This is a genomic window from Marinoscillum furvescens DSM 4134 (genome assembly GCF_003386095.1).
In the GTDB taxonomy this organism is placed as follows: domain Bacteria; phylum Bacteroidota; class Bacteroidia; order Cytophagales; family Cyclobacteriaceae; genus Marinoscillum; species Marinoscillum furvescens.
This window is the reverse complement of record NZ_QREG01000025.1, coordinates 1-57,671: the sequence shown is the minus strand read 5'-3', so window position 1 is coordinate 57,671 and position 57,671 is coordinate 1. Positions and strand designations below refer to the sequence as shown.

Genomic DNA, 57,671 nt, shown 5'->3' with positions numbered 1-57,671 from the left:
ACCGTTTGCCCTTCGTTGCTACCTGTAAAGCTCACCCCCGCAGTAAGACGCGTACGCTTAGCCAGGGGCGCCTCCAGCTCGGTATAGGGTCGTACCAGGTATTGAGAAACCTCCAACACTTCCAGTGCTTCGTCAGTAATATTGGGGTTCCACAAATAACTATTGGCCTGGACTCCCAACTTCCAAACTGCTCCACCCAGATAGCGCTGGTATTCGCTGTTCAAACTTATGATACGTTGTTCGTTTGCATAAAGTAGGGCTCCTTCCTGTTCGTCGTTTTCATTGTAAAAAAACTGGTCTCGCTCTGTGCTATACCCCGAAACAGCAAGTGATGTATTCAAACTACTATGTGCCAGTGTAGTGTTCAAAGAGGCCCCTACGATACCTGTTTTGTTTTCGTAATAGATATCACTTCTGTCCTTTTGCTCCTCAGACTCCTCAAAGGTTCTATGGTCGAAATTATTGAAGCTCAAACCTCCTACACCAAAAATCTTCAGGTTCGTGCGTTTGCCTACTGGAAGTGAGATAGACATTGCCAGGTCTTGAAAGCCTATAGACTCACCTCCAAAATCCACTCCAAAGCTGGTAAGTAGTCCGGTAAAGGAATAGCGATAATTCGCTGCATAGGTCGCCCTTCCGCCTTCTTTGAAGGGACCTTCCGTGGCAAAGTCCAATCCAATCAGTGAAGCCTGAGCGGTGTACTTTCGCTGATCCGAAGCACCATTTTTCAGTGTCATGTCAAACACTCCTGCTAAACTATTGCCATAACCTACACCAAAAGCTCCATACTGTAAGCTCGATTGGCTCAGCATCTGGGCGCTCAGCATATTTACCCCACCTCCGGTAGCCGATGGACGATCCAAAAACGTCCCCGCATTGGCCAGGTGGTTGGGGTTTACCACTTCCACACCCTCTAGCCTCCAGACGTTGTAGTCTGGTGACAAGCCACGAATAGACACTTGATTGTTTTGATCATTCGCTACGGCAACATCTGGCGAACTGGTCACAAGACGGGCCGGGTCGTAATAAGTAGCCGCAAAACGATTGATTTGCTCTTCTGTAATCTGAATGCTTCCTGGTGTTTCGTAATTTCTACTGTCAGTTACCATCACAGCATTCAGATAAGTTCGCTGTAGGGATATATCTTGCCAGGTAGACTTACCAGAGCGTACCCACACTTCTGTCACTTGCCTCATCTGATACCCCACATAGGATACCTGCAGCGTGTAGCGTCCTGGTTCATTTACCTCCAAATCAAAAAACCCGGATTCGTCAGTGACGGCACCGGCCTCTCCATCGATCACTTGCACGGTAGCTCCAGGCAAGCCCTCCAGGCTTACCTCATCCACCACTCGTCCAGTTATTTTTTGCGCGCTCAACCACGTGGTGCTCAGCAATAGCACCATCCCCATCATGTACTTCATTTACGCTAGTATCTTTTCTGTTAAGTTTTTAAAAGAAATTTCAATGCTCTTCATAGGGTCTGCAGATTGGTCCTGTTCTACAAAGAAGTGCTTCATACCTGAGAGCTCTTTGTTCGCAAACACTTCTTTGTAATCTATGATTCCTTCGCCCACTTCGGCAAATCCACGCTGCTCTGTATTCGCCATGTCTTTCACATGCCAAAGCGGCACTCTACCATCAAACTTTTTAAATTCCTCTACAGGCTTTTTCCCTGCCTTGGTGACCCAGTAGAGGTCCAGTTCAAACTGAACAGCCTTATCGGTTTGGTCTCTCAATAAATACAGAGGCACTTCCCCATCTACCAGCTCATACTCAAAGTCATGATTGTGATAGCACACATTTACCCCTACTTTTTTGGCTTGTTCAGCACAGCTACTTAAGGTCTCAGCGATCATTTTATAATCATCCAGCGAGCGTTGGTCGGCTGGTTGGTAAGGCCATACAGCATATTGCTGCCCTACTTCTGCAAAAAAATCAAGAGAGGCCTCAAACTTATTTTGGAATACCGAGGGATCTATGTGACCACTGACTACTTGTAGCCCAAGATCATCTGCAATCTGTTTGAATTCTTTAGCTGTCATGCCAAAGACTTTTTCCCCATCAAACCCAAACGGCTCAATTTTCTTGTAGCCAATTTCCGCTATTTTTTCCAAAGTACCTTTTGGGTCCTGTGCCATCTGGTTTCTCACCGTATAAAGTCCCAACCCGATTTGTGGTTGTTCACCCGCTATAGCGGCAGTAGCTGCTTCTTTACCGGTTTTCGTTACGCACGATGGCATCAACAGCACTGCAGCCGAAGCTACAGCACTGGTTTTGATAAACTTTCTTCTTTCTTTATACATATTGCTATTGGTTAGACTCAGGTAAAAACTCCACTCTATTTACTCGAATCAGTTGATCTTTTACACCTGGTTTTTTAAAGACGACAAATACATTGTGAAAGCCTGTAGCTCCCTGTAAACTGATAGTCAGTTCCTCAGGGTTTTCACCTTCCTGTATTTCATTCTTACCTAAAAGTTGACCTTCAGCTGAACCACTTCTCACTTCCACTATTACAGGTCTCACCCGATTTAGCTTAAGATTTAGCCCTTTGATTCCAGTCAGATCTACAGATTCATAGCTCACCCAAGAACCATGATAAATACTATTGATACGTCCTCCTCGAGCCTGAATATCATTAGAATCGTCAAAATCATCTCCTGGAAGACTATACGGCATGAGCCAAATATTCTTACGCTCCAAAATAGGCTTAAGTGATCCTTTACCCTGATCCTCATAGCTTGCAGAAAACAAATATCTGCCTTCCTCCTTTTCCGTGACAAAAGTACCTGCAAGAGGGTCACCTTTAGGCTGAGCCAGTGAGAGTATATAGTTTACTATACTCTCCGCATCATCGTTGCTCAGATCTGGATGGGCAGACATTGCTTGCTCTCCCCAAACTCCTCCACCTCCATTGATGATTTTATGGGCCAGATAGTTTACAGCATTTTGCTCATTTTGATAACGCTTTGCTACTTGCTGGTAAGAAGGACCTATCGAAGGACCGTCAATCTTGTGACATCCCATACAGTCCAGAGAATTGATCAATTCCAAGCCTCCAGCTACTGGCACCTGGTGTCCGAGCGCTTCGGCCTGATCTGAAGATTGAAAGTGGGAAATCTCAAAAGCAATTTTGGATTCATCTATCTCACCATTCTGCTCGTCTTCCAGATCAGATACTTTCACTTCGTATGTTACGTTTCGTCCAGGCCAGAAAAAGCTTTCATTTCCATCAATGGCTATCTGTACAACTGGGGGCTCATTTCCTACTTCGATGACAAACTGCTGTGAACGCTTACCGCCTTTAGGATCTGAAACCACCAATTCCGGATAGTAAACTCCGTCCTCATCGAAAGTGTAGGTTACCACTGAGTCGTTCAAAATCTCCCCATCAAAATCCCAGGTAAACTTCAACGAGTGACCGTCATAATCATAGGATTTGGATGCGTCAAACACCACCGTGAGCGGCGAGGTACCTTTGGTTACCGAAGCAGAGGCTTCCAACACAGGAGGTCTATTTCCTGCAACATAACGCACACGTGATAGCTTAGCATTTTCATTGCGTGAAAACCACCCTGTTCCGTATTCCAGAAGATACAACGTACCATCCGGTCCAAATTCCATATCTATCAGGTTATTGAACTTGGTATTGGGCATGAAAGGGTACCAGTCTGTAGGCTGGCCTTCTTCATCCAGCTCCAGAAAGAAAACGAACCCACGCATCCAGTCAAAGAAAGGCACGCGTCCATCAAAGAATTTTGGGAACTTTTCTCGGCCCTGATATTGGTCACTGTAGTACACCGGACCCGCCATAGCATTGCGACCGCCACTGCCAACCTGCGGGAATATGTCCGTTTTAGCATATGGATAATAAATAGTAGCTGGTCTGGCTGGAGGCAATTCGCGCAATCCAGTATTATTTACCGATTGATTGATCGGCTTTTTAGGATCATGCTTCGCAAAGGACTCTCCCGTTTCAAAATCGTACCTGTTGTATGCATAGTTTTTGCCAACGAAGAGCGGCCATCCATAATATCCAGGAGATTTTGCCACATTCCATTCATCATGTCCCCTGGGACCTCTGTTCTCTTTATCATTTCGGGCATCAGGCCCCACATCACCCCAAAACAACCAGCCGCGTTTTGAATCGATTCCAATTCTATATGGGTTTCTACAGCCCATCACATAGATCTCAGGCCGTGTACGAGGATCATTGTCTTCAAATAAGTTGCCTTTAGGAATACTGTAAGATCCATCTGGCTCAGGTTTTATCCGAAGGATTTTCCCTCTCAAATCATTGGTATTACTTGAGGTCCGCTGGGCATCCCATGATTTACGACCCGGTCGTTCGTCTGATGGAGAAAAACCATTAGAGGCAAAAGGGTTGGTATCATCTCCAGTGGAAAGATACAGCAAACCATCAGGGCCAAACTCTATAGACCCACCAGTGTGACAGCATGTTTCACGCTGTACGGGTACTTCGAGTACAACTTTTTCGTTTTTCAACCCAGAGGCCGAATACGTAAACCTGGATAAGTATTGCACAGGCTCATCCCCCACTGGTGAATAATAAATGTAAAGCCAATTATTCTGTTTGAATTCAGGGTCTAGTGCTATCCCCATGAGGCCATGCTCAAAGGTGGAAAACACCGGGATAGAGTCGTACATCCTCAGCTGCTCAGAAGGAATGTCATACTCAAAAATCTGTCCCCTCCTTTGTGTAAACAAAATCTTGTTTCCTTTTGGAAGCACCACCAACTCTGTGGGCTCATAAAGGTTAGTTTCAAAAATTTCCTGAACGAATCTACTTTCTTCAGGTGGTGTTAAATCTGATGAATCTGATGGCGCATGCTCACTGCATGCGCCAATGATAGCCACTACGGCCAATAGTACAATTTTCCTCACGTTATAATGGTCTAATTTTTATATTTCTAAACCACACCTCATCGCCGTGATCCTGCAATGCGATGTGTCCTGCCTTGGCTTGACCAAATCCTGGCATTTCAGAAAACTTACTCGCCGCTACCATGGCCTGAAACTCTGGAGTACCCAGATCATATTCCACCACTTTATAGCCATTGAGCCAGTGTTCTACATGCCCGTCTTTGATCTTTATTCTTGTTCGGTTCCACTCTCCAGGAGGATTTACCGTCACAAATTTCGTCTCGATCATGTCGTAAAGATCTCCGGCTCGATGCTTTTCTATTTGTCCGTCAGGATGACGAGCATTGTCTAGCAACTGATACTCGGGGCCACTTTGCCATACATAATCGAAATCTTCACTTTCTACTACATGGTAAATGATACCACTATTTCCCCCTTGGGAAATTTTCCAATCTATTGAAAACTCATAGTTTTCATAGGGGCGATCTGTCAGGATGATATCACCTCCATCCTCAGCCTGCCAGCCATCTCCAGACCCCTTGCCAGCAAAATGCAAGGTACCGTCTTTTGCTGACCATTTCTTTCCCAAATCTTCAGATTTGAAATTACGCAGCTTACCAGTAGACTTCCCATCAAACAACAATTTCCATCCTTGCTGTTGCTCATTATCGGTAAGCGTATTGTGCTGTACTGTATAATCCGAAGTAAAACCTGGCTTATCCCCTGGTATATTGGTTAGTGTGTACCAGGCTTCAGTCGTCCACAGCTCATGTTGTAATTCACTCACAAAAGGCCTTCTGATCCGTAAATAAACGACATGTTTTTCCTTCAAGCCATCCAGTTCGAAGAAAATCTTTTTCCTATCCTCAGAAAGTTGAAAACTGGTAGGCTCTAATTCCGTCTGATCCAGTTTAGGGCCTCCGTACTCTGCTGTAGGTTCAAAATAAAAGCGTTCAATATAAAAGTCATCAGCACTAATGTTTTGACCCGCTGCTATGGGCTCTGTAAAGATTACTTCAAAACCATTGGAACGGGCGCTTACCGACAACATTTCGAAAACAGACTGCTCATTGTAAACCAGTCGCTGCAGGCCGTAATTGAGCTTACCTACTTGTCCCCAGTTACCTGAAACACCTATACCGCCAGCCAAAAGGCTGCCGTCAGGTGCCCAAGCAAGGCGATTGATACCTGCTTCCAACCCTTGTGAAAAACGAAATACAGCTCCCTGGTAAATATCATCTACCTGCTCAACAAACACCCGCTTTATTCCACCATGTGTAACTTCACAATGGATCATTTGTCCGGCATACGGGCCCTTATCGAGGTATACGGGAGTACTGGGAGAATTTCCAATATCATCTTGCGGAAGCCAAACTACTGGCTCGTCCTGCACCATGCCCTGGGTACCTTCCGGATCTACAGACCTGGAACCATACCATGCCCCTTCGCGTACGTGGTTGATTTTAGATGCCGGTAGCCAGTCTCCTTGATTGTCAGCTACAAATATCTCTCCGTCAGGACCGATGCCTATACCATTGGGAGTACGCAGGCCTGATGCGATAAATTCTACCTCTCCTGTTTCTTTGGATATTTTCACAATCTTACCCCGGTCTTCTATCTGAGGTTGGGCAGATGCCCCTCCAGGCAATATGGCTGTAGCCAGCGCACCATAGAAGTAGCCCTCTTTGTACACCAGCCCAAAGGCAAATTCATGGAAATTTGCGGATACTTTCCAGTCATCAGAAACAGTACGGTACTCATCTATAATCCCATCGCCATCATTGTCTTTGAGATGGGTGAGTTCTTGTTTTTGGAGTACGTATATTTCTCCATCTACTACTTCGATACCGAGCGGCTCAGCCAAGCCAGTAGCGATCAGCTCCACTTGAATATCATCAGGGTTTTCGGCTCTAAAGTTGCTGACTTTATATACTGGCCCCAGCGAATCCCAGGTGCACACCAGCATCTCATCGGCAGAAAGAAAGTCGATACCACCTACTCTAGGTTTGAAATCATCTGGCCGGGCTTGAAACAAATCAAAAGCCGGATGCACGCCAGCCAACCAGCGCTGATCTCCAGGGATTGCTTTTACCAGCTTATCTTCATCTACATAAGCCTCTACTTGCAAGAAATCTTTGCTAGTCACAAACATCATATCTTCAGGCACCACTTCGAACCTGCCAGTTTGCTTATCAAACCACTGGAAGGAAACGGCTCCGCCACCCCCACCCTGAAAGTAGTGCAGCTCGAAAGGGTGATCTCCTGCAGTGAGGTACACTTCACCATCTTTGGGTTCAGCTCCATGAAACCCCCAGTTGTTTACTACCATTTGGTCATCTATAAACAGCCTGGACCCGTCATCGGACACGGTTCGGAAGCTATAGCTAGCTGTTTTATCAATTCTTAAATTGCCTTTGAAAAGTACGGCCACATCCTGTGTACGCTCACCCAGGTCGGATTCCTCGAGCACATGAATCTGTGAAACAACCGATCCCTGAATAGGTGCACCGTCCTTTTTGAGGGTTTCGAAGTTGGGCTGATCACCACTATAGAGGTACAAATAGGCTGCCACACCTGGAGTTTCCTTGGCGATTCTTAATTGATCTTTCAATTTCAGGGGTACGGTTTTGGTGCCTGCATGCCAGGCTTCCGCATCATTTTCTTCGTCATCATCCAGTGAAAGAATGTAGCGAACCATTTCTTTGGCATCTTCCTCGTCGAGGTTTGGATGGGGCGTCATCACTGCTTCACCCCAAACACCACTACCACCTTTGATCACCTTACCGGCCAGCATATCTACGCTCTCCTCAGAGTCGCTGTACTTGCGCGCCACTGACACATAGGCTGGCCCCACAGTTTTTACTTCAGCATTGTGACACGACTTGCAGTCACTTCGCTCGATCAGTGCCGCTCCCGGCATTTCCATACTTTCATCAGAAGAAGTGCTTTCTCCTGCAGTTTCAAATCCTTCGTGAAAAAAAGACTTCAATAAAGTAGCACCTTCACTATTTAGAGTCAGTATTCCCGAAACATTCGTAAGGCTTCCTCCAGGGTATTCATCCACATCCACTGACGTAACCTGAAAATCTCCAGTAGTCTTATAATCCCGCTCATTAATCAATGAAGAAACGGTAGTATAAAGTCCCACGCGAAATTCACCTGCCGTTTGCACGGTAAATTTCCGCTCCAAACCATTCTGGCTTCCTCGCCGTATGGCCTCAGGGCTTTCCTCTACCACAATGCGCCGATCACCAACTTTCAGCTCATAAGTAAATATCACCCGATTGTTTTCAAACCTGTGCCCGCGGTACTGAACTTCTGGTGTGAGTACTTTGCCACCTTCAACTACAAACCATTCTACATTTTCTTCAGCGTCTGTATAGTAGGCATATCCGCTACTCGTTGGCTGTGGCCCGTGTACAGTAGTATATACCGCTCCGTCGAAATTCACACCACCTTTCCATGCTTTGTACAAGCTGGCAGTTCGGGCATCATACGCTACCCACACATCATCATGCAGTGCGGCAGTCACCATCCTGGGCTTTTCATCTAAAACAGACCGAAACACCCATGCTTTCAATGGTCTATCCGGCTTTTGCTGAGGCTCCTGGCAGCCTAAGGCAAATACCAGGAGCATTGTGATCATTACATTTAACTTCTTCATACTTCTTTTATACTTCTATACTTTACTTTGTCAGGCTTACAAGCCCAAAATCTTGCGATTCATTGCTTCATCAGGAGCAGCTCCCGCAAAATCGTCAAATGCCTTTTCGGTCACTTCTATGATATGATCCTGAATGAATACAGAACCTTCTTCCGCTCCTTGCTGAGGTGACTTAATGCAGCACTCCCACTCAAGTACAGCCCATCCATCATAGCCATACTGACTGAGCTTGCTGAAAATACCACTAAAGTCCACCTGGCCATCACCCAATGAACGGAATCGACCGGGACGATCTACCCAGTTTTCAAATCCTCCATAAACGCCTGCCTTTCCCGTAGGGTTAAACTCGGCATCTTTAACATGAAACATGCGAATATTTTCATGGTAAAAATCTATGAACTGCAGGTAGTCGAGCTGTTGCAATACAAAGTGCGATGGGTCATAGAGGATCTTAGCCGAATCGTGCTTGCCGGTAGCCTCCCAAAAGCGCTCGTAGGTAAGCCCATCATGAAGGTCTTCACCCGGATGCAGTTCATAGCATATCTCTACGCCATTGTCTTTGGCGTGATCCAAAATAGGCATCCACCGATTAGCAAGCTCTTTGAAGCCTGTCTCCACCAGACCTGCAGGACGCTGCGGCCAGGGATAAACAGTGTGCCACAGCAACGCTCCCGAGAAGCTAGCCATCACATTGATACCCAGATTCTTACTCGCAGTAGCTGCACTTTTTACCTGATCCACAGCCCATTCGGTTCGGGCTTTGGGGTTTCCTTTGTATGCGTCAGGCGCAAAAGAGTCGAACATGGTATCATAGGCAGGGTGAACCGCTACCAGTTGCCCCTGCAAGTGAGTAGCCAGCTCTGTAATTTCAAGACCTGCTTCATTGACAATACCTTTGATTTCATCAGCGTAGGTTTGACTTTCAGCGGCTTTTTTGACATCTATCAGCCGGGTATCCCATGCAGGTATTTGTACGCCTTTATAGCCAATACCTTTTGCCCATTGGCAGATATTTTTAAGGTTGTTAAATGGTTCTGTATCGTCTGCAAACTGCGCCAGAAATATTGCTGGCCCTTTAATGGTTTTCATAATGTAAGTTTTTTTTAAAGTTTTAAATGAAGATGCCGGAGGCAAACTCTATTTCATACTTTGATGTCAAAGTGTTTAGGATTCCACCTGAGTCCACACATTGCCATTGGCGGAGCTTTCCACCACAGCCTTAATCATGGCCATACCTTTTACGCCATCATTGATCCCTGGGTAATCCATGAAGGAACTTTTCTCTGAAGCAGCACCCAAATGGCTCCTCACATCAAAAGAGAAGTTTCGATAAATATTTGCAAAAGCTTCTATATAGCCTTCCGGATGACCTGCCGGAGTACGGATATGCGCTAAAGCCGCATCGTGCAAATACGGGTTGTTGCCTCCTGCCCGATAGATCTGAACGGGTGCACCATGTGGCTTTACCAGTAAGGTATTCAGATCGCGGTTAGACCATTCCAGCCCTCCTTTATCGCCGTAAATTCGGATTTTGATGTCATTCTCTTCTCCAGTAGCTACTTGAGAGGCTGACAGCACGCCATTCGCACCTTTTTCAAACTTAAGAAGCACATTGGCATCATCGTCTAGCGTACGCCCAGGCACAAATGCGTTGAGCTCAGCGAGCACTTCAGTAATTTTCAATCCTGAAACATACTCAGCCATATTGGCCAAATGAGTACCAATGTCACCAAAGCAGTTGCTTATACCTGCACGCTTCGGGTCTGCTCTCCATGATGCTTGTTTGGAGTCTGTATCCTCCAGTTTTTCTGCCAACCAGCCCTGTGGATACTCCACCATTATTTTTCTTACTTTACCAATAGCCCCGCTCAGGACCATGGCTCGGGCTTGCTTGACCATAGGGTAAGCAGCATAAGTATAGGTGACCGCAAATGGGAGTCTGGTGTCAGATACTATCCGTTTTAATTCTCTAGCTTCTTCTAAAGTGAAAGCCAGTGGCTTATCAATAATCACTGGAAATCCAGCCTCTAAAGCAGCTTTTGCAGGTGCAAAATGCATGTGATTGGGCGTTACGATGGATACAAAATCCATTCGTTCACCTTCTGGCAGCTTTTGCTCCTCCAGGACCATTTCTTCAAAAGTGGCATAGCATCGGTTTTCTGGTAAATACAGGTCATGGCCTGACTTTACAGATCGCTGCGGATCACTGCTAAAAGCTCCACAAACCAGTTCAATCTGTCCGTCAAGATTGGCCCCCATGCGGTGTACAGCGCCGATAAAAGAGCCTCTACCACCGCCAACCATACCCATTCTAAGCTTTCGATGTTGCATACGTTGGAATTGTTTAAATGATGAATGAATCTTTTTCTGAGCTAAAAGTTATATAGAAACCCAGACCTGACCATTTTTACTCGACTCTAATACAGCCTCAATGAAATTCATCCCTCTCACACCGTCTTGCACTGTAGGAAATGCTCCATCTCGATAACTTTCTTTGCGGATAGCCTGAGCGGTTCCGCTGTAGATATTGCCCATAGCATCGAAGAGTCCTTCCGGGTGGCCTGGAGCGATTTTAGTGCTCTCCAGTGAAAACTCACTGAGGTAAGGGTTGCCTGGCTTTAAGATCTGGGCTGGTTTCCCCTCCTCCATAAACTTCAGGTAAGTAGGATTTTCTTGCTCCCATCTCAGGCCTGCTTTGTCTCCGTATACAGTCACCACTATGTTGTTTTCTTCCCCAGTAGCAATCTGACTAGCTCTCACGATGCCTCGTACTCCATCGGTGGTACGTACGAGTGCTGTACCGTCTACATCCAGGGGATTATCTTCATAGAGGGTGTTGATGTCTGCAAGCACTTTGTTGATGGTCAAACCTGTGGTATATTCTAGAAGATTGAATGCATGCACCCCTATATCTCCAAAGCAACAGCTTTGACCAGACTTGGCAGGGTCTAGCCTCCACACCCCGGCGCGCTTGTCTTTTTCATGGATAAAAGGATTGATCCATCCCTGGTAGTACTGCGCATCCATTTTGTGGATTTTCCCTAAAGCTCCAGCAGCTATCATGGCTTTCATCTGGCGTACCATTGGGTAACCTGTATACGTATGTGTAAGGCTAAAGACCACTCCTTTTTGCTCTACGAGCTCCGCCAGCTCTACCGCTTCAGCGGCTGTCATGGTTATAGGCTTTTCGCATATTACATGAAACCCTTCACCTACCAGTCGTTTGGCCATTGGGTAATGCAAAAAATTCGGAGTGAGGATGCTTACTGCTTCGATACGTTCGTCTGCAGGACGGCTAAGCTCTCCCGAAATAAAATCATCCAGGTCTTTATACGCTCTACTGGCATCCAGCTCCAGCTTTTCGGCGAATGCCTTACTCTGCTCATAATCTATATCAAACACTCCACCTACCAGGTCGTAACGCTCACCCATATAGGCAGCTATTCGGTGTACAGGTCCTATAAATGAATTCGGCCCTCCGCCGATAAGTCCAAGCTTGATTTTTCCTTTGTTCATGAAGTCGGTGTGTTTTCTGGTTTTGATTCGATAAAATGAAATTTGGCCTACTGGCCAAAAAGATTGGAAATCTATCAAGATTAGCTACGAAATTCAAAGTTTACTACTGCGGAATCGTTTGCAGATGACATGTTTTTACAATTTTATTAATCTAGAGTTTTGATATTCATATGGCGATTTATTTACTTGACCGCCCTAACCTTATTTGAACACATGGAAAAACAATTGAATAGAAACAGATTATTTGTAGCGAGCTGCTTTGCGCTACTCACCACAGCCTTTGCATTTGGCATTAGAGCAGGTATCATGAACGATCTGGTGGCAGACATGAGCCTCAACGACAAGCAACTTGGGTGGATCAACTTTATGGGAATATTTGGTTTTCCCATTGCTACCCTCGTAGGCGGACCGCTGTACAATTCACTGGGTCCTAAGAAAATCGGTAATGTGGCCTTTTTCTGTCACTTTCTGGGGATCACTTTTTCGATCCTGTCCAATAGCTTTTACACACTATTTTTCTCCACCTTCTTTATCAGCTTTGCCAATGGCATGGTGGAAGCAGCCTACAACCCCATGATTGCTGCAATGTACACGAGCAATCGCGCTACGATGCTCAACAGGTTTCACGTGTGGTTTCCGGGCGGTATTGCTATAGGATCCATCATAGCCCTGACCATCGGCAGCATAGGTGGTGGCTGGCAAATTAAGATTGCCGTCATGTACATCCCTGCACTGATTTACTTTTTGCTCTTTTGGGGACAGAAGTTTCCAGAGGCACCAAAGGAAACCACAGTCTCCACTCGCGACAATGTAAAAGCGATTTTCAGCTCGCCAATTTACTGGGTAATGCTCATATGTATGGCGCTTACAGCTACTACCGAACTGGGTACGCAGAGCTGGGTGGAGCGCATCCTGGCCAATTCCGGGGCTCAGCCATTACTTGTACTGGCACTGGTAACCGTACTGATGGCCGTGGGTAGAATGTTTGCCGGACCACTGATCCACAGACTCAACATCACTGGTGTATTGCTAGGCTCGGCTGTAATCTCAGCAGTAGCCATTTTTGCTATGAGCCTGGCTACCGGGCCTATGGTTTATGTTGCTGCCATTCTCTTTGCAGTGGGCGTTTGCTATTTCTGGCCTACGATGATCTCGTTTGTAGCTGAGTATTTGCCAAAAACTGGTGCATTGGGCATGTCGCTCATTGGTGGAGTAGGTATGCTCGGCCTTAGCATCTTCCAGCCGATCATTGGTGGGTGGATACAAAGCCACAGGGCTTCACTCAGTGCTGAAGGACTCACAGGCGATGCATTAGAACTGGCTGCAGGTCAGGCTACGCTTGCCAACATTGCTATTATTCCGCTTTCGCTCATTGGCGTATTTACCTTTCTGTATTTCTGGCAAAAGAAAAACAAGCCTAGCGAAGGCTAAACCATATACCCGTTGAATATTTTGGGCACTGCTCTCTACTGAGGGCAGTGCTTTTTTATTGGCTTTTAGTCAAAAAGCCAGTAGCCTTGTAACAAAACAAGCCCCCATGACCCGAATATTACTGAGCATCCCCCTTCTCTTCTGGGGATTAATGGCCAACAGCCAAACGACAATAGTCATTGCCGATTTACCTGAAAACCACCCCCAAAATGCCCCTATCTATCTGGCTGGAACCCTCAACGACTGGAATCCGGCAAGCGAAGCTCATCAGCTTCAAAAAGATGACGCTGGAAACTACTACATCACACTGAATCTTGAGGGTGAAGTTGCCTTCAAGTTTACACGTGGCGATTGGAACACGGTGGAATCTGATGGCTATGGAAACGATATAGGCAATCGTACCTATCAACCTTCAGGTGAAGACACATTGAAGCTCTATATTCAAGGATGGAAAGACTTGCTAGATGGAAGCTCCTCTCCAAATAGTACTCGATCAGAAAATGTAAGTATACTTAAGGATTTCGAAATCCCTCAGCTTGGTCGAAAACGAAATATCTGGATCTACTTACCTCCTAACTACCACCAAACGAAAACTTCCTACCCGGTGATTTACATGCATGACGGGCAAAACCTGTTTGACAATTCCACCTCTTTTTCTGGTGAATGGAATGTAGACGAAACACTGAACGATTTATTCGAAACACAAAATTTTGCGGCGATCGTAGTGGGTATAGACAATGGTGGCGAACACCGAATGGATGAATATGCCCCCTGGATCAACACCCAGTATGGAGGCGGTGAAGGTGAAGCATATGTGGACTTTCTGGTCTCTACACTCAAGCCGCACATTGATGCGCACTACCGCACCTTAACCTCCGCATCAAATACCGCCATTATTGGTAGCTCGCTCGGTGGAATCATCTCGTTCTATGCAGGCCTTAAGTACTCTAACATTTTTGGCAAAATAGGTGCGCTATCTCCTGCTTTTTGGTATAACCCTGAGTTTTTTGGTTTTACAGATAGCATCACCCCTAAAGGACCGCAAAAGTTGTACATGGCTGCTGGTGGAGATGAGTCCGCCACCGTGGCGAATAACATGAACAGAATAGCTGCTACACTGCAAACGAACGGCTGGCCTCCAAGTGCGATAACCAAACGGGTGCATCCTCACCAGGGCCACAATGAAGCCTACTGGTCGGCTATTTTCAAAGAAGTGATTTCCTATTTGATGATGGATAGCCAACCACTTCAAGTCACAAAGCATTTCAACTTCAAAATTACCGACAGGAAGCTCACCACCTCAGCGGCTCATATTCGAATCTTTGGACTCACTGGCCAGAAACTGCTCCAAGACAGCACTGCTACCACCGCGCCTGTAGACCTGAGCAAACTTCCTGAAGGGATATATCTCCTACAGCTTCGTGATAAGCATCACGTGGCTACCGTGCGAATTTTACTCCGCTAGTGTAAACGATTCAATGAGGTCAGCGTATTGGGGATATTCCCTCTTTAGCGATTCTGCACCTGGCATCCGAAAATCTTTAAAATCAAAACCGGGATTTACCATACACCCCATGAGGGTAAACGAATCCGCGGAGGTCACCTCAGCGGCAAATACCGCATGGCGCGGAATGACCAGCTGCAGCTGCTCACCCTGTGAGACATTCGGCCCCAGGGTTTCCTGACGGTATTGGCCATGGTCCAGTATGTGTACCGTAACACTACTGCCAACATGATAGTACCACAGCTCATCCGATTCCAACTGATGAAAATGGGACTTTTGCCCGCTTTTGAGTAAAAAATAAATCGAAGTACTCAGGTTGCGAGTACCGCCCCCTTGCATGATTTGGATGGTATTGGGGTTTCTATAGACTTCTTTAAAGTAGCCACCTTCTGGGTGGGCTTCCATTTCCAGGTGTTGTATCCAGTCTTCCGCTTGCATTAATTTATAAGTTTGGCAGCCATTACGCTTTCACGCTTTACTTTATAAAACTCTTTGTGGATGTTAAAAGGAGGCCGTTCTCCAGGTGTTACAGCTGTGAAGGAGCCATCCTCATTCATTTCATAAGCGTTTACATTGTCTCGCAGATTGTAAGCCAATATATTGACTGCCTGCTGCTCTAGCAGTGGATCTTTTATGAGAAACAGCGACTCCAACCTACGCTCAAACGAACGCACCATCATGTCGGCACTTCCGCTATAGACCAGTGGTTTGCCTTCGTTGTGGAAGTAAAAAATACGGCTGTGCTCCAGATACTCGCCCACAATAGAGCGAACGGTGATATTTTCACTAAGTCCTTCTCGACCAGGTCGCAGACAACAAATACCCCTCACTATCAAATGAATAGGCACTCCAGCACGCGAAGCTGCATATAGCGCCATGATGGTATCACTATCCTGTAAAGAATTAATCTTAATTACAATACCGGAAGATTTTCCTTCTCTGGCATTGGCTTCTTCCCTGCCGATGAGCTCGATGAGACGTGTACGCATCTCTGATGGAGCTGTGATCAGGTTTTCATATTTGTCCGGTATGGAGTGACCCGTAATTACATTGAAAAACTCCTGAACATCATTGGCATACCCCTCGTCTGAGCTCAACAAACCAATATCGGTGTAGAGTCTTGAGGTATCTTCATTGTAGTTGCCACTAGACATGTGCACGAATCGCCGTACTTTTTCGCCTTCTCTACGTACAATAAGCAGCAACTTCGTATGGGTCTTGAGCATTCCCACACCGTAGATAACAAAACAGCCTGCTTTTTGTAGTCGCTGCGCTTCTTTCATGTTATTTTCCTCATCAAAACGCGCTTTCACTTCAAAAAGAACTGATACGTGCTTTCCATTCTCTGCGGCATTCAACAGCGCATTGACCACCCTCGAATTTTTTGCCAACCGATAAATCGTCAGCTTGATCGAAAGTACATTGGGATCTTCTGCAGCCTGATCCAGTAGATCTAATAGCGGGTCAATGCTGTTGTATGGGTGATGCAGTAATATATCTCTATCCTTTAGGATCTTAAACATATCCTGATCCTCATACTCGGCCATGCTGATGGGCGGCACAGGTTTTGGGCTGTCCTTGCTTATGTCCTGTAGGTCTTCATGTTTTACGATTTGCCACAAGCCAGTATAGTCCATCAGCGCCCCTTTGGGCACTTCTATCAGGTTATCATCTTCTATCTCATACTTGGCTTTTAGTTGCTTCAGCAGCCACTTATCATAATTAGCCTCTACTTCCAGTCGGACCACCCTTCCCGTTTTACGGGTTTTGAGTTTTTTCTTCATCTCCTCAATGAAGTTGGCCTCTGCATCTTCAGATTCTTCCAGCGTAAAATCACCATTTCGTGTCACTCTAAATAGTGTAGCAGAAATGATTTCAACATTCTTAAAAATCACGTTGATATGCTCCCGAACAATCTCCTCAATGGGCACAAAGATCACTTTGTCCTTTCGCTCCATCTCATAAAACCTCGGCAGGTTTTGAGGTATCTGGATGAAAGACATCTTTTTCTTTTCCTTCTTTTCCTGGGTTTTTGTGACCACCCCGAATATCAAAATATTGTTCATCAGGATGGGAAAAGTATGATAGCTATCATACACCATCGGGGTGAGCATTGGAAATACGATCTTATGGAAGTAGTTGCTAGCGCGTTCGCGTTCACGTTTTTGGAGCTTATCAAAAGCAAGTACCTGAAAACCATGACTTGAAAACTCAGGAACCAACGATTGGGTGAAATGCTCGTGCTGAACCTTGGCAAATTCCTTGTAGTCATGCAACAATTTCCGCTTAAAAGGCACAGCCCTTAGCCCAGAGTAGTCAATACGATCTTTCCCATAATCCAGATAGTTGTACAAACTTCCTACTCTGATCATGAAAAACTCATCGGCATTGGAAGCTGTAATGGCAACAAACTTCAGTTTGTCTGGCAGGCTCCTTCCTTCCCGCATAGACTGGTCCAGCACCCGGTAGTTAAAATGTAGCCAGCTCAGATCTCTACTAATGAGGTCACTTTGCTGTATGAGTTGGTCGTATTTTTCTATCATGGTTTTTTTCTAAAAGCGAACTTTTGGTCGGTTTTTGCGATCGAGTCACAAAATACGATAGTAGCACTGCAAAACACAAACGTGCATGCCATTCGTTAGATGAATTTTATGAATAGATGCCAAATGCCATGCCTGTAAAATGACAAAAGCCGGCAGAGCCGGCTTTTGAATTTATCTTATATTTTTGATTGCTGCTTAAAGCAACCCATTGGTTTTACGCACTGCAGCGGCACTCTCTTCCAACTTAGCTTTTTCAGCATCGTCCAGTTCTATTTCTACAATCTGCTCAATACCATTTTTGCCAATGATAGCAGGTACTCCAATAGAAATATCGCTCAAGCCATATTCTCCCTCTAGCAGGCAAGAACAAGGGAACATTTTCTTGGTATCACAAGCAATAGCCTGAACCATAGCTGATACTGCAGCACCAGGAGCATACCATGCTGAAGTGCCCAGAAGCTTAGTGAGTGTAGCACCACCTACTTTTGTTTCGTCACGCACATAGTCCAGTTTTTCCTGACTCAAAAACTTAGAAACAGGCACACTATTTCGTGTAGCTAGTCGGGTAAGTGGAATCATTCCAGTATCACTATGTCCACCGATCACCATACCGTCTACATCAGATGCAGGGCACTCTAGTGCCTCAGCCAGTCGGTACTTGAAACGAGCAGAGTCAAGCGCACCACCCATACCGATGATACGGTTTTTGGGAAGACCAGTAGCCTGGTGAGCCAGGTACGTCATGGTATCCATAGGATTAGAAACCACGATAATGATTACATTAGGAGAATGCTTGATCAAATTCTCAGCCACAGACTTTACAATACCTGCATTGGTAGAGATCAGCTCCTCACGCGTCATACCCGGTTTTCTTGGGATACCAGAAGTAATCACCGCAATGTCACTGTCAGCAGTTTTTGTGTAATCGTTGGTAGTACCAGTTATCTTGGTATCAAAACCATTCAATGAAGCTGTTTGCATCAAATCCATAGCCTTACCTTCCGCAAAACCTTCTTTGATGTCAATCAACACAACTTCTGAAGCAAAATCTTTAATCGCAATGTATTCAGCACAGCTAGCACCTACTGCGCCTGCGCCTACCACGGTTACTTTCATGTCTATATAAAGTTTATGAGATGAGAAATTAATGACGCGCCAAAACTACTACCCAAACGGCGAATTGCAAAGGATTGCACGCTCAAAGCTTGAGGTCACTGTAGACAGTACCCAGATCAAAAAAGCCTAACGATGACTTGTAGGTCTGAAACAGGTTACTCATATATTCATTGTACATCTCTCCAAAAGCTGTCATCAACTTGGCTCGGATGCTGGCATGGTCATTCATCACCTCTGTAAGATTGGCTTTGGGGAGTACATAAAGCTCGCACTCATCCGTAATCACGATGGCCGTATAAATCCGCTTGGTGCGCTCCAGCAAGGCATTGTCACCAAACAGCTTCCCCGAACGCATGGTCATCAGCTTTTCAAACCCTTCGCCTATGTCCAGATTCAATGAAACGATTCCAGACTTGATGATATAGACCGCTTGACTAGGATCGCCTGTAAAAAACACCACTTCATTACCTTTATACTTTCTGAGGTACAGGTAAGGCGTAAACTGTGAGAGCTCCTCATCAGTCAGGTTTTCAAAGAGCCGGTTTTTTCTCAGAAAAGAAAAAAACTTCTGCTCTTCCGGTGAATATTTCTTTCTAAAAATCTTAAGCATCGGGGGTCACTTCTATTCTGAGCATTGTCCTTGTTTGTGAGGTAACCTTAAACCGGTCATCCGTTCGGTGACCTACTATCCACATGATTTCTCCAGCGCTTTTCATGGTCAACACCTCACGTTTCAATGTTACGGGAATTTTGGTATCAATCATAAAATCGCTGACCTTTTTTTTGCCCTTCATGCCCAGCGGCCGAAAGGAGTCTCCGGTTGCCCATGGGCTCACTTCCAATGGAAAACTCACCTTGTGTAAATCAAAATAACCTACCTGTGGTGGAATGTGAATGGGGAGGTCATTGCCGCTTTCGGTCGAAACCTTAAAACTTACCTTTCCACATTTATAAATCCCGGTACTGTCTGCTATCATGGTTTTTTGAAGGTCCTGATCGCCTTTTTTACTGATGAGCAGAACCTGTCGATCCAGGTTGATTACATGCGTAGCACTCATAAACATCTTTCCACTGTGGTTGGCTATAATACTCCTTTTAAGGTCAGTAATATCAGTATACGAGAAACCATACACACGCAACAACTCTGATAGCCTCACTCCTGATGCCGCATCATTGCGAACCCAGGAAACATCCAGCTTGTGTTGATTGCCGTCCATTTCGATGGGAAAACGGTCTGCGTCTCCCTTCACAATTTCAGCACATCCAACCAGACGCTCCCACGTTTGGCCAAAGGTCTGTTCTAGCGATGGGTTTATTTGCTTCAACAGAGGCACTACCTCATTGCGAATCAAATTTCTTTGGTAGTCATTTTTTTGGTTACTCTTATCTTCTCGCCACGACAATCCTTCCTTTTTTGCGTATGCATAGACCTCTTGTTTGGTAGCAAAAAGAAGGGGACGAATGACATGACCTTTCACTGGAGCAATTCCTACCAACCCGCGAATTCCTGTGCCTTTGGTCAAATTCAAAAGCACTGTTTCCAGGTTATCGTTAGCATTATGAGCTGTGGCTACCACGTTATAGCCACATTCATGCTGTAGTTTTTCAAAAAAACTATAGCGTATATCTCTAGCGATCATCTGAGTAGAATCTCCCCTAAGAAAGGCCTCTGGTTCCACCTGGTGTATGTGACACGATATGTTGTGATCCGCACACCAGCTGCTCACCAACGCTTCGTCTCCATGGGAGTCCTCCCCCCTCAAACCATAATTGACATGCGCAACACCAAACGCTATATCCTGCTGAAGAAACAAATGAGCCATCACCATAGAGTCCGCACCTCCACTTACAGCCAGTAATATTTTCTGGTCTTCTATTGGCATCTGATGTGCTTTAATAAATGTTAAAAATGCCTCGTACATCATCTTCGTAGGTTTCCAATCGTTTAGAGTTATTAGCTTTGCACGCTCATGCTCAAGATACTGCAATATTATACATTCCTGATCGTCCTTTTTCTACTGACACCAGATGCCTGGGGTCAGTCCAACGAACGCATCAAATACAAAGCCGACGAACTGGAATATGGTAGAAAAAATGGCGAAAACTATCGTAAGCTTACTGGCAATGTAATCTTTACGCAGAAGAGCACCACGGTATACTGCGACACCTCCTACTTTTACCGCAAGCGCAACGTAATGGAAGCGTCAGGCAATGTGCGCATTGTTGATGATTCCATAGTGATCACCTCAAAAAAGCTCAACTACGAAGGAGATCAGCGCATGGCCAAACTTCGTGAGGATGTAGTGTATCGTGAAGGAGAGCGAGAGCTCTACACTGATTTTTTAGATTACGACCTAGATGCTGAGATTGCCCACTATTTCAACTCAGGAAAACTCATCGATACCACCAACGTACTCACCAGTGAAGTGGGATACTATTTTTCCTTAGACGATTATGCGCAGTTTTACACTGATGTGGTCTTAACTGCACCCGATTTCACCCTCTATACGGATACCCTTCGGTACAATACGATCACCAAAGTGGCCTACACCTTTGGGCCTACCAAAATCACTACCGAAGACGGCACCACCCTGCATGCTCAAGGCGGTGAGTTTCGCACGGTCGTAGACGAATCGGAGTTTATTGAAGGTAACGTAGAAACAGAAGATTATTACCTCGAAGGAGATGAGCTGTTTTTCGATGAAGCCGAAAAATACTACAAAGCCATCTCTAATGTGGTGCTACGCGCCAAAGACGAAGATGTGATCATCACCGGAGATGAAGGCTACTATGATCGACGCAATGGGATAAGCAAGGTGTATGGTAACCCTTTGATGAAAAGAATCCTGGAAGCAGACACATTTTACCTGGCTGCAGATACCCTGGTGGCTATCGAAAGCAAATATGACTCAGCCAAACGCATACTGGCTTATCACGACATTAAAGTCTACAAAGAAGGACTTCAGGGCATTGCGGACAGCATGGCATATTTCAACCAGGACTCCATCATCTACTTTTATAAGGACCCGGTAATGTGGAACAACAGCAACCAAATCACTGGGGACACCATTTCACTGGAAGTAAGTGAAGACGAAATTAAGCGAATGAATTTGCGTACAAATTCGTTCCTAATCTCTGAAGACTCCATAGGCAACTACAACCAGATAAAAGGGCGCAACATGCTGGCGTTTTTTGAAGACAATCAAATCGACAAAATAGACGTAAATGGCAATGGTGAAATCCTCTATTTTGCACTGGAAGAAGGGGATTCGCTCCTGATGGGCATGAATAAAATTTTCTGTGCGACCATGCAGATTCGGTTTCAGGACCAGAAACTGTCCAGTTTCTCAGTGTATACCGAACCAGAGGCTCAGTTTATTCCTCCACATGAGCTTACACCTGAGGTACAGCGTCTGGACAACTTTAGCTGGCGGTCTTCTGAGCGGCCAACACTCTACGATGTAGCGCCGTATTTAGACCCTGACTATGACCCAAAAACAGCGGCCATTCTAAAAGCCAAAGGCGCACTGGAGGATTTGACAGAAGAGGAAGACGAACCGAAAGTAGCTCCACCTAATCCAGCAAAAAGCTTGACACCAAACAAGGGAATGAGGCCTCCAGGAGCACCCGGGCTCAATACTAACAACCCAAACAGAGCAATAAATCGACCGTCAAGAGGTTTGAAACCTGATGATGAGTAGCTTTTTTAATTAGAAAATGGAATGCACTAAGTTTGCGACCAATTTATGCACATGACGATTACATTTAGAAACATCCTTCTCTTAACCATAGCATTCGCAAGCGTTGCTTGTTCAGAGTTTCGCAAAATACAGAAGAGTGGTGACTGGAAAGTGAAATACAATGCAGCCCTGGAATACTATGATGAGGGTGATTATTACAAAGCGGGCGTTTTGCTAGAAGAAATACTGCCTATAATCAGGGGTACTGAAGAAGCAGAATTAGCAAACTTTCGTCACGCCTATGCGTATTTTCATCAGAAACAATACATCCTTAGCTCCCACTACTTCAAGCTGTTTACAGAAGTATATGGCCGCAGTGAATATGTAGAAGAAGCTCAATACATGTATGCTTTTTCACTATATAAGCAGTCTCCGCAATCCAGTCTGGACCAGACAAGTACTTATGAGGCGATAGCTGCCATGCAAAACTTTTTGAACAGGTACCCTTTTTCAGAATATGCTGAAAAAGCCGATGATCTGATAGACGAAATGCAGGTAAAGCTGGAACGCAAAGCATATGACAATGCGAAACTCTATTATCAGCTAAGACGTTATAAAGCCGCACTAATCGCTTTTGACAACTTTCAATACGACTATCCAGATTCGAAGTTTAATGAAGAAATTGCCTTTTTGGCAATAGAAACAGCTTTTGATTTGGCTGAAGTAAGTATCAGAACCAAACAAGAGGAGCGCTACCAAAACACGGTAGACCTCTACCAAAAATTTGTAGATAAATATCCGGATAGCAAGTACCTGAAAAGAGCTGAGAAATTTTATGCGGATAGCATCGAACAATTAACTACCTTTGCAGATCAAAATAACAAGAATCAATAATAGGACATGGCAACAAACGCATCTTTAATAACCCGAGACAATGAGCACATCGCGGCTCCTAGTGGTAATATCTACGAATCTATCGTAGTTATCGGTAAGAGAGCGAGACAGATTGCTGCACAGCAAAAAGAAGAACTTAACTCTAAGCTTGCTGAGTTTGCTTCTTCTGTAGATAACCTGGAAGAAATCTTCGAAAACAGAGAGCAAATTGAAATCTCTAAATTTTATGAGCGCATGCCAAAGCCATCTACTGTAGCTGTAGAAGAGTTTTTGGAAGGCAAGGTTTCGTTTAGACACGCAGATTCGGACGAAGCTTAATCCCCCCAGCAATGCTGGAAGGAAAAAAAGTATTGATAGCGGTTTGTGGCAGCATAGCAGCCTACAAAACCGCTTTTTTTGTGCGCTTACTTGTCAAGTCTGGTGCTGAAGTACAGGTGATTATGACGAAAAGTGCCAAGGACTTCATTACACCACTTACCCTCGCCACATTATCTAAACGCCCCGTACTCACTTCGTTTTACAAAAACGAAAATGGCGAATGGTACAACCATGTAGAGCTTGGCCTTTGGGCTGACCTCATCGTCATTGCTCCCATGAGTGCTAACACGCTCGGCAAGCTGGCAAATGGCTTGTGTGACAACCTTCTTTCAGCGGTTTATTTATCTGCTCGCTGCCCGGTGATGGTCTGCCCGGCCATGGATCTGGACATGTATCAGCACCCTACCACACAGCACAATCTCAGCAAACTGACTTCCTACGGGAATATCGTAATAGAGGCAGAAGATGGCGAGCTAGCCAGTGGCCTCAGTGGCCAGGGACGCATGGCTGAGCCCGAGCACATCATGGAGCGCATCACTTCATTCTTTGGGACAGCCGAATCTTTTAAAGGTAAGAAAGTAGTTATAACCTCTGGCCCTACACATGAACCTATCGATCCTGTCCGGTTTATTGGTAACCACTCTACAGGAAAAATGGGAACAGCTATAGCACTGGAGCTCGCCTCGCGAGGCGCACAAGTACAGCTAGTATCTGGCCCTACCCTTACCTACCCCAAACACCGAAATATACAAGTGACACGGGTGACCTCCGCACAGGAAATGTACGAAGCAGCCAAAAGCTACTTTGTTTCGAGCGATATAGCCATTTTCACTGCGGCTGTAGCAGACTACCGACCAGGAGAAGTGGCGGACTCCAAAATCAAAAAAACCGAGCAAAATCTACAAATCACCCTTGTGCCCAACCCAGATATAGCCAAAGAACTGGGAGCAATCAAGGACAAACAATTTACCGTTGGATTTGCGCTGGAGACCGACAATGAGGAAACCAATGCGCTGGGAAAACTGAAACGTAAGAATCTGGACATGATTGTTCTTAACTCACTCAATCATGACGGTGCCGGTTTTGCTCATGACACCAATAAAGTTTCTATTTTTGATAAGCATAATAATGTGCACCATTTTGAGTTGAAAACTAAGACTGAGGTTGCCAAAGATTTGGTAGACCTCTTGCAACAAGCACTCAATGAATAGACTTTTTTGTATCATAGCCCTAATCGCTACTCTGTCCGCAGTAGGTCAGGAACTCAACTGCCGGGTAGTCATCAATGCTCAGCAGGTTCAGACCACAGAACGCAAAATATTCGATGACATGGAAATTGCCTTTGCGCAATTTCTCAACAACCGTAAATGGACGGAAGATGAATTTCTACAGGAAGAACGCATCAACTGCAACATTATCCTGACCATGGACCCAAACGAATCCAACCCGAGTTCGGGAAAGTGGGGAGCTTCCGTACAAATACTTTCTTCCAGACCGGTGTATAACTCCGACTATGAGACTGTAGTGCTCAATTTTGCCGACAGAGACTGGCAGTTTGATTACGTACAGTCCCAGCCCTTACAGTTCAATGAAAACGCTTTTACCAACAACATCACCTCACTACTCGCCTACTATGCGTACATCATCATTGGTTTGGATTATGATACTTTTTCTGAGTTAGGCGGTACCCGGTACTTCCAGATTGCCAATCAAATAGTGGCAAACGCACAAAACTCCAACTACCCCGGTTGGTCCCAATTCAACAGCGTTCGTAACAGGTATTGGCTCAACGAAAACCTATTGGGCAGCAACTTCGAACCCATCCGTCAGGCACTCTATACGTACCACATTCAGGGACTAGACATCTTTCAGGAAGAGCCCGAAACGGCGCGTAACAACATCCTAAACAGCCTCAAAGGCGTGGAAACAGCAAACAGATCACGTCCCCGGTCCATCCTTACCATTAGCTTTTTGGATGCAAAGGCCGAAGAACTCGCCCAGATTTTCAAAGAAGGCACCCCAACGCAGAAAAAGCAGTCCTTTGAAATACTAAGCAAACTAGACCCCAGCAAGACCGATACCTTCGAAAAAATCATGGAATAGCAATGGCAAAGAAACAAGTACGACTTGCTACCAATCAGCTCGAACAATTCATTGGATCGGGCAAAAAACTAAACTTCATTCAATCAAATGGAGCTGTATTCCTTGCGGAAGTTTTGGAAGTGCAAAGCAGCGAGGTGAAAGTAAAAAATACTAAAGGTCATATACTACATTTGCCTTTGGCTCAGCTAGAGGAAATCTGGGCGGAAGAAAAGGCAAGCTAATCCATGATCCGATCGCTTTCGATAAAGAACTACGCACTCATCCAGGCGCTGGAGATGACCCCATCTCCCAATCTCAACATCATCACCGGTGAAACCGGCGCAGGAAAGTCTATTATGCTAGGTGCCGTAGGCTTACTTTTGGGTAATCGTGCAGATACCAAAGCGTTGTTTTCTGATGACGAAAAGTGTATCATCGAAGGAGTGTTTGATATTGGCGGTTATCAGCTTCAGTCGTTATTTGACGAAGCTGATCTGGATTTTGATCAAGAATGCATTATCCGCAGAGAGATTAGCCCTAGCGGCAAGTCCAGAGCCTTTGTAAATGACACTCCCGTCACGCTGGATATTCTAAAAAAGCTGGGAGTTCACCTCATGGATATACACTCTCAGCATGAGACACTGCACCTTGGCAGCAACCTATATCAATTAGAAATCCTGGATATTTTCTCAGGCCACCAAAACCTTCTGGCGGATTATAAAAAGGCATATCGCACATACAAACAAGCTGAAAAGCATTTTCAAGAGCTTACTCAAAAAGCATCCAACAGCGCTCAGGATGCTGACTATAAGCAATTTTTGTTTGATGAATTACAGTCTGCTGATTTGGAGGCCGATGAGCAAAGTCAGCTAGAAGACGAACTCAAACTGCTGGAGCACGCAGAAGAAATCAAAGTGAATCTGGGCCAGCTAACCCAGGCCCTCGATGAGTCGGAGTATTCGGTGATCAACCAACTCAAAGAATCCCTCCCCCTGCTCAGCGCGATAAAAGGATTTTCCGAAAACCTCGAAAGTTTACATCTCCGATTGGATAGTGCCCTCATCGAAATAGAAGATGTAGCTCGTGAAATAACTATGGAACAAGATCGGGTGGAGCTGGATCCTGAGCGCCTGCAACTCATCAAAGATCGATTGGACCTGTTATTTCGCCTTCAGCAAAAGCATCAGGCAGCTGACACCTCAGATCTGATCAGTCTGCGAGACCGGCTGGGTCAGGAACTCGCCCAGGTGCTCAACATCGATGAAGAAATAGCAAAAGCCGAAACTCAACTGAGCGAAGCAGAAAAAAACGCCCGGGCACTTGCACAGAAACTGAGCACCAGCAGAAAAAAGCATGCCGACAGTTTTGCAAACGCCATCAAATCATTGATTAAAAAACTAGGCATTGAAAACGGTGAAATCAACATCACTATTTCCCCTGCCGACTTAGCCCCTACTGGCGGCGATCTGGTAGAATTTCTATTTTCGGCTAACAAAGGGGTGGCACCTCGTGAAATCAAACATGTAGCTTCAGGTGGTGAGTTCTCCAGACTTATTTTTGCCATCAAATACCTCCTGGCCGACAAAACCGCAATGCCTACCATCATTTTTGATGAGATAGACACGGGCGTATCTGGCGAAATCGCTTTACAGATGGTAAACATGATGAAGCAAATGGCTGCCAACCATCAGGTAATATCCATCAGTCACCTGCCGCAATTTGCCGCTGGTGGTGATGCCCACTATTTTGTCTACAAAGACCACTCTTCAGACAAGTCCGTGAGCCGCATCAAAAAACTCCACAACGACGAACGCGTGATGGCCATTGCTCAAATGATCGGTGGTGAAAAACCTGGAGAAAGTGCCCTACAAAGTGCCAGGGAGCTTCTAGGCACCACGTGAGAATTACCCATGTGAGCATTCGCACCGGTGCAAAGTGACATATCACACCCTGGAAAATGAACACATCTACCTATCTTGTGGCCTGATGTTCAACCCATTTTTTAGATTTTATGTCATATATCATCACAGGCAAAGCCAAGGCTGGCAACACCTATGACGCCATAGTTATTGGCTCAGGGATTTCCGGAGGCTGGGCGGCTAAAGAATTTTGCGAGAAAGGACTCAAAACTCTCGTACTCGAACGCGGACGAAATGTGGAACACGTAAAGGACTACCCTACAGCTATGAAAGAGCAGTGGGAGTTTCCCCACCGAATGGAAATACCTCCACAGATCCGTAACCAAAACCCCATTCTTGACAAGTGCTATGCCTGGAACGAATCCACAGATCATTTTTTCGTCAAAGATGAAGAGCACCCCTATATCCAAAAGAAACCATTTCACTGGATTAAGGGCTATCAGGTAGGTGGAAAATCACTGATGTGGGCCCGTATGACCCAGCGTTGGTCAGACCTGGACTTTGAGGCCAATGCCAAGGACGGATATGGCGTAGATTGGCCCATCCGGTACAAAGACATTGCTCCATGGTATAGTTATGTGGAGAAATTCGTAGGTGTGACAGGGAACAAAGATGGCATCCCTCACCTTCCAGACGGAGAATTTCTACCACCGTTTGAGATGAATTGCCTGGAGAAACACGTAAAAGCCACCATAGAGGAGCGTTTTGAAGAACGACACCTGATCATCGGGCGCCGTGCCAACCACACCGAACGCGTAGGCAACAGAGGCCCTTGTATGAAGCGTGACAGATGCTACCGTGGATGTCCACTTGGGGGGTATTTCAGCTCCAACTCCGCCACGATTCCAGCAGCAATAGCTACTGGAAACCTGACCCTCAGACCTGATAGCGTGGTGCACTCTATTATCTATGATGAAGAGTCGGGCAAAGCCACCGGAGTACGCGTCATCGACACGCATACCAAAGAAATGATGGAGTACTACAGCAAAGTGGTATTTGTCAATGCAAGCACTATCAACTCCACATTGATTTTAATGAACTCTACTTCCAGCCGCTTCCCTAATGGACTGGGCAACGATAGCGGGCAGCTTGGCAAAAACCTGATGGACCACAACTATGAAGGAGCAGTAAGCGGCCAACACGATGGCTTCAAGGATGGCTATTACGATGGAAAACGCCCGGTTGCCACCTACATCCCTCGCTTCCGTAATGTCGGTAACGACAAACGCACCGATTATGTAAGAGGGTTCTCATTCTCTTTTGAAGCTTTGCGTAGCCCGGGCAATATGGAGGGAATCGATGCTCCGTTTGGAGCTGACTTCAAAAACGGGCTGTTCCGCCTCGGCTCCTGGCATGGAGGCATGGGTGGAATGGGAGAAATGCTGCCGTATGAGGAAAATCAAATGACCCTCAGCAAAGAAGAAACCGACCAGTGGGGAATGCCATTGGTAGAGTTTAATTGTGACTTCAAGGACAATGAGTACAAAATGCTGGATGATATCGTAAACTCTGGCGCTGAAATGCTCGAAGCTGCCGGGTTTAAAAACATCAAAACACGCATTCGTAAAAAAGGTATTGGCCTGGGTATTCACGAGATGGGTACAGCCCGGATGGGTAGAGACCCAAAAACCTCCGTATTGAATGGTAATAATCAGCTCCATGCGGTGAAAAACGTGTTTGTAACTGATGGGTCGTGTATGACCTCTGGCGCTTGCCAAAACCCATCGATTACCTATATGGCGCTTACTGCCCGAGCGGTAGATTTTGCTGTTTCAGAACTCAAGAAAAGAAACCTTTAATCCGAACCCATGAAAAGAAGAGAAGCATTACAATCGCTCGGAGTACTGTTTGGAGGTACCATTGTGGGCGCACAGGCATTTTTATCCGGTTGTTCCACAGAGGCTCCGCCGGTTTCCGGTATCCTAAACGACCGAAAGATCAAATTACTAAATGACCTTGGAGAAACCTTGCTGCCTACCACGGCTGATTCTCCAGGGGCAAGGCAGGTAGATGTAGGGAATTTTATCAACGACATTGTGAGCGCATTTTACACCCCAGAGGAACAACAGATATTTCTGGATGGCTTAAAAGCGGTAACGGATCTGTGTGACAAGCAGTTCAGCAAAACCTATGACCAGCTGTCGCCTGAAGAACAAACAAATCTATGCCTGCAGCTAGAAGCAGCGGCAAAGGCGCATCGAGCGGCAGTAGATAGGGGTGAAAAATCAGGAGAGCACTATTATGTGATGATCAAGCAACTCACTATCTGGGGATATCTCTCCTCTGAAGAGGTTGCCAAAACTGCCTTTAAGCACATGCCTGTACCCGGAAAGTATGAAGGGTGCATTGACTATACTCCCGGTGACAAGGCAATTTTCCAGGAAACAGGAAGAGGTGCTAGCTACTGGTATGCTGTAAAAAGCATCTGATTGTCAATGCCTTTAGATTAAGATTGTTCGTACAGCTAATTTGGTCTATTTTTGGACCCGAAAAAATCAAACCATAATAACATGGCCAATAACTTACTAGCAGGAAAACGAGGAATTATATCAGGGGCGTTAGACGAAAACTCCATCGCATGGCACGTGGCACAGCGAGCGCATGAAGAAGGAGCTACTTTCACCCTGACCAATGCACCTATCGCTATGCGTATGGGCAAGATCAATGAACTTGCTGAAAAAACTGGAAGTGAAATCATCCCTGCAGACGCCACATCTGTGGAAGAACTTGAAAACCTATTTTCAAAATCTCAAGAAGTACTGGGTGGTAAAATAGATTTTGTACTGCACTCTATCGGTATGTCACCAAACATCCGTAAAGGCCGCAGCTACGGCGAGCTGAACTATGACTGGTTCCAAAAATCGCTAGACGTCTCTGCCCTTTCTTTTCACAAGATGATGCACGTGGCTGAAAAGCAGGACGCTTTGAGCGAGTGGGGATCTGTGGTAGGGTTGTCATACATAGCAGCTCAGCGTACCTATCCATTTTACACGGACATGGCTGATGCCAAAGCGGTGCTCGAGTCTATTGCCAGAGGATACGGCTATAGACTTGGTAAGTCTAAAAAGGTACGAGTAAACACTATTTCTCAGTCACCGACTAAAACCACAGCTGGTTCAGGAATCGGTGGGTTTGATTCATTCTTTGATTTTGCAGACAAGATGTCTCCGCTAGGCAATGCCCTCGCTGGTGACTGTGCCAACTACTGCATCTTCTTGTTTTCAGACCTTAGCCGCATGATCACTATGCAGAACCTATACCACGATGGAGGCTACTCCATGACAGGTATCTCTGAGGAGATCATCGAACAAATGGGCAAATAAATAAATCAAAGGGTGTCCACGGACACCCTTTTTCACTTCCTCTATGCTGTCTTTTCCAAACGCCAAAATAAACCTCGGCCTCTACATTCTCAGCAGACGACCTGATGGCTACCACAACATTGAGAGCTGCTTCTACCCCATTCCCTGGAAAGACGTTTTAGAAATTATCCCTGCTGACACTTTTCGATTCACCAGCACCGGACTTGAAATCCCCGGAGATGCCAGCGGCAACCTCTGTGTAAAGGCTTACGAGCTCTTGAACGTTGCATTTAAGCTACCACCCGTGCACATTCACTTGCACAAAGTCATTCCTATGGGCGCAGGACTTGGCGGTGGCTCTGCAGATGGAGCGTTTACCCTAAAAGTACTGAATGAGCTCTTTGAGCTACAGCTTAGCACCACTGACTTACAAGGCTATGCAGCAAAACTGGGAAGTGATTGTCCCTTTTTTATAGAAAACCTGCCTACGATAGCCACCGGAACGGGTACTACTTTCTCCCAAACGGACCTGGACTTATCTGGCTACTGGATAGCACTAAAACACCCTGGCATTCATATCGGTACAAAAGAAGCCTACGCCAATGTGATACCCACAACACCTAAAAACGAGCTCACCAGTGTATTGGCAGAACCGATACACCAATGGAAAGGCGTCTTATTAAATGATTTCGAAGCATCGGTTTGCCCAAACCATCCAGCCATCACATCAGCAAAGGAAGACCTGTATAATGCAGGCGCACTTTATGCATCCATGACGGGATCAGGGTCTACCGTATATGGTCTATTCAAGTCTAAACCAGAGCTCACCGATTACACCTGTTTTCAGCTATAAGCTAGCTGAGGGCTTTCCAACTCTTTCTTTTTCACAAAAAAAGTACAATACAAAATACTACCACCTGCACATAGACCTGCTACTATGGTCAGCCAGCTGGTATAGGCCATCATCCCGGCGAAATCTAAAACAACTACAAGGGCAATAGCCATGTAAACCAACCGCAGCACTTCCACACCTAATGACCAGCGCCGTGCTTGTAGCAATCCTCCCCAGGCAATAATCATTAGAAAAACGCCAATGGAAAGTACCAGGCGATGCACATAAGTCAATGGATTAGACAAGTCTACAGTCACCATCAGATAAGCCATAGCCAGCACGATCTGCACAATCAAATATGGCCGTACACCCTTATACTGCTTGCTTACATACTTCACTTGCTCCTTTCGGGTGTAGCCCAGTTGCTTTTTTTCGTTGGTACGCAAATCTGGAGGCCTCCATCCTAGTGGCATAAACCAAAGCCGTACCTTATCCCACCAACTGCGAGTAGCTACCGCATCATCCCAAAGCTGCTTCCAATACTGAAAATTGATAAAAATAGGGTCCCAGGTCCTGGGCGGATGCGTCACCCCATAGCACACCTCTTCACGCTCTTCTTCGAACGTCCCAAATAGCTTATCCCAAATGATTAAAAACTCGGAGTAGTTTTTATCCAGGTATTGAGGGTTTACACCATGGTGAACCCGATGATGAGAAGGCGTCACAAAAAACTTTTCAAACCAGCCAAGCTTTTTGATTAGCTGAGTGTGGTGCCAATACGCCAGCAGCAAGTGGACGGCAGCCATGGCATAGACCATTTCAGGCGAAAACCCGACCAATACCAAAATCCAATCGAAAAATAGAAATTGAAAAAGGCGCTGAGTAAAACTGGCACGAATTCCAACCGATAAATTGAGCTCTTCAGAGGAATGATGTGGCATATGCGCCGCCCAGAAGATATTGATGGTATGACCTATCCGGTGAAACCAGTAAAAGATAAAGTCCTGGAAAATAAGCAGAATCAGGAGCCAGTACCAGGTGGCCGGGATTTCCCACGGGGCAAACTGATAGAGCCAACCATACCACTTATAAACAAAAAAAGCCACAGCCAGATTGACACATTGATTGCCAATACCTGTGGCGATATTTGTAACGGTATCCTGAAACGGATACATTCCGTTTTTGGTGCGAATGCTGTAGATAATCTCAGCCAGTAGTAGCACCAATACGATGGGGATAATGAAGGCGTAAACGTTCATGGTAAGGGGTGTTTAGAATCTAAACACCACTTACCACAAAACCGTTCTATATGTATTAGATATTTTACGCCAGGCGAACTGCCGTACCACTGGCACTAACCATCAGCATACCAGAGTCTTTGCCTACGGTCTCATAATCAAGATCCACGGCTATCACAGCATTTGCACCCATGGCCTGAGCACGCTCCTGCATCTCTTTCATGGCGATATCTTTTGCGTCTTTCAGCGCACGTTCGTAAGCACCTGAGCGCCCGCCCACCACATCGGTGATGGCAGCAAAAAAGTCTTTAAAAATATTAGCTCCTATGATGGCCTCCCCCGTGACCATGCCATAGTAATCTGTGATCTGTTTTCCTTCTACGTTGTTTGTTGTAGTGATAAGCATTTAAAAATTGGATTAGTGAAAAAATTCTTACTTATCGCAGATTATCTGTTTCCAGCGCTTTGCGTTTCATTGCCTTATTGATCAACGGATAAAGCAATACAGAAGTTAGGATCAATCCTGTGCCGAGGTAAAACCCACTGGTCATTTGCTCTGTTTCCGGAAAGAAAATGAGCGCCATCACTATCCCGTATACAGGCTCCAGGTTTACCGTAAGATTGACAGAAAATGCAGATAGACGCTGCATGAGCTTTACGGAATAGGAATAAGCATATACGGTACAAACCAACCCTAAAATCAGCAAATACCCCCAATCAGCCAAAGTTGGGGACAAGGCCAAACCAGACACCCCTTCCAGCTGCAAATAGATCGGGAAAAACAAAGCAATCGAAAGCGTGGCGCCAATCATCTCATAGAAAGTAATCACAAACGGATCATACCGCTTAGTGAGTTTACCATTGATCACAGTAAACCATGCACTAATAAATGCTGAAATCACTGCCAATACAAGCCCGAGAAAATAGTCAAATTCCACATTGTAGATCACCACAATACCGATGAATGCTATGACGCTCAGGATCACTTCAAAGGCTTTGACCTTCCGGCGATAAGCAATAGGTTCCAAAATACTCGTCCAAAGCGAACAGGTAGCCATACCTGCCAAACAGACCGAGACATTAGCTACGCGGGCAGATAAGAAAAACAAAATCCAATGGGCGGCAATCAGCCCTCCAGTTCCCAGGATTACCAGATAATCTTTTCTTCGATGAAAGGTGAAAGACTTTTTTCGAAAATAAACCAGCACCAAAAGCCCCACTGACGCAATTAACGTGCGAAAAAAGACCATTTCCACCGAGGGTAAATCAATCATCACCCCTAGAATGGCTGTAAATCCCCAAATGAGAACTATGAAATGAAGAAACGCAAAGTCTTTGGTTTCCTGCGTCATCTTGGGACCGTGTTATACAGCAGCAACCCTATACAACTGAAAATGATGTTTGGTATCCAGACTGCAAAAATCGGATTCATGGAGCCTGCTTCGGCTATAGCCCGAGCCAGGATAAAAAAGATAATGAATACAAAGGCTATCAAGAAGCCAAGTGCGATTTGAAACCCTGTGCCCCTTCTGGATTTTTTGGCGGAGACCACCACCCCGATGAAGCAAAGTATAATCACTCCAAAGGGCTGCATATAGCGAATGTATTTCTCTATTTGATACAAGCCTACATCATCCGCTCCCCGGCTTTGCTGCAAGGCGATATAGTCATTCAACTCCGGTAGCGTAAGAGTCTCTTGTAAGCGTTCCTTATTTTGAAAATCTGCCGGCGTGAGATTGAGCATAGTGTCCAGGTCACTAGCCGCACCATCAGAAGTAATGCGCTCATAGTCATCGAAAACTTCTCGCCGCTGCCAGTTTTTCAAACTCCATTTGTTGGTAGCCGTATCCCAATGAATTCGTTTTGCCGTGATTTTATCTTCAAGTCGCTCATCCACTATCCGCTCCAGCGTCACAGTGTAACCTATATCCCGTTGATTGTTGTATCGATCGATGTAGATGTAATCATTTTCACCAATTTTTAGGTGAATGTTGCGATCTGAATAGAAAAACGGTTTTTTCAGGTAGGTCAGCTCAAAATTGATGCGGTATTTATTGGCATCAGGAATCACATAACCCATAAAACTGAAGCTAAAAGCCGCAATGATGGTAGCTGCCACCAGATATGGCAATAGCATACGCCTGAAACTCACCCCTGAGGCTAAAATAGCAACGATTTCTGTCTGAGCAGCCATTTTAGCAGTCACAAATACCGTGGCGATAAAAGCCGTGATCGGCGTAAGCAAAATGGCAAAATAAGGGAATAAGGTCAGGTAATATTTGAAGATTTGAGCTCTACTGACGTCATTCTGCATGAAGTCGTCATTCTTTTCAGTAAAGTCTATCACACAGATAATCAATACCAGCAAAAACACCACAAACACGAACGTGCTCAGGATTTTCTTCAGAATGTAGAGATCAATTTTTTTCACAAGCGAGTGGTTACTTTTTTAACCATTTGGTTTTTCCAGCTAGCAAATGTACCGGCTTTTATTTGTTCGCGTGCCTGCTTTACCAGCCACAGGTAAAACGTAAGATTGTGCACACTACATATCTGCGCTCCCAACATTTCTTTGCTCATGATGAGGTGTCTCAGATACGCTCTGGTATAAAAAGTGGACACATAGCCTCCAATCTCAGGATCAATCGGACTAAAATCCGACTTCCAGCGTTCATTTTTAATATTGATAATTCCTTCACTGGTAAAAAGCATGCCATTGCGAGCGTTCCGTGTTGGCATCACACAATCAAACATATCCACTCCCAACGCAATGCATTCCAGGATGTTTTCCGGTGTGCCTACCCCCATAAGGTAGCGCGGTTTATCCTTCGGTAAGATATCACATACTAGCTCAGTCATGGCATACATATCTTCATGCGGCTCTCCCACCGATAGACCACCGATGGCATTACCCTCCCTTCCCTGCTCAGCGATAAACTCTGCAGACTGCCTGCGCAAATCAGGGTAAGTGCTCCCTTGCACAATAGGGAAAAGTGTCTGACTGTAATCATATACTGGCTCCGTTTGATCAAAATGATCGATACACCTTTTGAGCCAACGATGGGTCATATGCATAGAATCCTCCGCATACTTGCGCTCACATGGATAGGGCGTACACTCATCAAAAGCCATAATGATATCTGCACCAATCACACGCTGAATGTCCATGACCCGCTCCGGTGTGAAATCATGCATGGAGCCATCAATGTGAGATTTAAAGCGCACACCTTTCTCGGTAATTTTACGATTGTCTCCCAGCGAATACACCTGATACCCTCCACTATCGGTAAGTATCGGCCGATCCCAGCCATTGAATTTATGAAGTCCGCCAGCGGCTTGTATCACCTCCAGGCCGGGGCGTAAGTACAAATGATAGGTATTGCCCAGGATGATTTCCGCAGCAATATCTTCCTTAATTTCACGCTGATGTACAGCTTTGACTGTACCCGCTGTGCCCACCGGCATAAAAATTGGCGTTTCGATCTGACCATGATCAGTAGTGACTACACCTGCTCTTGCCTTAGACTTTGGGTCGGTATGTTGTAAGCTAAAATCCATAAATGCGGCAAAAATAGTTGGACCAATCCGAATAACCCCCATCCCCGCCTTCTATCTTTACCACCAATGGTAGTTCATTTCCATGAAATATTGTTTTACGTCCTGATTGGAGCTCATATTTTTCTGCTGGCACCTGTCGTATGGAAGGTAATTACCTACTCCATGCCCTCTCCTTCAGGCATACAACCACGGGTGACCGTGATCGTTTGTGCACACAATGAGGCCCATCACCTACCCCATTTGATACCTGCACTTTTAGCTCAAAAGTATCTGCAGTTAGAAATCATCCTGGTTTTAGATCGGTGTACAGATGCTAGTCAGAAAATCGTGAGTACTTTCAGCGACCCACGCTTACAGACCATTGCCATCGAGGAAGTGCCTCATGGCATTCACCCTAAAAAACATGGCATTTCGCAAGCGATCCATAAAGCCGCTGGTGAATGGGTACTTTTGACAGACGCAGACTGCCTCCCTGCCAGTGACGAATGGGTAAACAGTTTTGCTATCCACATGCACAAGGATGTAGAACTGATTTTGGGGGCAGGAGCATATTACCACAATGGAACTGCAATAGGAGCTCTCACCGGATATGAAACCTTTCAAACCGCAATCCACTATTTCGCTGCAGCTCTTTCTGGCAATGCCTATATGGGTGTGGGGCGTAACATCGCTTATAAAAAGGAAGCTTTTTTAGCCAGCAAAGGCTTTGCGCCACACGAAAATGTACTCGGTGGTGACGATGACCTACTGGTACAAAAGCTCTCAACACCGTCCAATACAGTTGTAAATTTTGGTCATCAAAGCTTAACCTATTCGTATCCAAAACGTACATTGAAAGGATATCTCAAGCAAAAAACAAGACACTTTTCCGTTGGCAAGCACTATCAGCCACAGATCAAGCGAAACCACATGATTCGCATGAGTCTTCATGCACTTGTATGGCTGAGTTGGCTATATTTGATCTGTATTTTTCCGGCGCCAGAGAGAATTATTGTTTTGTTCGGCTTGTTGGTACTGGTAAAAGGACTATTTTTCAAGAAAATCGCCTATAAGACAGGGTTACCATTTCAGCTACGCTGGTTTTTGTTACTGGATTTCTGCTATGCGATTTTATTACCTCTGATAGGTATCAGAGCGAGATTTGAACGAACGACTAGATGGAAGTAAAAAGGCAGTTTTCAGATAAAGCACTCAAAGATTTCAAACTCATAGATCGTGCTACGCTGGAAAATGACGAGTCGGCTTTTGCCGAACTCATGAGCAGGTACAAAAAGCCTGTTTACCATATGATACTAAAAATGGTGCGCAATGTAGATGACGCGGAAGACCTCACCATAGAGGCTTTTGCCAAAGCGTTTAAAAACCTGGCGCGCTTCAAAAAAGACTATACGTTTAGCACCTGGCTTTTTCGCATTGCTACCAACAATGCCATTGATTTTATTCGTAAGAAAAAACTGGAAACCTACAGCCTAAACACCTCATTTACAGATGATAGCGGAGAGTCCGTAAATATCGATGTGGAAGATGGAGACCGTACGCCGGACGAAGAAGCCATCAACACTCAGAAGATTGAGCTTGTGCGCATGTTTGTAACCAAACTGCCTCCCAAATATCAGCGGTTGGTCAAGCTACGCTACTTTGACGAACTATCTTATGAGGAGATAGCCACCGAACTAGGGGCGCCGCTAGGTACTGTAAAAGCACAACTTCACCGAGCGCGAGAGCTGATGTACGAATTAGTAAAAGACAAAAAGAAACACATCTAATGACCCAAAACGCACAGGTCGTTTTCGATCATTTCCCGGAGCTTAATGACACTCAAAAAGACCAAATCGTTCAGCTCGAATCACTCTACAAGGATTGGAATGCCAAAATCAATGTGATCTCCAGAAAGGACATAGAAGAGCTTTACATTCGGCACGTACTCCACAGTCTGGCCATAGCCAAATACTTTTCATTCCCTGCAGGCTCCAAAGTTCTAGACATTGGTACCGGTGGTGGTTTTCCAGGCGTACCGTTGGCCATACTTTTCCCAGAGTGCTCCTTTTACCTGGCAGATAGCATTGGCAAAAAAATAAAAGTGGTGAATGAAGTGGCTTCAGCGCTGGGGCTGGCTAATGTAGAGGCCGAGCATGTGCGTGTGGAGAAGATCAAAAGAAAGTTTGACTATGTAGTATCCAGAGCTGTAGCCCGCACGCAGGTGCTGTACAACTGGACACATCGCCTCATCAAACCCAATGACCACCCTACACTAGCCAGTGGCTACCTGCTCCTAAAAGGTGGCGATCTGGATGAGGAGTTGAAGGAGTTTGGGCGCTCCCACAGCCTTACCAACCTTTCGGAATACTTCAATGAGGAGTTTTTCGAAACCAAAAAGCTTGTGTACATTCCTGTATAAATCATCCCTAAAGCATGACTTCTGACGAGTTTCGTAAAAACGCCCATGCTGCCGTGGACTGGGTAGCAGACTATCTCGAAAACATTGAGCAACATCCGGTAAAATCTCAAGTAAAGCCCGGTGATATAAAGAAGCAACTTCCCGAAAAAGCTCCCGATTCCAGTGAAGCATTCGCTGACCTGATGCAGGACCTCAATGACATCATTTTGCCAGGTATCACCCATTGGCAGCACCCGCATTTTCACGCATATTTTCCAGCAAATTCCAGTTACCCATCCCTTATTGCAGAAATACTAACTGCTGGAATTGGCGCGCAGTGTATGGTTTGGGAAACCTCTCCTGCTGCTGCAGAACTGGAAGAGCAAATGATGGAGTGGCTCAAAGACCTCATGTCTTTGCCTAATGCCTGGCATGGTGTGATCCATGACACGGCTTCTACAGCCACACTTACGGCAATACTCACTGCGCGTGAGCAGGTAAGTAAGTATGTCATCAATAAGCAAGGGTTTGACGGCCAGAAGTTGCGCGTTTACTGCTCTGCAGAAACCCATTCTTCGATCGAAAAAGGAGCCAAAATAGCTGGAATAGGCAGTGAAAATGTGGTGAAGATTGCCACAGATGAAGCACTAGCCATGCGACCTGATGCCCTACTGGCGGCCATAGAAAAAGACCTGGCAAACGGACTCATACCATGCTGTGTGGTAGCAGCTCTTGGCACTACAGGCACGTTGGCATTTGATCCACTGAGCGCCGTTGGACAGATTTGCCAAAAGCACAACGTATGGTTGCATGTAGATGCTGCCTATGCCGGATCTGCTATGATCTTACCCGAACTCGACTGGCTCCGCGAGGGCCTTACATTTGCAGACAGCTATGTCTTTAACCCACACAAGTGGCTGCTTACCAACTTTGATTGCTCGGTATACTTCGTGCGGGACAAAGAAGCACTGATACGTACTTTCGAAATTTTGCCCGAATATCTCAAGACCAGCACCCGTGGGCAAGTCAATGACTATAGAGATTGGGGCATTCAGCTCGGGCGTAGATTTAGGGCATTAAAACTTTGGTTTGTAATGCGCACCTACGGCAAAGAAGGCTTGAGAAACATACTACGCCAACACTTAGAATTCACCGAGCAAATCAGACAAAAGCTGGAACGCTCGCAGCATTTTGAAATCCTGGCTCCCCCGAAGCTCAATGTACTGGTATTCAGATATATTGCATCTAGCAAAAACCCTAAAACTGTGGATCAGACAAACCAGCAAATTATTGAAAAAATCAACGCTTCGGGCGAAGCATTTCTCAGCCACACAAGGGTAAATGGAGCTTTTGCTATCCGATTGGTTCTAGGCCAAACTCACCTTTCAGAACGCCACGTCGAGAAGGTATGGAGCCTCCTAACCGCACACATTCCAGAGTAGATTACGGTATATGTCACACAAACAATTATTTCTTATGACTCGTTAGGTTGCTGTTTTAGAACCAAAAACAGTTACAACCATGAAAATTTCCAAACCAATAATTCTTACTGCACTACTAACCTTTTTCTCTTCTCTGGCATTTGCCAATGAAAGTGAAAACCTTACAAGTGACAATGTATCAGAAAAGTCGGAAAAGGAAGTAAGAATGCGAGTGGACTTCCTCAAAGATAGAATCAGTGAAATCCAGCAAATGGAGCCTTCTACCATGGATCAATTTGAAAAGACTCAGGTAAAGGAAGAGCTCAAGAAAATCAAAAAAGAGCTAAAAGTAGCTCACAACGAACACATCACCATTTCTGTAGGTGGTTTGATTATTATTATTCTGTTGTTGATTATTATATTTTAAATAATGCCTACGTTGGTCTTTATGTATTTGATTAATTGAAATGAATGGCTATGTTTGATTAATTTTTAATCTAAACATTGTCTAACAACATGAAAAAATCATTGCTAGTTATTGTTTGTATGGTGGCTGCTTTTGCGGGATTTTCCAATGCGAAGTATACCATCAACGATGCTGAAGTAGAACAAGTACTTACTGAGTCTGTGCAGGTTGACTTCAATCTCACAGCTACTCAAGCTGAAGGTATCCTCGGAGCTACTTCCATCAAACAAGACAAAGACCCTTGGGTTGCATTTGCTCTTTCCTGGGTACTTGGTGGAATCGGTGTTCACCGTGTATACCTCGGAGGTAAAGGAAGCCTAATACTGATTTACATTGTTACCTGCTTCGGTATTTTCGGAATTGTTCCTTTCATTGACTGGATCGTCCTTCTTGTCGGAGCTATCAAAGGAGACATTAGTCAGTACGTAGGAAACGACAAATTCTTTATGTGGTCTAACTAACAGTTAGTCCTATTTAATTTATAAAAAGAGCGACTGGTACCAGTCGCTCTTTTTTATTTGCTCAAAGTTTGATTTAGGAATTCTTTTTTGATCGAGGCTTTCAACTTTTCGTTGCGCCTATTGGACAAATCTCGCGCATGTCTTGCTCCACCCAAATAGAAAGTATAGAAAAAAGCTGCTCCTGTCATTCCTCCTGTAAAGAAATAACCATGATACAGGTGCCAGGCGGTAAAGCCAACCAGGGCAAGCTGCACTCCTCCAGAAACCAGTCCTCTTCCAAAATGCCCTGCATACATCTGACCTACTCCAGGCAAAAACAACGATAGATTGTATGCTTTCTGAGGATCTTTTAGCTTCCAGTTGCTTGCAGCCAATCGCTCCCGATCCTGGCTAGTGATTTCACCTTGATCTTGTAGCGTCAGAAGTACCTCATCAGCTTCACCCATTCGCCCCAGACTCAACAAGGTCAGGAACTTGAAGACATTTACATGGCTATCCGCCGCTCCAAACTTGAGTTCATATTTAAGGATTTCGGCATGGGCTTTAGGATAATCTTTAATCAGATAAGCAAGCACTATGCGCTCATATTGTAGTTGTTGAGCACTGACACCCCCATTATCATTTACACTGGTAATCCGGTCCAATATGCTCAAGGCGTGCTCATATTCTTCCAATTCCTTGTAGCACATGGCTTTTCGGTACAGCAACTCATAGTTTTCTCTACCTCCAGTGAAATACTCATACTCAAATGCGACAGCAGCAGCACGATAGTCCCCTTCTTCATAGAGGCTATCTCCTACCTGCGCATTAGCGTAGGAGCAAGCGAATAGGTAAATGCATATTGACCAGAATTGCTTCATCTACGTCTTGATTATATCTCATTTCTGTTACCCGAACTCCTACTACGCTGCCCCATATGTTGGCTGCATAGAAAACACTAAAAAGTGATCCAAAAACTATAAATCTGGGACTTTCAATTCCATCCTTCCGGTAGGCTTCCCACGCCTGAAGGCCGAGCACTCCAACACCTACAAGGCCCATAGCGCCCTGACCAATGTGTCCTGTATAAAATTTCCCTGTGCCTGGAACTACCGCAGACATCAGCCCAGCCAGAAAGGGTGATTTCGTTCGTCTACCTGTTATATCCTTAGCGATTCCTCTCATATCCTCTTGAAAATTCACCAACCGATAGTCGGCCATCCTAAAACGGCTGCTATACTTGTCAAATGTCTCAAATTTTCGCTCAAGCAATGCTAAACCGGCTAATTCATACACCTGAAGTTCTTGCAATGCACTATCTGTAGGCGTTACTGAAAGGAAGTGCTTTTTGGAATTAGCATATTTTTTTTGATAAGCCAGCTCAAAGCCACCAAAAAGCATAGCATGTGTATGCAGCTGTGTGGATCGACTGCTAACAGCATCAAAATAGCCAATCGAGCGATCCAGTTCTTTCAGTTCATAAGCATACTTTCCTAACAAAAAATTCACAGAATCCCTTTGGCTCCAACTAATCCTGGAATTCAACATCTGATCTCCAAAATGCAGTGCCTCCCGATATTCCTTCAGGTTGGACAAATGGTTTAAGAAAGCAAAATCTCGTGACACCTGGGCATTTACCGAAGCACAAAAAATCAATACAGGCAATAGCACCTGGAGTAGCTTAATATTCATCCCACTCCTCTTTAATTTTGCCTTCAGGAGTTAACCTAAACCTTGAAGTTTCCGCTAATGTGGTACGGTTGCATCTGGATAAACGATCACAAGTGAGCATCAGTGCTTTGAAAAACCCAAACCTGTCAAATGCTCCCTGGCTAAACTCCGAACATGAATGCTCGTAAATACAATCGTTTAGGATTTGTTCGGAGAACACCACATGATAGAGCTTGAGCAGCCCCTTGAATTTCTGTGATTTCACTACCTCCTCTTGTTTTGCTGCACGCTCAAAGTCAGAGGATTTTGACTGACTGAAAGCAACGAAACTTAGACCAAGTACTACTACAAATACTGCCGTTCTCATTTTACTAAGCTAGCATTCTTAGGCACTTCAAAATCCAGTATCTCTCTATCTACAGGATCATTGAATTGAAATTCCCGGAACGTGGTTTTTGTGATGATCGAATCCTCTTCCAGGTAGTCGATTTCAGTAATGGACATGGGGAAAGTAATGCCCCTCAAACTTTCAAAATCATAGAAGTAAATTTTCTTGAAATAGACTTCTTCGTCATCTACGAACCCCATGAATACCGGGTGATCTCCATTGGTAACGAGTTCCACATAGGAAATTTCTGCCTTTAACTTTTTAGGTGGCAACCACTTAGACACCAAAAAACCATCATCTATAGTTGACTCCCCTAAGCTATATCCGACAGCTTCAAGCCCCATGTTAGGTGACTGCCCCAGGAAGTAATAAAAGGTATTATTCTGACTACTGTAGTCGTAATTTACGGTCTTGAAAACGGAATTTTTCTCGGGATTATAAACTTCTAATTCCCCTTCCCTATTGTTTAAAATAAACACTTCAGTGGGTTCGCTTAGATGAGTCACCATTTTCCCATCCTGATGTTGGTACAGGATTCGAGCATCCATCCGCGTAGTTTTACCCTGAGCACTCATTCGCCTCACCATAAGAAAGCTTACCCAGTCAAATCCTCCTTGTAATATCCCTACCCACAGAGAAATAACGGTCAAAAAACTTACCATTCGTTTTATCTTGTTTTGCGCTCGACAAAGTAACTTAAACTACTGAAAAGTCACGGCTTTATATTTCGTGAAATTCTATTAGCTTGACAACTTATGAAAAAGATAGCAGTACTCACAGGAGCTGGCATCAGTGCAGAAAGCGGCATCAGCACCTTTAGAGATGCCGGAGGACTTTGGGAGGGGCATGACATCATGGATGTGGCCTCACCCCATGGATGGCACAAAAACCCTGAACTTGTGCTGGATTTTTACAACAAGCGGCGTAGACAGGCGATCAACGCCAAACCCAATGCCGGACACCTCGCACTGGCAGATCTGGAAAAATATTTTGAGGTGCACATCATTACCCAAAACATTGATAACCTTCACGAAAAGGCAGGCTCCTTCAATGTACTCCACCTCCATGGCGAGCTCTTTAAATCCCAATGCTCCAGGTATTCAGATCTGATATATGATATTCAAGGTACGGAGTTGTGTCTTGGAGATATGAGTGAAAAAGGATTTCAACTGCGACCACATGTGGTTTGGTTCGGGGAAGCTGTACCAATGATCGAGCCGGCTGCTCAGTTGGTAAGCGAGGCTGATGTGGTTATCGTTGTGGGTACTTCTATGGTAGTGTACCCGGCGGCAGGGCTCATCCAATATGCCCGTCCTGATGCTGACCTCTACCTGGTAGACCCAAAAATTCCTGATTTCGATTTTCGAAGACCTATTGAGAAGATTCAACGAACCGCAGCTAGTGGCTTGCCAGACCTTGTTCAACGGCTAATATCCCGCATTGAGCTATAATAGGACAAAAGGTAGATTTTTTTCGATTAAATTACTGATTATCATGTTGGAAAGAACTTGATGATAAATTCTATCTGCATGAAAAGCTCGTATCTTTACGGCAAGTTTGATCACTAACTTTTTCGATTTGAATCGACATATGAATACCTCATCGCCTGCAATTGCTGACATGGCCATAACAGCAATTTGCTACCTGTGTAAGAGACGTCTTCAACATTTTTCGTCTTCAAAGTTTCTATTCTTTATTCTGGGTTTGTTTGCTGCTATCAGCAGTTATGCTGAAGGCTCTCGTACGCTAGCTCCCAACTACGGAGATACTGTATCTACCTGGCTTGGAGCTCCTAGCAATAACAACGAGTTAGCCTGGCTGGAGCATGACTCACAGCTCTCTGGAGACTTCCTGGACCCTGCGGCCACTTCCGACCAGCGATTATTCGTAAGAATGCTTCCTGGTGAAACTTTGTATTATGGCTTGCGACGTATCCCTGTAAAATATGACAATGTAAACCCTTACTCTCAAGCAACTACTGAGGGTAATAATCAGGACCTTACCGTGGTGATCTATGACAATGCTGGTAACATTGTGCAAGCGGTATTTTTTGAAAGAGATGCCACATTTGATGGTCAAGCCAGATTAGACGCCTCCTACACCTCATCAGGCACGGGCACCGATGGGATCATCACCAGCGTAGCCAACTCGTTGAATGGCCCTGAGTTTACATACAATTCCAACACCATCAATAGTGGAGGATATTCCCCGCTCAGTTATACCAACGATACAGGAAGCGATCAGGATTTTTATATTACATTCATTCAGGATAATTACACGTATACCAGTCATGCCCAGTTTATTACTGACATTGAAAATGGAACAATAAATGATGCTGACATAAGAAGCTGGTACGACTTGTGGGACTTTTCCGTCTACGACAACAATGAAGAGAAACCTGGAAGACTTCATTGTAAGCGATGGAACCTCACAGTACAAGACCTGGATAACGTGCTCGCAGATGAGGTGAAGTTTTACGCTCAGGTTCCTTCGGTAATAGATGGAGTAAATCAGGGTAATTACATCAAACAAGTAGACCTGGGAGGCCTTGAAGCATTCTCCATAATAATTTATGCAAACTCGGAAGGCTCCGATGGCTCAAACGGTGACTTAAATGGTGACGGTATTACTGATTTCCAGGATGACCGAATGAGTACAACAAGTGACATTGGTCAGCTTGACTATCCAATGTTCATCAACAACCCAGATATTGACTTGTACCCTACCACTGTACTGCCTACAGTGAACATTACAAATGCTAATTTTTACTGCAACTCTCAAACCCAAAATGGCGAAGCATCCATCACCTTTGAAGCCAATCAAACAGGTCAAATTGCCATTCTTGTTGACCTAGATGGCACCAATGGTTATCAGGCAGGGACAGAGGATGTGATCATCGAGGCACTGATATCTTCTGAAGGCTATGAAACAATCATTTGGGATGGGCTAGATGGGAATGGAAACCCTGTGCCAAGCGGTACCGAAATTACCATCTCGGGTAGGTTTACAGCTGGCCCTATTCATATTCCTCTTTGGGACGTAGAAGCTAATAATCAAGGCATGAACATGTTGGATGTTCGTCCCTCTACCAGCTTCGACCTAATTTATTGGGATGATGATGACATTGCTTCAGGTGCTACGCCAGAAATAGAATTAGATGGTACAAACACGTCTTTACACACCTGGACAGATGGAGACGATTACCTGGTAAACACCTGGTCCTTTGGTTTTTACCAAATCAACACGGAAAATGTGGTATTTCAGTATAACTGTAACTCCGATGGTGACAATACTTCTGTGTTATTAGATCAGGACAATGACAATGATGGAATTCCAGACAGTTCTGAAGGCGATTTCAATGCTGATACGGATGGAGACGGCATTCCAGATTATTTGGATTCTGACTTGGCTGGATTTGTGGATTCCAATGGAGATGGTATAAATGATAATTTCGATTTTGATCTGGATGGAATACCGGACGGAAGAGACAAGGACTCTGATAATGACGGTATTCCTGATGTTATAGAAGCAGGTGGAGTAGACGCAGACAATAATGGTATCATTGATTGTGGATCAGCGTATACAGTCAGCCTTACCGTCACTGACGATGGTGGAGCCACTACCACCCATTCTGGTTATGTTACCGTATCCGAATCCGGATCGAGCACAAATTTCACGGGCTCAACTGGCGCATTTACCTATGACGATGAAAATTTCTACTTAGAAGCGGAGTGCGCCACAGTAGGCAGTAACTTCAACATAATTAGCGAAGAATTAGCTTCAAACGAGCAAGCGGTACAAACCAATGCGGGTCCTTCATATGACAATGCTCCAACTGGTGTCAACGATCGCATTCGATTTACATTTGATATCGCAACCACTGGAACTTACACGGTTTATGGTAGAGTAAGTGGTGCAAGTAACGTTGCTGATGGATTTTGGGTAAGAGCTGACGGTGGTACCTATGTGAAATGGAATAACTGGGACACAGGCGGGGATTATGATTGGGTACAATTCTGGGATTCGGATAATGGAGAGTCCCTTGTAACTTATAACTTTAACACAACCGGTTCTCACACCATTGATATTGCTTATCGAGACGATAATGCAATAATCGACAAACTCTACATTTCCTTAGCAGGTACCACCCCTACTGGTGAAGGAAGTACGGCAATCAACTGTAACATTTCTCCTGAATCAGGTATAAATATCTCCTCCAGTTCAGGAACAAGTCCCTTCACAGTGAATTTTACTGCAAATGCTCAAGATTTTCTTGGAGGCAGTATTGCAAGTTATTCATGGGACTTTGGAGACGGAAATACCTCAACCAGTCAAAATCCAACTCATATCTTTGATGTGAATGACGCCTATCCATTAGATCTAAACCATAATGGAATTTGTGATGCCTATGACAACACTTGTGATGGTACCTCCAGCACGTTTACCACGTATGCCATCGGCGCTAACACAAGTGGGACAGTAAACAATCCAACCAATGCTCTAGGAGCTCCAAACGGCGATTATGCTAATATTGCCACAGAAGATTCATACATTGATCTTCAACTTCCTGATCTGGTAAATGGGGGTACGACCATTACCATAAATATGGCCTTAGCCACAGGCACAGGTTTTAATGTAACGTTTTTTGAATCGCAGGATGGTACAACTTTTTCAAACAGCACACAAATACAATTAGATGGAGGCACCACAGCCACGGATTACACCTATATCCTGGTTGATGCCGCTGAATACATTCGGGTTCGTTCGGATGGAAATACAGACCGATACTTATACCATATTTCATATGACATTACAACAAGCTGTGGGCCGGGAACTCCCCTGTCCATACCTGACACTGATGGAGATGGTGTACCGAATTACAAAGACCTTGATGCTGACAATGACGGTATAGTCGACGCGATAGAAGCGGGTGGTAGTGCTGGCGAAAATGGATATATCGCCAACTACACAGACAACAATGGCAATGGACTCAATGATGATCAGGAAGTAGTTCCTTTGTCGCTTCCTGACACAGACGGAGATGGCACATTGGCTGATTACCTGGATATAGACAGTGACAATGATGGTATTCCTGACAACATAGAAGCACAGAGAAGTGACTCGACCATTGCTATAGTTGCGGGTGATACCAACGGTAATGGACTTTTGGATATTTATGATCCCCAAATCGATGGCACATTACTGACCACTGTCGATACTGATGGTGACGGTGACGCTGATTATGCAGATACAGATGCAGATGGAGATGGCGTTCGAGACCAGATAGAAGGTTGGGACAGTGACTTTAACGGGTACGGTGACTGGGATGCCACTGGTAGTAACAACGACATTACCGATGAGACAGGATACAATACAGATACCGATGGAGACGGGCTATGGGACATCTACGATAATGTAGCTACCACAGGAGTTACCAATATCGTAGGCTCTTCTGCCCCATTACAAAATACAGACGGTGCGGACCTCAAAGACTGGCAGGACACAGACGATGACAATGACGGTTCACTTACATCCGGAGAAGATGTAAATACCAACAATAACTGGAGCGACGATTTTACAGAGGGCCAGGGAGCATCTGCTACCGTACCTGATTATCTTTTCCGCGGTGACTATGATGGCGACAGTATAGCTGATAAAGATGATACAGATTCTGACAATGATGGTATCTCTGATGCTGAAGAAAGTAATGGTCAGGCCTATGATCCCAGTCAGGATCATGACAATGACGGGATTCCAAACTACCGGGATCCTGATTTGGCAGGTGGATTTACAGACGTAAATGGAGATGGCGTTTTTGATGAGTATGATACTGACCGTGATGGAATTCCTGACTTTTTAGATCTGGATTCGGACAACGATGGCATCTGGGATGCTGTAGAAGCTTACGGCGGATCACTTCCAAATGGAATGGATCAAACTACAGGACAGTTCACACTAAATGATCCTGATAACGACGGGTTAATGAATTACATCGACTCCTCTCCTGCTGCCAGCGGAGGAAGTTCTACCCTTAGCAACCCAGATAGTGATGGAGATGGAATAAAAGACTACATCGATATTGATAGTGACGGAGACGGCATTGTGGATTTGATCGAAAGCCAAACTACTGCGGCTTTGGTTACCCCTTCCGGATTAGATTCTGATGGTGATGGAATTGATGATGCGTTCGACCCTAACAACGGAGGTGTACTCATAACCCCAGTCAACACTGACGGATTAGATTTTCCTGATTATTTGGATGACGACAGTGACAATGACAATGTAAGTGACCTGATAGAAGGTCATGACGCAAACATTAACGGATTTGGAGACTGGGATACCAACCAAAGCGGAACTGCAGACGAAGCAAATATGACCACTGACACCGATGGTGACGGACTTGCTGATGCATTTGATACGGTTACGCTAGGCGATGCAGGGAACGCAACCGGTTCTAACGCAGCACTTCAAAATACTGATGGACTCGATCAACTCGACTTTAGAGACACAGACGATGATGCAGATGGAACCCTCACGGAAAATGAAGACAGCAATGCCAATGGAAACTATCAGGATGATCAAACTCAAGGTCAGGAAGGTGGAAGCACCGTACCTAATTACCTCTTTAATGGAGACTATGACAATGATAACATTACTGATATCAACGATGGTGACTCAGACAATGACGGCATCCCTGACAGTGCAGAAAACGGAGGACAAGCTGTAAACCCTGATGGCGATGAAGACGGTGACGGTATACCAAACTACAAAGATACGGACGACCCAGCGGTAACCGGAGTATTGACCAGCACGGCGGATGCCAATGGAGATGGTGTCTATGATGTCTATGATGCAGATGGTGATGGAGTGCCCGATTTTAGAGATGCAGACTCTGACAATGACGGGATTCCTGACCTGGTAGAAGCGGGAGGAACCGATTCTGATGGTGACGGGCAGGTAGATTGCTACGACGAGTTTTACCTGGAAGCCGAATGTCATTCCTATGGTGGAAATTGGACAACTGTGACAGGAGATGCGGATGCTTCCAATGGCACTTATGTGGAATATCCATCGGGCACCACTATCAACAATCCTCCAATCAATAATGATGACTATTTGACTTACACATTTTCGATTTGCACCGCAGGCACATTCGATGTGTGGTTTCTGGCACGTACAGCCAATGGTGGAGATGATTCTTTCTGGGTGGCAATGGACAATGACACTGACACCACCAAGTTCAATAACATCAATGGAGGAACCACAGATTTTGCATGGGACCAGCTTCATGATACTGACAATGGTGCCACAACTGTGTCTTATACGTTGAGTGCTGGCCAACATACGCTTCGTATTGGATACCGTGAAGATGGTGCAGAATTGGATAAAATATTCCTAACGAGAAACGGCACAACACCATCTGGTAATACGCAATCAACGATCAATTGCCTCTCCCCTGGCGATACCGACAGTGACGGAGTGGCAGATTTTCTGGATATAGATAGTGACAATGATGGCATCACAGATTTAACAGAAGCTGGTGGTACAGATAGTGATGGTGACGGTAGAGCCGACGTACTTACCGACTCTGACAATGACGGCCTTGCCGACTTGTTTGACACAGATAATGGAGGAACACAGTTAGCTATTGTTGATTCTGACTCAGATGGCATTCCAAATTACCAGGATCTGGACAGTGACAATGATGGCGTTACCGATGCAACGGAAAACGGAGGTGACGATTCTAACGGCGATGGACTTATTGATGGCTATGCTTCAGACGCTGACGGAGATGGATTGGCAGATATCGTGGACCCTGACTCAGGAGGAGTTCCTATTTCAGGAGTAGATACGGATGGTGATGGTATTCCAAATTCACGAGATCTAGACAGTGATAATGATGGATTACCAGACATTATAGAGGCTGGTGGTACCGATGGCGATAATGATGGTATAGTAGACGACTTACTAGATATCGATCAAGATGGAATCCCGGCCAATGTGGATGTGGACGAAACTGGAGGCACTGACGCAGATGGTGATGGAATTGATGATCAATTTGACGTGACCTACACAGGTGGAAATGATACTGATGGTGACGGAATCGACAATGTTTATGATTATGATAAAAACGGAGATGGGTTCAGTGATTTTGTAGAAGCCAACCCGTACACCCTACTAGACACAGATGGAGATGGCAATAAAAATTTCCGAGATATTGACAGTGACAATGACGGCATAGTAGACGTGATCGAATTTGGTGAAACTGCTGATGCTGCCACTGGCACCATCGATGGTTTTACAGATACAGACGGAGATGGCCTCAACGACACACAAGACGGCTATTTAGGCACCGTGGTAAATGGGGCCGTTTCGCCGATTACTCCTGTTAATTCAGATACTGGAACTGAGCCTGCTGATGCTGTAAAGCCTGATTATTTGGATATCGATAGTGACAATGATGGAGTCGTAGATCTCTACGAAAGCCAGACAAAAGCTACATTAATCAGTCTATCAGGGGTAGACAGTGATGGAGACGGATTAGACGATGCCTTTGACCCGAATGCAGGAGGTTCGCTGATCACGCCGGTAAATACCGACGGTGATGCTAATCCTGATTATCTGGATGATGATTCAGATGGTGATGGAGTCAACGATCAAACAGAAGGTGACAATGCCAACAAAGACTCCTATGGAGATTGGGACGCAGACACTGATGGAAACTTCGATGATGCCGGATACAATACAGATACTGATGCGGACGGCTTGTTAGACATTTTTGACAATGTATCAAGCGTCGGAGACAACAATGTCACCGGATCATCATCAGCCGTACAGGATACTGACAAAGACGGCACCTGGGATTTTCAAGATTTGGATGATGACAATGATGGAATAGATACAAATGATCCAGCCGATTATACAGATTTCAATGACGATCCAAACGGCATTATTCCTGATTACCTCTACGGAGATACAGACTTTGACGATGATGGCATTGCGAATGCCGACGACCTTGATGCGGACAATGACGGTGTAGCCAACACTGCTGAAGATGGTGGAACAGGTATTGATCCGAATGGAGACCTGGATGGAGATGGCTTCCTCAATTTTGAGGACACCGATATAGATGGGGATGGCATTGCTAATAGTGCGGATACAGACACTGGTGGGATTAATACCACCGGATTTACAGACTTAAATGGCGATGGCACGATCGATCAGTTTGATAAAGACCTGGATGGCACTCCTGATTACATTGATCGGGATAGTGACAATGATGGTATAGCAGATGTAATCGAATTTGGTTTGACTGATGCCGACAAAGATGGCACCCTGGATGAAGGGAGTGGAATTACAGATGTAAATGGAAACGGTCTTGATGACAATCGAGAATCAGGTCCACTTAGTCTATCAAGCTCTTTTGCTGATGAATGTATTTCATCCGCAGACCCAACGCACAACTTGAGCTTTTCTGTTTCTACAGTTGATGCCAATGCTGATGCCACACTTTCTTTCACACTTGTGGGGGACTATGGACCGCAAGCTGGTGAATCATTTACGCTGACTGGAGAAGGGTCGGTAAACCTTGGTACTTACGACAGAACTGATTCTGATAACCCAGGTGCTGCTGACTGTGAGACGTTAAATTTTAGCATTACAATTTCACAGGCAAACTGGAACACTTTCAATAATGATGGTACGGTGTCGATAACGATGACAACAGGTGGTGGCGTTGATGCCATATGTTCTGGAAATTCTTCTTGTATTTCAAATACGGAAGTTAACTGGACAATTTCAAACCCAAGTAGCGGCTCGCCGATTACACCTCCCGACACTGACTCAGATGGCATTGAAGATCACCTGGACCTGGATGCCGATGCTGATGGTATTCCTGACAATATCGAAGCACAAACAAATGCTGATTATACAGCACCTGTGCTTACTGACAGTGATGGAGATGGTATACTTGATGTATATGATGAAGATGTTGCAGTAGGCAATGCCATTACTCCTATCGATACGGACGGAGATGGAAACGAAGATTACATCGATACCGACTCTGATGATGACAACATCCCTGATGTGGTGGAAGCCTGGGATAGCGATCTGAACGGTTTTGGAGATTGGGATAGCGATAGCAACAACGACCCTACTGATGAAACCGGATACGCTTCAGATGTAGACGCTGACGGCATTTCCTATATTTTCGACAATGTTTCTGGAAAAGGATCCATAGCAAACATCTCAGGCACTAGTGCTACTTTGGGAGATACTGATGGAGATGGCATCAGAGACTTTAGAGATACGGATGACGATGGAGACGGGATCAACACTGACACTGAAGACAACAATAGCAACCTTGACTGGACCGATGACTTTACTCAGGGAGGCAGAACAGTACCTGATTATCTCTACAGTCCGGACAACGATGGCGATGGGATTATCAACAGCGCAGACCTGGATGCTGATAACGACGGAATCCTAAATAGTGACGAATCTCCGGGAGTAATCTATGATGCACTTAGCGACCTGGATCAAGACGGAACCTTTAACTATTTGGATAGTGACCTACCTGGATATACGGACTCCAATGGGGATGGCGTGGATGATCGATATGATCAGGACCTGGATGGCGTTCCTAACTTCTTTGATCTCGATAGTGACGATGACGGAATCCCGGATTTAGTGGAAGTTGGAAATAGCGATGCGGATGGAGATGGTCGATTGGACTCATTTACCGACACCAATTCCGATGGTGCAGATGACAATTTGAATTCACCAGTTTCTACCTTAAACTCTGAATCAGGGTCAGTGAACAATGCGACACGTGCGGAAGGTCTTCCTGACAATTCGTGGGCAGCTTTCAACAACACCGGTGTAGTGACGGCAGATATAATTACCCTTGACCTGGGTTCTACCCTTTCTGAAGGAACCATCGTGGCAGTGAAAATGAGGATAAGAAACAACGCATCTTCCAAAACCATGACCGTCACTGAATCCAATAATAATGTTTTGTATAACAATGACACAGACTTTACGCTAGACACCCACTTAGATGTGAGTCAGTTCTTCTACTATGAATTAGCAGCAGATGCAAGGTACCTACGCTTTGAGCTTACCGCCAGAACTTCTGGCAATATGCAAATAGACGGTATCTCATACAACTCCTCCGCTCCTACAGATACAGATGGTGATGGACTGGCAGACTTCCTCGATCTGGACTCAGACGATGACGGCATCACGGATAATCGGGAAGGTCAGACGTCAGCCGGCTACATAGCTCCTACCACTACCGATACCGATGGCGATGGCCTGAAAGATGTCTACGATGGTAACAATGGAGGCACGGCTATAGCTACACCTGTAGATACAGATGGTGATGGCACCGATGATTACCTGGACACCGACAGTGATGATGACAATGTGCTAGATGAAGTAGAAGGGTTTGATGCGAACAAAAATGGATACAGCGACCTGGACAGTGATCAGGATGGTAGTTTGACTGATGAATCAGGTTATGGTAATGATATCGACGGTGATGGTCTCGGCAGGTTGTTTGACAACTACTCAGGTAGTGGCGTAAACAACACCAAAGGATCAAAAGCAACCATACAAGACACAGACGGTGATGGCATTCCAGACTGGAGAGATGATGAAGATGATAGTGATGGCATAGACACTTCAGCTGAAGACACCTCTGATGGTTCTGGCGGTGGAGCAGATGGCAATTACTACAACGACAAAACACAAGGTGGTGGAGCCACGCCTGATTACCTTTACTTCAATGACATAGATGGTGATGGTGAAGCCGACGGTATAGACCTGGATAGTGACAATGATGGCATCACCGATGCTCAGGAAGCTCCGGGTGTAGACTATGGAGGTGGTACCGGACCATTTGATGACAATGACAATGACGGCATATTTAACTTCAGGGATAGCGACGCTACAGGGTTTACGGATGCAGATGGCAATGGTGTAGATGATCAGGTAGATGCTGATGGCGATGGCATTCCAAACTTCTTTGATCTGGATAGTGATAATGACGGAATTCCTGATGGTATTGAAGGAAATGGCGGCACATTGCCTGCAGGACAGTCTGACAATGGCCAATACCCTGAAACAGCCCCAGATGCTGACAATGATGGCCTGGCCGATGGAGCAGATGCCGGAACAGTTACCTCATTCCCTCTGCCGGATACAGATGGCGATGGAATACTCGACTTCCTGGATTTGGATAGTGACAGTGATGGAATCTCTGACTTGCTAGAGGCAGGAGGAAACGATGCGAATGGTGACGGAATGCTTGATGCCTTTGGTGATACCGATGGTGACGGACTTGGAAACACTGTAGATAGTGATAATGGAGGAACGGCACTGCCTGTACCAAACACCGACGCTGCAGATGGGCCAGATTACATAGATACTGACTCGGAAGACGATGGCAACCCTGATTTCTACGAAGGATTCTATGAGCAGGCTCCTAACGCACACCAGTCGTCCTATGCATCTCGTGTAAGCGATTACAATGCCACTACTGGCAGTGGTAACACCTACTCTACCGCAGACATTAGCCCTGCTAATGGCACGCCGGATTACCTGGACGATAGCGATGGTGACGGAATTCCTAACTTATTAGATCCTCAAAGTGCTTTCTACTTTGATGATGACAATGACGGAATCATCAACTTGTTTGACACGGATCAAAGCGGACAATCGTATGGTGCGGTAAGTGGTCAACCGGATAGAGACAGTGATGGTACTCCTAACGTACTCGATGGGTCGGACGTGCCACTTCCACTAGACTTCTTGAGTTTTGTAGCTTCTGCACGTGGAGAAAATGTATTACTCACCTGGGAAACTACCAATGAAATCAATGTGAGTCACTTTGAGGTAGAGCATAGCACCGATGGAGAAAACTGGAGTGCTATCGGGGTAGAAGACGCAGTGAATATATCCGAACGCATCAATGTGTACAATTTCATTCACTCCAGTGCGATCAAAGGCTACAACTTCTACCGCTTAAAAGAGGTAGACATAGATGGGAAAAATGCTTACTCGGAAATCATTTATCTGGTACTAGACAGTCAAAAGATTACCTGGTCTTTGTATCCGAACCCTACTCAGGATGTTATACGCATTCAGTCCAATGTGACCATCCCATCTGGAAAAGTACAGATAGTGGACATGAATGGACGTATCATCCATGATCAAGAGCATGCACTAGGGGCACAAGCTGTTGAAATCGACCTTAGCGCTCACGGATCAGGCGTCTACCAACTGTTTATAGAACTTCCTGATGACCGCAAGGTGTTCAGAGTTATTAAAAAGTAAATCTTAATTCAAACAGAATTAAAAGGCCTTGAGAGCACTCTCAAGGCCTTTTTTATTTAAACTACAAGGTGAGCTACTAGGAGTAGTACCTATACGAGTAAGCGTAATACCTATTTTTCAGAATAAGAAAAATACCCTATTATAAAAGCTTGAAGATGCACACCTTTGACTTACGCTTGATTGCCGAATTCTCAACCAATATCAAATTAGAATCATAAAATCCACCAGCAATGAATTTAGCAATCCAGAATTTAGCTTCAAATACGTTTAGTCCTCTATTCAATGTAGACAAACTAATGTACCCTTTCATTCAATATGAAAATGGGCGATTAGAAATTCAGGGCATGATCAACCACCCTGCAATTGAAAGCTGCTTTAATCAAGTTTTAGAAGCATTTGAAAATGACCTGAACAATCACAATGTGATCATGATAGAACTCACATTGGACGCACTCAATACCCCTACCCTGAAGATGCTTTTCGACCTCTGCAAGCTGCTTGCCGACAACCGAAACAAGGAATTTCACATCCAGTGGAACGTCTCAAAAAACAATACGGCCCTTATAAAAACAGGACTCGATTTAAATGAATTATTCGGCCTCAATTTTCAGTTTTCCTACGAATAGTCCCAACCAGATTTTTGCTTGGCGAAGAACCATACTCACTATCACACGAACCTTCTTCAGCCAATAGTCAAAGGCAAAGGCTCAGGTTATTAAACCTGGGCCTTTGATGTTTTATAAGCAATGGCACCATGAGCATGAATTAAATGGGATTTTGCTCATGCATCAGTTGGCCAAAGTAAGCGTCGAAAGCGGCCTCCTTGGCAGGAACAGTATGCAGCAACTTTCTTGACGCATTATAACTCTGAAAAAAGAGGCGTATACAAGCAGCGAAAGCCACTTTTTCATCTCTCCTAGTAAAATCACCTATATCCATTTCGGATTCCACCTAATTCTTCAAATAAGAATTTTACCCTTATATAGGGTCCATGGCTTCCCCATCTTTGTATTGTTGGTAATCCACAAAACGATCACCGGCTCCCATCCCCACCCACATTGGTTTCCCACCAGCATTTAAGAACCG

43 protein-coding genes (1 of these 43 running past the window's edge) are annotated in these 57,671 nt (G+C 45.1%); 22 read left to right on the top strand and 21 right to left on the bottom strand.

Annotated elements, in window-relative coordinates:
* The 7 genes from C7460_RS20100 to C7460_RS20070 all read right to left on the bottom strand — a co-directional run.
* On the bottom strand, window positions 1-1,424 hold the 5' portion of the coding sequence (locus tag C7460_RS20100) for a TonB-dependent receptor (protein WP_115869935.1). Its footprint begins 736 nt before the window's first position; only the first 1,424 of its 2,160 coding nucleotides appear in the window; it begins with the start codon at window positions 1,422-1,424; its stop codon lies off the left edge, out of view.
* The gene (locus C7460_RS20095) at window positions 1,425-2,306 is read right to left on the bottom strand and encodes a sugar phosphate isomerase/epimerase family protein (RefSeq protein WP_245986496.1); all 882 of its coding nucleotides are present in this window, start codon (window positions 2,304-2,306) and stop codon (window positions 1,425-1,427) included.
* A 4-nt stretch (window positions 2,307-2,310) separates the two neighbouring features.
* Window positions 2,311-4,908: a PQQ-dependent sugar dehydrogenase gene (locus C7460_RS20090; RefSeq protein ID WP_115869934.1), complete on the bottom strand. Its 2,598-nt coding sequence runs from the start codon at window positions 4,906-4,908 to the stop codon at window positions 2,311-2,313.
* 1 nt (window position 4,909) lies between these two features.
* Complete coding sequence (locus tag C7460_RS20085; RefSeq protein WP_115869933.1) at window positions 4,910-8,551, bottom strand: family 16 glycoside hydrolase; 3,642 nt, start codon at window positions 8,549-8,551, stop codon at window positions 4,910-4,912.
* A 36-nt stretch (window positions 8,552-8,587) separates the two neighbouring features.
* Window positions 8,588-9,640: a sugar phosphate isomerase/epimerase family protein gene (locus C7460_RS20080; protein WP_115869932.1), complete on the bottom strand. Its 1,053-nt coding sequence runs from the start codon at window positions 9,638-9,640 to the stop codon at window positions 8,588-8,590.
* Between the two features lie 75 nt (window positions 9,641-9,715).
* Complete coding sequence (locus tag C7460_RS20075; protein ID WP_115869931.1) at window positions 9,716-10,882, bottom strand: Gfo/Idh/MocA family protein; 1,167 nt, start codon at window positions 10,880-10,882, stop codon at window positions 9,716-9,718.
* Between the two features lie 48 nt (window positions 10,883-10,930).
* Window positions 10,931-12,067 (bottom strand): Gfo/Idh/MocA family protein, encoded by a 1,137-nt coding sequence (locus C7460_RS20070; RefSeq protein ID WP_115869955.1) that lies wholly within the window; start codon window positions 12,065-12,067, stop codon window positions 10,931-10,933.
* Between the two features lie 213 nt (window positions 12,068-12,280).
* On the opposite strand from C7460_RS20070, the gene C7460_RS20065 reads away from it, so the two are divergent.
* Together C7460_RS20065 and C7460_RS20060 are read left to right on the top strand one after the other, a co-directional pair.
* Window positions 12,281-13,498 carry an MFS transporter gene (locus C7460_RS20065; protein WP_115869930.1) on the top strand — a complete coding sequence of 406 codons (1,218 nt, stop codon included), beginning with the start codon at window positions 12,281-12,283 and terminating at the stop codon, window positions 13,496-13,498.
* A 106-nt stretch (window positions 13,499-13,604) separates the two neighbouring features.
* The gene (locus tag C7460_RS20060; RefSeq protein ID WP_147303032.1) at window positions 13,605-14,963 is read left to right on the top strand and encodes an alpha/beta hydrolase-fold protein; all 1,359 of its coding nucleotides are present in this window, start codon (window positions 13,605-13,607) and stop codon (window positions 14,961-14,963) included.
* Here the strand turns inward: C7460_RS20060 and C7460_RS20055 are convergent.
* The 5 genes from C7460_RS20055 to tilS all read right to left on the bottom strand — a co-directional run bounded on the left by C7460_RS20055 (window position 14,952) and on the right by tilS (window position 20,586).
* Window positions 14,952-15,440, bottom strand: coding sequence for a cupin domain-containing protein (locus tag C7460_RS20055; protein ID WP_115869928.1), 489 nt, complete (start codon window positions 15,438-15,440; stop codon window positions 14,952-14,954). The genes C7460_RS20060 and C7460_RS20055 overlap by 12 nt on opposite strands.
* Complete coding sequence (ppk1, locus tag C7460_RS20050; RefSeq protein WP_115869927.1) at window positions 15,440-17,545, bottom strand: polyphosphate kinase 1; 2,106 nt, start codon at window positions 17,543-17,545, stop codon at window positions 15,440-15,442. The genes C7460_RS20055 and ppk1 overlap by 1 nt, the downstream gene beginning before the upstream one ends.
* 195 nt (window positions 17,546-17,740) lie before the next feature.
* Window positions 17,741-18,661 (bottom strand): malate dehydrogenase, encoded by a 921-nt coding sequence (gene mdh, locus C7460_RS20045; RefSeq protein ID WP_115869926.1) that lies wholly within the window; start codon window positions 18,659-18,661, stop codon window positions 17,741-17,743.
* Between the two features lie 82 nt (window positions 18,662-18,743).
* Window positions 18,744-19,271 carry a cyclic nucleotide-binding domain-containing protein gene (locus C7460_RS20040; RefSeq protein WP_115869925.1) on the bottom strand — a complete coding sequence of 176 codons (528 nt, stop codon included), beginning with the start codon at window positions 19,269-19,271 and terminating at the stop codon, window positions 18,744-18,746.
* Entirely contained in the window at window positions 19,264-20,586 is a 1,323-nt protein-coding gene (gene tilS / locus C7460_RS20035; RefSeq protein WP_115869924.1) for a tRNA lysidine(34) synthetase TilS, read from the bottom strand. The genes C7460_RS20040 and tilS overlap by 8 nt, the downstream gene beginning before the upstream one ends.
* A 45-nt stretch (window positions 20,587-20,631) precedes the next feature.
* Here tilS and C7460_RS20030 point away from each other — a divergent pair, with 45 nt between their 5' ends.
* From C7460_RS20030 to ispE, 11 genes are all read left to right on the top strand, one after another.
* Window positions 20,632-22,362, top strand: coding sequence for an OstA-like protein (locus C7460_RS20030; RefSeq protein ID WP_115869923.1), 1,731 nt, complete (start codon window positions 20,632-20,634; stop codon window positions 22,360-22,362).
* Between the two features lie 51 nt (window positions 22,363-22,413).
* On the top strand, window positions 22,414-23,235 hold the full coding sequence (locus C7460_RS20025) for an outer membrane protein assembly factor BamD (RefSeq protein WP_245986494.1): 822 nt from the start codon (window positions 22,414-22,416) through the stop codon (window positions 23,233-23,235).
* A gap of 6 nt (window positions 23,236-23,241) precedes the next feature.
* Window positions 23,242-23,553, top strand: coding sequence for a DNA-directed RNA polymerase subunit omega (locus tag C7460_RS20020; protein WP_115869921.1), 312 nt, complete (start codon window positions 23,242-23,244; stop codon window positions 23,551-23,553).
* An 11-nt stretch (window positions 23,554-23,564) separates the two neighbouring features.
* A complete protein-coding gene (coaBC, locus tag C7460_RS20015) occupies window positions 23,565-24,764 on the top strand; it encodes a bifunctional phosphopantothenoylcysteine decarboxylase/phosphopantothenate--cysteine ligase CoaBC (protein WP_115869920.1) in 1,200 nt (399 codons plus the stop codon).
* A complete protein-coding gene (gene porD, locus C7460_RS20010; protein ID WP_115869919.1) occupies window positions 24,757-25,656 on the top strand; it encodes a type IX secretion system protein PorD in 900 nt (299 codons plus the stop codon). Before coaBC ends, porD begins: the two co-directional genes overlap by 8 nt.
* 2 nt (window positions 25,657-25,658) lie before the next feature.
* Window positions 25,659-25,877 carry a hypothetical protein gene (locus C7460_RS20005; protein ID WP_115869918.1) on the top strand — a complete coding sequence of 73 codons (219 nt, stop codon included), beginning with the start codon at window positions 25,659-25,661 and terminating at the stop codon, window positions 25,875-25,877.
* 3 nt (window positions 25,878-25,880) lie between these two features.
* On the top strand, window positions 25,881-27,536 hold the full coding sequence (gene recN, locus C7460_RS20000) for a DNA repair protein RecN (RefSeq protein ID WP_115869917.1): 1,656 nt from the start codon (window positions 25,881-25,883) through the stop codon (window positions 27,534-27,536).
* A gap of 110 nt (window positions 27,537-27,646) precedes the next feature.
* The gene (locus C7460_RS19995; RefSeq protein ID WP_115869916.1) at window positions 27,647-29,353 is read left to right on the top strand and encodes a GMC oxidoreductase; all 1,707 of its coding nucleotides are present in this window, start codon (window positions 27,647-27,649) and stop codon (window positions 29,351-29,353) included.
* A 9-nt stretch (window positions 29,354-29,362) separates the two neighbouring features.
* Entirely contained in the window at window positions 29,363-29,983 is a 621-nt protein-coding gene (locus C7460_RS19990; RefSeq protein ID WP_115869915.1) for a gluconate 2-dehydrogenase subunit 3 family protein, read from the top strand.
* An 81-nt stretch (window positions 29,984-30,064) separates the two neighbouring features.
* Entirely contained in the window at window positions 30,065-30,877 is an 813-nt protein-coding gene (locus C7460_RS19985) for an enoyl-ACP reductase FabI (protein ID WP_115869914.1), read from the top strand.
* 43 nt (window positions 30,878-30,920) lie between these two features.
* Complete coding sequence (gene ispE / locus C7460_RS19980) at window positions 30,921-31,709, top strand: 4-(cytidine 5'-diphospho)-2-C-methyl-D-erythritol kinase (RefSeq protein WP_115869913.1); 789 nt, start codon at window positions 30,921-30,923, stop codon at window positions 31,707-31,709.
* Here ispE and C7460_RS19975 read toward each other — a convergent pair.
* The 5 genes from C7460_RS19975 to tgt form a co-directional block, all read right to left on the bottom strand.
* Complete coding sequence (locus C7460_RS19975) at window positions 31,700-32,947, bottom strand: sterol desaturase family protein (protein ID WP_115869912.1); 1,248 nt, start codon at window positions 32,945-32,947, stop codon at window positions 31,700-31,702. The two genes, ispE and C7460_RS19975, sit on opposite strands and share 10 nt — an antisense overlap.
* Before the next feature lie 64 nt (window positions 32,948-33,011).
* Window positions 33,012-33,332 (bottom strand): heavy metal-binding domain-containing protein, encoded by a 321-nt coding sequence (locus tag C7460_RS19970; protein WP_115869911.1) that lies wholly within the window; start codon window positions 33,330-33,332, stop codon window positions 33,012-33,014.
* A 31-nt stretch (window positions 33,333-33,363) separates the two neighbouring features.
* A complete protein-coding gene (locus tag C7460_RS19965; protein WP_115869910.1) occupies window positions 33,364-34,278 on the bottom strand; it encodes a DMT family transporter in 915 nt (304 codons plus the stop codon).
* A complete protein-coding gene (locus C7460_RS19960; protein ID WP_115869909.1) occupies window positions 34,275-35,357 on the bottom strand; it encodes an LptF/LptG family permease in 1,083 nt (360 codons plus the stop codon). The genes C7460_RS19965 and C7460_RS19960 overlap by 4 nt, the downstream gene beginning before the upstream one ends.
* A complete protein-coding gene (gene tgt, locus C7460_RS19955; RefSeq protein WP_115869908.1) occupies window positions 35,354-36,484 on the bottom strand; it encodes a tRNA guanosine(34) transglycosylase Tgt in 1,131 nt (376 codons plus the stop codon). Before tgt ends, C7460_RS19960 begins: the two co-directional genes overlap by 4 nt.
* Window positions 36,485-36,550: 66 nt before the next feature.
* Here tgt and C7460_RS19950 point away from each other — a divergent pair, with 66 nt between their 5' ends.
* The 6 genes from C7460_RS19950 to C7460_RS19925 all read left to right on the top strand — a co-directional run bounded on the left by C7460_RS19950 (window position 36,551) and on the right by C7460_RS19925 (window position 41,209).
* The gene (locus C7460_RS19950; RefSeq protein WP_115869907.1) at window positions 36,551-37,651 is read left to right on the top strand and encodes a glycosyltransferase; all 1,101 of its coding nucleotides are present in this window, start codon (window positions 36,551-36,553) and stop codon (window positions 37,649-37,651) included.
* The gene (locus C7460_RS19945) at window positions 37,642-38,250 is read left to right on the top strand and encodes an RNA polymerase sigma factor (RefSeq protein WP_115869906.1); all 609 of its coding nucleotides are present in this window, start codon (window positions 37,642-37,644) and stop codon (window positions 38,248-38,250) included. Before C7460_RS19950 ends, C7460_RS19945 begins: the two co-directional genes overlap by 10 nt.
* Window positions 38,250-38,882: a 16S rRNA (guanine(527)-N(7))-methyltransferase RsmG gene (rsmG, locus tag C7460_RS19940; protein ID WP_115869905.1), complete on the top strand. Its 633-nt coding sequence runs from the start codon at window positions 38,250-38,252 to the stop codon at window positions 38,880-38,882. The genes C7460_RS19945 and rsmG overlap by 1 nt, the downstream gene beginning before the upstream one ends.
* Before the next feature lie 14 nt (window positions 38,883-38,896).
* Window positions 38,897-40,303: a pyridoxal phosphate-dependent decarboxylase family protein gene (locus C7460_RS19935; RefSeq protein ID WP_115869904.1), complete on the top strand. Its 1,407-nt coding sequence runs from the start codon at window positions 38,897-38,899 to the stop codon at window positions 40,301-40,303.
* 79 nt (window positions 40,304-40,382) lie between these two features.
* Window positions 40,383-40,709, top strand: coding sequence for a hypothetical protein (locus C7460_RS19930; RefSeq protein WP_115869903.1), 327 nt, complete (start codon window positions 40,383-40,385; stop codon window positions 40,707-40,709).
* A gap of 89 nt (window positions 40,710-40,798) precedes the next feature.
* Window positions 40,799-41,209, top strand: a complete 411-nt coding sequence (locus C7460_RS19925) for a TM2 domain-containing protein (RefSeq protein WP_115869902.1) — start codon at window positions 40,799-40,801, stop codon at window positions 41,207-41,209.
* A 53-nt stretch (window positions 41,210-41,262) separates the two neighbouring features.
* On the opposite strand, the gene C7460_RS19920 is transcribed toward C7460_RS19925, so the two are convergent.
* From C7460_RS19920 to C7460_RS19905, 4 genes are read right to left on the bottom strand one after another with little or no spacing between them, the layout of a single operon-like run.
* A complete protein-coding gene (locus tag C7460_RS19920; RefSeq protein WP_115869901.1) occupies window positions 41,263-42,069 on the bottom strand; it encodes a tetratricopeptide repeat protein in 807 nt (268 codons plus the stop codon).
* Window positions 42,017-42,880, bottom strand: a complete 864-nt coding sequence (locus tag C7460_RS19915) for a hypothetical protein (protein WP_115869900.1) — start codon at window positions 42,878-42,880, stop codon at window positions 42,017-42,019. The genes C7460_RS19920 and C7460_RS19915 overlap by 53 nt, the downstream gene beginning before the upstream one ends.
* Window positions 42,870-43,226 carry a membrane protein insertion efficiency factor YidD gene (gene yidD / locus C7460_RS19910; protein ID WP_115869899.1) on the bottom strand — a complete coding sequence of 119 codons (357 nt, stop codon included), beginning with the start codon at window positions 43,224-43,226 and terminating at the stop codon, window positions 42,870-42,872. Before yidD ends, C7460_RS19915 begins: the two co-directional genes overlap by 11 nt.
* On the bottom strand, window positions 43,223-43,909 hold the full coding sequence (locus tag C7460_RS19905) for a LolA family protein (protein ID WP_115869898.1): 687 nt from the start codon (window positions 43,907-43,909) through the stop codon (window positions 43,223-43,225). Before C7460_RS19905 ends, yidD begins: the two co-directional genes overlap by 4 nt.
* A 93-nt stretch (window positions 43,910-44,002) precedes the next feature.
* On the opposite strand from C7460_RS19905, the gene C7460_RS19900 reads away from it, so the two are divergent.
* The 3 genes from C7460_RS19900 to C7460_RS19890 all read left to right on the top strand — a co-directional run bounded on the left by C7460_RS19900 (window position 44,003) and on the right by C7460_RS19890 (window position 57,211).
* On the top strand, window positions 44,003-44,698 hold the full coding sequence (locus C7460_RS19900) for an SIR2 family NAD-dependent protein deacylase (RefSeq protein ID WP_115869897.1): 696 nt from the start codon (window positions 44,003-44,005) through the stop codon (window positions 44,696-44,698).
* Between the two features lie 139 nt (window positions 44,699-44,837).
* On the top strand, window positions 44,838-56,585 hold the full coding sequence (locus C7460_RS19895; RefSeq protein WP_115869896.1) for a T9SS type A sorting domain-containing protein: 11,748 nt from the start codon (window positions 44,838-44,840) through the stop codon (window positions 56,583-56,585).
* 230 nt (window positions 56,586-56,815) lie between these two features.
* Window positions 56,816-57,211 carry a SiaC family regulatory phosphoprotein gene (locus tag C7460_RS19890; RefSeq protein ID WP_115869895.1) on the top strand — a complete coding sequence of 132 codons (396 nt, stop codon included), beginning with the start codon at window positions 56,816-56,818 and terminating at the stop codon, window positions 57,209-57,211.
* Window positions 57,212-57,671: the final 460 nt, after the last annotated feature.

What these genes read in the sequence shown, in the direction of transcription:
- C7460_RS20095 (WP_245986496.1), bottom strand. Translation starts at nt 2,306, where the DNA reads ATGTATAAAGAAAGAAGAAAGTTTATCAAAACCAGTGCTGTAGCTTCG.
- C7460_RS20085 (WP_115869933.1), bottom strand. Translation starts at nt 8,551, where the DNA reads ATGAAGAAGTTAAATGTAATGATCACAATGCTCCTGGTATTTGCCTTA.
- C7460_RS20080 (WP_115869932.1), bottom strand. Translation starts at nt 9,640, where the DNA reads ATGAAAACCATTAAAGGGCCAGCAATATTTCTGGCGCAGTTTGCAGAC.
- C7460_RS20075 (WP_115869931.1), bottom strand. Translation starts at nt 10,882, where the DNA reads ATGCAACATCGAAAGCTTAGAATGGGTATGGTTGGCGGTGGTAGAGGC.
- C7460_RS20070 (WP_115869955.1), bottom strand. Translation starts at nt 12,067, where the DNA reads ATGAACAAAGGAAAAATCAAGCTTGGACTTATCGGCGGAGGGCCGAAT.
- C7460_RS20065 (WP_115869930.1), top strand. Translation starts at nt 12,281, where the DNA reads ATGGAAAAACAATTGAATAGAAACAGATTATTTGTAGCGAGCTGCTTT.
- C7460_RS20060 (WP_147303032.1), top strand. Translation starts at nt 13,605, where the DNA reads ATGACCCGAATATTACTGAGCATCCCCCTTCTCTTCTGGGGATTAATG.
- C7460_RS20055 (WP_115869928.1), bottom strand. Translation starts at nt 15,440, where the DNA reads ATGCAAGCGGAAGACTGGATACAACACCTGGAAATGGAAGCCCACCCA.
- ppk1 (WP_115869927.1), bottom strand. Translation starts at nt 17,545, where the DNA reads ATGATAGAAAAATACGACCAACTCATACAGCAAAGTGACCTCATTAGT.
- mdh (WP_115869926.1), bottom strand. Translation starts at nt 18,661, where the DNA reads ATGAAAGTAACCGTGGTAGGCGCAGGCGCAGTAGGTGCTAGCTGTGCT.
- C7460_RS20040 (WP_115869925.1), bottom strand. Translation starts at nt 19,271, where the DNA reads ATGCTTAAGATTTTTAGAAAGAAATATTCACCGGAAGAGCAGAAGTTT.
- tilS (WP_115869924.1), bottom strand. Translation starts at nt 20,586, where the DNA reads ATGATGTACGAGGCATTTTTAACATTTATTAAAGCACATCAGATGCCA.
- C7460_RS20030 (WP_115869923.1), top strand. Translation starts at nt 20,632, where the DNA reads ATGCTCAAGATACTGCAATATTATACATTCCTGATCGTCCTTTTTCTA.
- C7460_RS20025 (WP_245986494.1), top strand. Translation starts at nt 22,414, where the DNA reads ATGACGATTACATTTAGAAACATCCTTCTCTTAACCATAGCATTCGCA.
- C7460_RS20020 (WP_115869921.1), top strand. Translation starts at nt 23,242, where the DNA reads ATGGCAACAAACGCATCTTTAATAACCCGAGACAATGAGCACATCGCG.
- coaBC (WP_115869920.1), top strand. Translation starts at nt 23,565, where the DNA reads ATGCTGGAAGGAAAAAAAGTATTGATAGCGGTTTGTGGCAGCATAGCA.
- porD (WP_115869919.1), top strand. Translation starts at nt 24,757, where the DNA reads ATGAATAGACTTTTTTGTATCATAGCCCTAATCGCTACTCTGTCCGCA.
- C7460_RS20005 (WP_115869918.1), top strand. Translation starts at nt 25,659, where the DNA reads ATGGCAAAGAAACAAGTACGACTTGCTACCAATCAGCTCGAACAATTC.
- recN (WP_115869917.1), top strand. Translation starts at nt 25,881, where the DNA reads ATGATCCGATCGCTTTCGATAAAGAACTACGCACTCATCCAGGCGCTG.
- C7460_RS19995 (WP_115869916.1), top strand. Translation starts at nt 27,647, where the DNA reads ATGTCATATATCATCACAGGCAAAGCCAAGGCTGGCAACACCTATGAC.
- C7460_RS19990 (WP_115869915.1), top strand. Translation starts at nt 29,363, where the DNA reads ATGAAAAGAAGAGAAGCATTACAATCGCTCGGAGTACTGTTTGGAGGT.
- C7460_RS19985 (WP_115869914.1), top strand. Translation starts at nt 30,065, where the DNA reads ATGGCCAATAACTTACTAGCAGGAAAACGAGGAATTATATCAGGGGCG.
- ispE (WP_115869913.1), top strand. Translation starts at nt 30,921, where the DNA reads ATGCTGTCTTTTCCAAACGCCAAAATAAACCTCGGCCTCTACATTCTC.
- C7460_RS19975 (WP_115869912.1), bottom strand. Translation starts at nt 32,947, where the DNA reads ATGAACGTTTACGCCTTCATTATCCCCATCGTATTGGTGCTACTACTG.
- C7460_RS19970 (WP_115869911.1), bottom strand. Translation starts at nt 33,332, where the DNA reads ATGCTTATCACTACAACAAACAACGTAGAAGGAAAACAGATCACAGAT.
- C7460_RS19965 (WP_115869910.1), bottom strand. Translation starts at nt 34,278, where the DNA reads ATGACGCAGGAAACCAAAGACTTTGCGTTTCTTCATTTCATAGTTCTC.
- tgt (WP_115869908.1), bottom strand. Translation starts at nt 36,484, where the DNA reads ATGGATTTTAGCTTACAACATACCGACCCAAAGTCTAAGGCAAGAGCA.
- C7460_RS19950 (WP_115869907.1), top strand. Translation starts at nt 36,551, where the DNA reads ATGGTAGTTCATTTCCATGAAATATTGTTTTACGTCCTGATTGGAGCT.
- C7460_RS19945 (WP_115869906.1), top strand. Translation starts at nt 37,642, where the DNA reads ATGGAAGTAAAAAGGCAGTTTTCAGATAAAGCACTCAAAGATTTCAAA.
- rsmG (WP_115869905.1), top strand. Translation starts at nt 38,250, where the DNA reads ATGACCCAAAACGCACAGGTCGTTTTCGATCATTTCCCGGAGCTTAAT.
- C7460_RS19935 (WP_115869904.1), top strand. Translation starts at nt 38,897, where the DNA reads ATGACTTCTGACGAGTTTCGTAAAAACGCCCATGCTGCCGTGGACTGG.
- C7460_RS19930 (WP_115869903.1), top strand. Translation starts at nt 40,383, where the DNA reads ATGAAAATTTCCAAACCAATAATTCTTACTGCACTACTAACCTTTTTC.
- C7460_RS19925 (WP_115869902.1), top strand. Translation starts at nt 40,799, where the DNA reads ATGAAAAAATCATTGCTAGTTATTGTTTGTATGGTGGCTGCTTTTGCG.
- C7460_RS19920 (WP_115869901.1), bottom strand. Translation starts at nt 42,069, where the DNA reads ATGAAGCAATTCTGGTCAATATGCATTTACCTATTCGCTTGCTCCTAC.
- C7460_RS19915 (WP_115869900.1), bottom strand. Translation starts at nt 42,880, where the DNA reads ATGAATATTAAGCTACTCCAGGTGCTATTGCCTGTATTGATTTTTTGT.
- yidD (WP_115869899.1), bottom strand. Translation starts at nt 43,226, where the DNA reads ATGAGAACGGCAGTATTTGTAGTAGTACTTGGTCTAAGTTTCGTTGCT.
- C7460_RS19905 (WP_115869898.1), bottom strand. Translation starts at nt 43,909, where the DNA reads ATGGTAAGTTTTTTGACCGTTATTTCTCTGTGGGTAGGGATATTACAA.
- C7460_RS19900 (WP_115869897.1), top strand. Translation starts at nt 44,003, where the DNA reads ATGAAAAAGATAGCAGTACTCACAGGAGCTGGCATCAGTGCAGAAAGC.
- C7460_RS19895 (WP_115869896.1), top strand. Translation starts at nt 44,838, where the DNA reads ATGAATACCTCATCGCCTGCAATTGCTGACATGGCCATAACAGCAATT.
- C7460_RS19890 (WP_115869895.1), top strand. Translation starts at nt 56,816, where the DNA reads ATGAATTTAGCAATCCAGAATTTAGCTTCAAATACGTTTAGTCCTCTA.